54 protein-coding genes and 2 pseudogenes (1 of these 56 running past the window's edge) are annotated in these 57,671 nt (G+C 49.8%); 46 read left to right on the forward strand and 10 right to left on the reverse strand.

What is annotated here, in order from left to right; all coding sequences use genetic code 11:
• Positions 1-328 precede the first annotated feature (328 nt).
• Positions 329-685: a helix-turn-helix domain-containing protein gene (locus D7X94_RS11180; RefSeq protein WP_105309553.1), complete on the reverse strand. Its 357-nt coding sequence runs from the start codon at positions 683-685 to the stop codon at positions 329-331.
• A gap of 546 nt (positions 686-1,231) precedes the next feature.
• On the opposite strand from D7X94_RS11180, the gene D7X94_RS11190 reads away from it, so the two are divergent.
• From D7X94_RS11190 to D7X94_RS11240, 9 genes and pseudogenes are all read left to right on the forward strand, one after another.
• A complete protein-coding gene (locus tag D7X94_RS11190; protein ID WP_120427785.1) occupies positions 1,232-1,894 on the forward strand; it encodes a response regulator transcription factor in 663 nt (220 codons plus the stop codon).
• A complete protein-coding gene (locus tag D7X94_RS11195; protein ID WP_120427786.1) occupies positions 1,882-3,129 on the forward strand; it encodes a HAMP domain-containing sensor histidine kinase in 1,248 nt (415 codons plus the stop codon). Before D7X94_RS11190 ends, D7X94_RS11195 begins: the two co-directional genes overlap by 13 nt.
• A 60-nt stretch (positions 3,130-3,189) precedes the next feature.
• The gene (locus D7X94_RS11200) at positions 3,190-4,185 is read left to right on the forward strand and encodes a hypothetical protein (RefSeq protein WP_120427787.1); all 996 of its coding nucleotides are present in this window, start codon (positions 3,190-3,192) and stop codon (positions 4,183-4,185) included.
• 5 nt (positions 4,186-4,190) lie between these two features.
• Positions 4,191-4,736: a hypothetical protein gene (locus D7X94_RS11205; protein WP_120427788.1), complete on the forward strand. Its 546-nt coding sequence runs from the start codon at positions 4,191-4,193 to the stop codon at positions 4,734-4,736.
• Between the two features lie 42 nt (positions 4,737-4,778).
• On the forward strand, positions 4,779-5,330 hold the full coding sequence (locus tag D7X94_RS11210) for a hypothetical protein (RefSeq protein WP_120427789.1): 552 nt from the start codon (positions 4,779-4,781) through the stop codon (positions 5,328-5,330).
• Positions 5,299-6,213, forward strand: a complete 915-nt coding sequence (locus tag D7X94_RS11215) for an ABC transporter ATP-binding protein (RefSeq protein WP_442857905.1) — start codon at positions 5,299-5,301, stop codon at positions 6,211-6,213. The genes D7X94_RS11210 and D7X94_RS11215 overlap by 32 nt, the downstream gene beginning before the upstream one ends.
• Complete coding sequence (locus D7X94_RS11220; protein WP_120427791.1) at positions 6,210-7,400, forward strand: hypothetical protein; 1,191 nt, start codon at positions 6,210-6,212, stop codon at positions 7,398-7,400. Before D7X94_RS11215 ends, D7X94_RS11220 begins: the two co-directional genes overlap by 4 nt.
• Positions 7,388-9,025, forward strand: a complete 1,638-nt coding sequence (locus tag D7X94_RS18175) for a hypothetical protein (RefSeq protein WP_147401711.1) — start codon at positions 7,388-7,390, stop codon at positions 9,023-9,025. The genes D7X94_RS11220 and D7X94_RS18175 overlap by 13 nt, the downstream gene beginning before the upstream one ends.
• A pseudogene (locus D7X94_RS11240) lies at positions 8,965-9,330 on the forward strand (response regulator); the annotation flags it as partial. The gene D7X94_RS18175 and the pseudogene D7X94_RS11240, both read left to right, overlap by 61 nt.
• A 358-nt stretch (positions 9,331-9,688) precedes the next feature.
• Here the strand turns inward: D7X94_RS11240 and D7X94_RS11245 are convergent.
• Positions 9,689-10,036, reverse strand: coding sequence for a helix-turn-helix domain-containing protein (locus tag D7X94_RS11245; RefSeq protein WP_120427795.1), 348 nt, complete (start codon positions 10,034-10,036; stop codon positions 9,689-9,691).
• Positions 10,037-10,535: 499 nt separating this feature from the next.
• Between D7X94_RS11245 and D7X94_RS11255 the strand changes: the two genes are divergently transcribed.
• The 4 genes and pseudogenes from D7X94_RS11255 to D7X94_RS11265 form a co-directional block, all read left to right on the forward strand.
• On the forward strand, positions 10,536-11,021 hold the full coding sequence (locus D7X94_RS11255) for a sigma-70 family RNA polymerase sigma factor (RefSeq protein WP_120427797.1): 486 nt from the start codon (positions 10,536-10,538) through the stop codon (positions 11,019-11,021).
• A gap of 538 nt (positions 11,022-11,559) precedes the next feature.
• Positions 11,560-11,736 (forward strand): hypothetical protein, encoded by a 177-nt coding sequence (locus D7X94_RS18790; protein WP_199715080.1) that lies wholly within the window; start codon positions 11,560-11,562, stop codon positions 11,734-11,736.
• 140 nt (positions 11,737-11,876) lie between these two features.
• Positions 11,877-13,529, forward strand: coding sequence for a recombinase family protein (locus D7X94_RS11260; protein ID WP_120427798.1), 1,653 nt, complete (start codon positions 11,877-11,879; stop codon positions 13,527-13,529).
• A pseudogene (locus tag D7X94_RS11265) lies at positions 13,526-13,852 on the forward strand (recombinase family protein); the annotation flags it as partial. The gene D7X94_RS11260 and the pseudogene D7X94_RS11265, both read left to right, overlap by 4 nt.
• A gap of 151 nt (positions 13,853-14,003) precedes the next feature.
• Here the strand turns inward: D7X94_RS11265 and D7X94_RS11270 are convergent.
• The 5 genes from D7X94_RS11270 to D7X94_RS18180 all read right to left on the reverse strand — a co-directional run bounded on the left by D7X94_RS11270 (position 14,004) and on the right by D7X94_RS18180 (position 19,731).
• Entirely contained in the window at positions 14,004-15,737 is a 1,734-nt protein-coding gene (locus D7X94_RS11270) for an ABC transporter ATP-binding protein (RefSeq protein ID WP_120427799.1), read from the reverse strand.
• Positions 15,734-17,509 (reverse strand): ABC transporter ATP-binding protein, encoded by a 1,776-nt coding sequence (locus D7X94_RS11275; RefSeq protein WP_120427800.1) that lies wholly within the window; start codon positions 17,507-17,509, stop codon positions 15,734-15,736. The genes D7X94_RS11270 and D7X94_RS11275 overlap by 4 nt, the downstream gene beginning before the upstream one ends.
• Positions 17,510-17,623: 114 nt before the next feature.
• Entirely contained in the window at positions 17,624-18,238 is a 615-nt protein-coding gene (locus D7X94_RS11280; protein ID WP_120427801.1) for a TetR/AcrR family transcriptional regulator, read from the reverse strand.
• A gap of 78 nt (positions 18,239-18,316) precedes the next feature.
• Positions 18,317-19,123 (reverse strand): helix-turn-helix domain-containing protein, encoded by an 807-nt coding sequence (locus D7X94_RS11285; protein WP_120427802.1) that lies wholly within the window; start codon positions 19,121-19,123, stop codon positions 18,317-18,319.
• A gap of 332 nt (positions 19,124-19,455) precedes the next feature.
• Positions 19,456-19,731 (reverse strand): hypothetical protein, encoded by a 276-nt coding sequence (locus D7X94_RS18180; RefSeq protein WP_147401712.1) that lies wholly within the window; start codon positions 19,729-19,731, stop codon positions 19,456-19,458.
• Positions 19,732-20,257: 526 nt separating this feature from the next.
• On the opposite strand from D7X94_RS18180, the gene D7X94_RS11290 reads away from it, so the two are divergent.
• The 17 genes from D7X94_RS11290 (at position 20,258) to D7X94_RS11370 (ending at position 35,071) form a co-directional block, all read left to right on the forward strand.
• The gene (locus D7X94_RS11290) at positions 20,258-20,554 is read left to right on the forward strand and encodes a hypothetical protein (RefSeq protein ID WP_120427803.1); all 297 of its coding nucleotides are present in this window, start codon (positions 20,258-20,260) and stop codon (positions 20,552-20,554) included.
• 96 nt (positions 20,555-20,650) lie between these two features.
• Positions 20,651-22,267: a DUF4368 domain-containing protein gene (locus tag D7X94_RS11295; protein ID WP_442857906.1), complete on the forward strand. Its 1,617-nt coding sequence runs from the start codon at positions 20,651-20,653 to the stop codon at positions 22,265-22,267.
• A gap of 40 nt (positions 22,268-22,307) precedes the next feature.
• On the forward strand, positions 22,308-22,799 hold the full coding sequence (locus D7X94_RS11300) for a recombinase family protein (protein ID WP_243111285.1): 492 nt from the start codon (positions 22,308-22,310) through the stop codon (positions 22,797-22,799).
• 42 nt (positions 22,800-22,841) lie between these two features.
• Positions 22,842-23,627, forward strand: a complete 786-nt coding sequence (locus D7X94_RS11305; protein WP_120427805.1) for a ParA family protein — start codon at positions 22,842-22,844, stop codon at positions 23,625-23,627.
• Positions 23,624-24,550: a ParB/RepB/Spo0J family partition protein gene (locus D7X94_RS11310; protein WP_120427806.1), complete on the forward strand. Its 927-nt coding sequence runs from the start codon at positions 23,624-23,626 to the stop codon at positions 24,548-24,550. Before D7X94_RS11305 ends, D7X94_RS11310 begins: the two co-directional genes overlap by 4 nt.
• On the forward strand, positions 24,550-25,083 hold the full coding sequence (locus D7X94_RS11315; protein ID WP_120427807.1) for a hypothetical protein: 534 nt from the start codon (positions 24,550-24,552) through the stop codon (positions 25,081-25,083). The genes D7X94_RS11310 and D7X94_RS11315 overlap by 1 nt, the downstream gene beginning before the upstream one ends.
• A complete protein-coding gene (locus D7X94_RS11320) occupies positions 25,080-25,592 on the forward strand; it encodes a hypothetical protein (RefSeq protein WP_120427808.1) in 513 nt (170 codons plus the stop codon). Before D7X94_RS11315 ends, D7X94_RS11320 begins: the two co-directional genes overlap by 4 nt.
• Positions 25,593-25,662: 70 nt before the next feature.
• Positions 25,663-25,860 carry a hypothetical protein gene (locus D7X94_RS11325; RefSeq protein ID WP_120427809.1) on the forward strand — a complete coding sequence of 66 codons (198 nt, stop codon included), beginning with the start codon at positions 25,663-25,665 and terminating at the stop codon, positions 25,858-25,860.
• Positions 25,857-26,102, forward strand: coding sequence for a hypothetical protein (locus D7X94_RS11330; protein WP_120427810.1), 246 nt, complete (start codon positions 25,857-25,859; stop codon positions 26,100-26,102). Before D7X94_RS11325 ends, D7X94_RS11330 begins: the two co-directional genes overlap by 4 nt.
• Position 26,103: 1 nt before the next feature.
• Positions 26,104-26,379, forward strand: coding sequence for a hypothetical protein (locus D7X94_RS11335; protein ID WP_120427811.1), 276 nt, complete (start codon positions 26,104-26,106; stop codon positions 26,377-26,379).
• Between the two features lie 32 nt (positions 26,380-26,411).
• Positions 26,412-27,425 carry a hypothetical protein gene (locus tag D7X94_RS11340; RefSeq protein WP_120427812.1) on the forward strand — a complete coding sequence of 338 codons (1,014 nt, stop codon included), beginning with the start codon at positions 26,412-26,414 and terminating at the stop codon, positions 27,423-27,425.
• Positions 27,409-28,152, forward strand: a complete 744-nt coding sequence (locus D7X94_RS11345) for a hypothetical protein (RefSeq protein ID WP_120427813.1) — start codon at positions 27,409-27,411, stop codon at positions 28,150-28,152. The genes D7X94_RS11340 and D7X94_RS11345 overlap by 17 nt, the downstream gene beginning before the upstream one ends.
• Positions 28,149-29,078, forward strand: coding sequence for a DUF6017 domain-containing protein (locus tag D7X94_RS11350; RefSeq protein WP_120427814.1), 930 nt, complete (start codon positions 28,149-28,151; stop codon positions 29,076-29,078). Before D7X94_RS11345 ends, D7X94_RS11350 begins: the two co-directional genes overlap by 4 nt.
• Before the next feature lie 24 nt (positions 29,079-29,102).
• Entirely contained in the window at positions 29,103-29,864 is a 762-nt protein-coding gene (locus D7X94_RS11355; RefSeq protein WP_120427815.1) for a hypothetical protein, read from the forward strand.
• Positions 29,865-30,312: 448 nt separating this feature from the next.
• The gene (locus D7X94_RS11360; RefSeq protein WP_120427816.1) at positions 30,313-32,523 is read left to right on the forward strand and encodes a chitobiase/beta-hexosaminidase C-terminal domain-containing protein; all 2,211 of its coding nucleotides are present in this window, start codon (positions 30,313-30,315) and stop codon (positions 32,521-32,523) included.
• A 37-nt stretch (positions 32,524-32,560) separates the two neighbouring features.
• Positions 32,561-34,180, forward strand: coding sequence for an SMEK domain-containing protein (locus D7X94_RS11365; RefSeq protein WP_120427817.1), 1,620 nt, complete (start codon positions 32,561-32,563; stop codon positions 34,178-34,180).
• 24 nt (positions 34,181-34,204) lie between these two features.
• Complete coding sequence (locus tag D7X94_RS11370; RefSeq protein WP_120427818.1) at positions 34,205-35,071, forward strand: hypothetical protein; 867 nt, start codon at positions 34,205-34,207, stop codon at positions 35,069-35,071.
• Positions 35,072-35,371: 300 nt separating this feature from the next.
• Here the strand turns inward: D7X94_RS11370 and D7X94_RS11375 are convergent, their stop codons facing one another.
• Positions 35,372-36,286: a tyrosine-type recombinase/integrase gene (locus D7X94_RS11375; protein WP_279221782.1), complete on the reverse strand. Its 915-nt coding sequence runs from the start codon at positions 36,284-36,286 to the stop codon at positions 35,372-35,374.
• Positions 36,287-36,483: 197 nt separating this feature from the next.
• On the opposite strand from D7X94_RS11375, the gene D7X94_RS19525 reads away from it, so the two are divergent.
• Entirely contained in the window at positions 36,484-36,606 is a 123-nt protein-coding gene (locus D7X94_RS19525) for a hypothetical protein (protein WP_279221783.1), read from the forward strand.
• A gap of 153 nt (positions 36,607-36,759) precedes the next feature.
• Here D7X94_RS19525 and D7X94_RS18500 read toward each other — a convergent pair whose 3' ends face one another.
• Together D7X94_RS18500 and D7X94_RS18505 are read right to left on the reverse strand one after the other, a co-directional pair.
• Complete coding sequence (locus D7X94_RS18500; RefSeq protein ID WP_158591005.1) at positions 36,760-36,906, reverse strand: hypothetical protein; 147 nt, start codon at positions 36,904-36,906, stop codon at positions 36,760-36,762.
• Positions 36,907-36,946: 40 nt separating this feature from the next.
• A complete protein-coding gene (locus D7X94_RS18505; protein WP_158591006.1) occupies positions 36,947-37,087 on the reverse strand; it encodes a hypothetical protein in 141 nt (46 codons plus the stop codon).
• 364 nt (positions 37,088-37,451) lie between these two features.
• Between D7X94_RS18505 and D7X94_RS11380 the strand changes: the two genes are divergently transcribed.
• The 15 genes from D7X94_RS11380 to D7X94_RS11460 all read left to right on the forward strand — a co-directional run.
• Positions 37,452-37,745 (forward strand): TnpV protein, encoded by a 294-nt coding sequence (locus D7X94_RS11380; RefSeq protein WP_442857907.1) that lies wholly within the window; start codon positions 37,452-37,454, stop codon positions 37,743-37,745.
• 1,247 nt (positions 37,746-38,992) lie between these two features.
• On the forward strand, positions 38,993-45,625 hold the full coding sequence (locus D7X94_RS11385) for an SNF2-related protein (protein WP_243111288.1): 6,633 nt from the start codon (positions 38,993-38,995) through the stop codon (positions 45,623-45,625).
• A complete protein-coding gene (locus D7X94_RS11390) occupies positions 45,606-45,980 on the forward strand; it encodes a TnpV protein (protein WP_004070749.1) in 375 nt (124 codons plus the stop codon). Before D7X94_RS11385 ends, D7X94_RS11390 begins: the two co-directional genes overlap by 20 nt.
• Before the next feature lie 381 nt (positions 45,981-46,361).
• A complete protein-coding gene (tet, locus tag D7X94_RS11395; protein WP_004070750.1) occupies positions 46,362-48,281 on the forward strand; it encodes a TetM/TetW/TetO/TetS family tetracycline resistance ribosomal protection protein in 1,920 nt (639 codons plus the stop codon).
• 64 nt (positions 48,282-48,345) lie between these two features.
• A complete protein-coding gene (locus D7X94_RS11400) occupies positions 48,346-48,519 on the forward strand; it encodes a cysteine-rich KTR domain-containing protein (RefSeq protein ID WP_120427821.1) in 174 nt (57 codons plus the stop codon).
• Positions 48,520-49,011: 492 nt separating this feature from the next.
• Positions 49,012-49,455 carry a sigma factor-like helix-turn-helix DNA-binding protein gene (locus tag D7X94_RS11410; protein ID WP_004070752.1) on the forward strand — a complete coding sequence of 148 codons (444 nt, stop codon included), beginning with the start codon at positions 49,012-49,014 and terminating at the stop codon, positions 49,453-49,455.
• 66 nt (positions 49,456-49,521) lie between these two features.
• Positions 49,522-49,995 carry an RNA polymerase sigma factor gene (locus D7X94_RS11415; RefSeq protein WP_004070755.1) on the forward strand — a complete coding sequence of 158 codons (474 nt, stop codon included), beginning with the start codon at positions 49,522-49,524 and terminating at the stop codon, positions 49,993-49,995.
• Between the two features lie 152 nt (positions 49,996-50,147).
• Positions 50,148-51,200, forward strand: a complete 1,053-nt coding sequence (locus D7X94_RS11420; RefSeq protein WP_004070756.1) for an AAA family ATPase — start codon at positions 50,148-50,150, stop codon at positions 51,198-51,200.
• Between the two features lie 341 nt (positions 51,201-51,541).
• Complete coding sequence (gene mobV, locus D7X94_RS11430; protein ID WP_120427822.1) at positions 51,542-52,507, forward strand: MobV family relaxase; 966 nt, start codon at positions 51,542-51,544, stop codon at positions 52,505-52,507.
• Between the two features lie 8 nt (positions 52,508-52,515).
• Positions 52,516-53,370: a ParB/RepB/Spo0J family partition protein gene (locus tag D7X94_RS11435; protein WP_120427823.1), complete on the forward strand. Its 855-nt coding sequence runs from the start codon at positions 52,516-52,518 to the stop codon at positions 53,368-53,370.
• A 43-nt stretch (positions 53,371-53,413) separates the two neighbouring features.
• Positions 53,414-53,644, forward strand: a complete 231-nt coding sequence (locus tag D7X94_RS11440) for a YdbC family protein (RefSeq protein WP_004070761.1) — start codon at positions 53,414-53,416, stop codon at positions 53,642-53,644.
• A gap of 70 nt (positions 53,645-53,714) precedes the next feature.
• Positions 53,715-53,906 (forward strand): hypothetical protein, encoded by a 192-nt coding sequence (locus D7X94_RS11445; RefSeq protein ID WP_004070763.1) that lies wholly within the window; start codon positions 53,715-53,717, stop codon positions 53,904-53,906.
• A gap of 54 nt (positions 53,907-53,960) precedes the next feature.
• A complete protein-coding gene (locus D7X94_RS11450) occupies positions 53,961-55,823 on the forward strand; it encodes a recombinase family protein (RefSeq protein WP_120427824.1) in 1,863 nt (620 codons plus the stop codon).
• Between the two features lie 245 nt (positions 55,824-56,068).
• The gene (locus tag D7X94_RS11455) at positions 56,069-56,743 is read left to right on the forward strand and encodes a helicase (RefSeq protein ID WP_147401714.1); all 675 of its coding nucleotides are present in this window, start codon (positions 56,069-56,071) and stop codon (positions 56,741-56,743) included.
• Between the two features lie 228 nt (positions 56,744-56,971).
• Positions 56,972-57,671, forward strand: partial view of a DUF3849 domain-containing protein gene (locus D7X94_RS11460; protein ID WP_158591007.1) — the 5' portion only. 50 nt of this gene lie beyond the right edge of the window; only the first 700 of its 750 coding nucleotides appear in the window; the start codon lies at positions 56,972-56,974; its stop codon lies beyond the right edge, outside the window.

Here is a 57,671-nt window from a genome sequence, read left to right on the forward strand (position 1 = left end):
GTCCGGGCCAACGTGCAGAAGCTCATGGGCTATGAGACCCAGGAGCAGGAAAAGGAAGCGGACCGCCGGGAAGAGGAACGCTGATGTTCCGCTCATCTTCTGTGGGCCAGCGGCCCACATCAAGCGTCCCGCCAGGGACGCGCAGCCAGCTCCAGAATGGAGCTGTTCAAAGGGGTTTGGGGGCGCTGCCCTCAACAAGCAAAATGGACGCCTCGCCGGGAGGCGGGGCGTCCATTTTTGGCATGATGGGACCATCATGCCCTGCTTGCCTCTTTTCTCCGAAAATGAAAAGAACCAGTGAGAGAATCGTTAAATTTCACTCACTGGCTCAATTCGTTTCAAATTTTTCGGACAACTCTGTCAGTTCTTTCACCGTTTCTTGGGTGTGATGCAACAGGGTGTCACGCATTTCTGGCGGACAGCTGGAATAAAGCATTTTCATCTGATTGACACCCTCATCCTCCAGAGAAATATCTGGATTTATAAGCGTATCTAAAGAGATGTGCAGGACCTTTGCCAATGCTCTTAAAATCAAATAAGAAGGATTCATTTTCCCCTTTTCGATATTGGCGATTTGCTTTACAGAAACATGGCTCAGATCCGCAAGCTCCTGCTGTGTCAGGTCTTTTTTCTTTCGGGCTTCCCGCATTTTTTGCCCCAAAGCAGTCAAATCATCAATCGGCATAATCGTTCACCTCAAGAATATTGTATCGTTCCGGTTTATGCAAAGAAATAACCTTATTGTACCTGATGAACGGTATGATTATGCTGATTTTTGTGGAGCAATAGATAGGGATAAACTTGTATTCTTCGAGCAAACGAAATATAATTAGGGTTGAGCAAAACTCCGATTTGCTCATAAGACTATACAATAAATAGTGCTATCCGGCTCGCTTGATCCCTATATATTGTGACTCAACTTTGCAAAACTCGCGTTTTGCTCAACCCTAAAATATAATATTTTAGGAGGTGCAAAATTGACTACATAACATTAAAAGAGGCAAGCCAAAAATGGGGAGTTTCAGTTCGACAGATAAACTATTATTGCGCCGATAGCCGTATCCTCGGGGCTGTGAAGATGGCGACAATCTGGCTGATACCGAAAGACGCAGAGAAGCCTGCTGACAGACGTAGGAAGAAGGGAAAAAACAACCAATGAGATTAACGAAAAAGTGAATTTGACTGATTATAGACTTTTTCCTATTATGATACCAGCGAGCGAGGTGAAACCATGAGTTATACGATTATGATCATAGATGATGAACAGATGATTATAGATATGCTTCGGGATCAGTTTGAAATGGAGCAATATCAGGTCATTACCGCAAAAAGTGGTGAAGAGGCCCTGCAAAAACTGACCCAGCAGCCAGATATTATTTTGCTGGATATCAATATGCCAGGGATGGATGGCCTTGCGTTGTGCCGGGCAATCCGCGATCATGTAACCTGCCCCATCCTATTCTTAACCGCCCGGATTGAGGAAGCGGATCGTGTAGCAGGCTTGCGGGCCGGTGGGGATGATTATATTTTGAAACCGTTCAGCCTGGCTGAGCTGACTGCTCGTGTAGAGGCCCACCTGCGCAGAGAGAGCCGTATCCAGCAAAAAATCAGTGTCCGGGGCTTTGGAGACATTGTGGTGGACTACGCCGCAAGGACTGTCTCGCGAAATGGCCAGCCCATAGAACTTTCCAAGGTGGAATTTGATATAGTGGAACTGCTTTCCCTCCACCCTGGACAGGTATTCAGCCGGGAGACCATTTATGAACAGGTGCGGGGTTTTGACGGCACCGCTGACAATGCTGTGGTGAAGGAACACATCCGCCGCATCCGAAACAAGCTGGGGGCGCAGTATATTGAAACAGTCTGGGGGTGCGGCTATAAATGGGCAAAATAAAACACTGGCTTCACTCCATGCCTCTCCGCCGGGCTTTTGTATCACTTGTCCTTGTTATGGCGGTGCTTGTAGCTGGTATTTCAGCAGTAACCATTTTTACCTGTGTCAACGTGCAAAATCAAATCTTGGAAAGTGTGACTGACTACCAGGTGTTACCGCCCCAAGAGACTGAGGATGAATATAACCTGGTGATTGCAGATAATAAACAGATCGTCCCAGGGGAAAATGGACAGCTTGTGATTTTATCCACCGAGTACCAAATCGCCAACCTGAGCGATACACAACGGGTCGCCTACTATGCGGCAAAAGCAGCCGTAGTCCTGGTGCCGACCTTGCTTTTCGTGCTTGGTACGATTTTCTGCGCCTGGATGTTCTATTCCATCAAACTGAAACAGCCGCTATCGTTACTCTTACAGAGCGCCGACCGCATATCACAGAGTGACCTGGATTTTTGTTTGGATTATCCCGCTTCGGACGAAATGGGTGAACTCTGTCGGGCGATGGACACCATGCGGGCCGCCCTCCTAAAAAATAATCAAGAGACTTGGGCTATGATGGAGGAGCGGCGCAAGCTCAGCGCCTCCATCGCCCATGACCTCCGTACCCCCATCACCGTGATGAAAGGCTACACAGAATATCTCTCGCATAATGTTCCGCTTGGACGCATCAGCGAGGACAAACTGATGGGCACGATCCGCAATCTTTCTTTGGCAACAGACCGACTGGAACAGTATGCAAACCAGGTGCGCGAGATACAGGCGATGGACGCCATCCCAGTGAAGCCAACATCCTGCTCTTTGCGGAAATTTTTTGAGGAACAGGAGGACGAATACGCCGTTTTAGCGCAGCAGCACCAGCTTCAATTCTCTATGGATATTAGTGGGGTTCCGGATATTCAGGTCATGCTGGATGGGATCTTGGTACATCGTATGATCGACAATGTGATTTCTAATGCCCTGCGCTTCGCCCGCCGTGAGATCACATTAAAGGCCGGGTGGCAAGAAGGTCTGCTTACAATTCAAGTACATGATGATGGGAAGGGCTTTTCAGAAGAATCCCTCCGCTCCGCCACAAGGCCGTTTTACAAGGAAAATACGGGAAATGACCACTTCGGGCTTGGCCTCTCGATCTGCAACACCCTTTGTCAGAAACAGGGTGGAACGCTCTCTCTGAGCAATAACAACGGAGCTTGCGTAGAAATGCAGATACAAGCGGAAAAAATTGATGCCGATTGACCAATCGTAGACCTTTTCCAATTATACTCTCCTTATCCTAACGATAAGGAGAGTATTTTTATGCACAGATTTCTTTTTATTTCATTGGCACTTGTATGTTTGCTGGCTGGGTGCAGCGCGCCGCAGACCAGCGACCCAGCCACGGATGAATCGGACAACCTGGACGCCTATTTTGAGGAAGAACCAGCGGACAATGAGGTGGGCTCTGCGGAATTTGGTCTGCAAGACCCGATGGACATGGTTTATACCTACGATGGTGAGCCCTTGGAAATTCCGTTCTCCATAACTGGCGCTTCTTCTGGAAAAACCACAGAGATTGGCGTCCTCCTATTTGTGGATGGGATGGCCCAGCCCTATTCCGCAGTCTATGAGGATGGTACAGAGCTTGAGGAAAGCTATATGCAGGTCTTTAACCTGGATTATGGACAGCAAGAAAATTTCAACATGGTATTCCAGCCAGTGACCGGCAAAGCGGGGGAAACCGTCCCTGTTATGGCTGTCACAATTCTGGAGCCCAGTTTTGTAGCAGAAGGGCCCGATAATCCGCGTTATGGCTTCCACCACCAGGAATCTGCAACCATATCCCGCCAGATTTCTTTTGCAGCAGACGCCCCCGTACAGACATTGGCCGCAGCCGGTACGGACTACAATGTGGTGGATTTGCCGCAGGACGTATTAGATACCCTGGCTGCGTGGGGTGCGACCGATATCCTGGACACGACGGCAACCTTGTCCCTAGGTGTTGAAGATGGAAATTACATCCAGGCAGATGGGAAAACAGCGACAATCACTGTGCAGCTCTACGGCGGGCCGGAGGCGGAGTTCAATATCACTCTGTTCATCAACCACCAGCCTGTCCAACTCAATGGAGCGGACTATCTCTCTGTTCGGACTGTAAAAAACCAGATGGTAGAAGCCACATTCCAGATTGATACCTCTGCACTTGATACGCTGAACACGGTCTATGCCATTGCCGTTACCCCGGAGGATGGAGAGCTTGAGATCAACAATCCAGTTAAGACAGCATCTGTACTTTTGGTCAACGGGGAGGTTTGACGAACATGAAAAGAATCAGTATTTTGCTTGCACTTGTACTCAGTCTTTCTCTGTTTTCCGCCTGCGGAGGCAACGAACCGGCGGCTAACACCGGAAATTCGTCCAGCAATCCCTCAGCGGACTCCCAGCAGGCTCCTGACGAATCGGCGGAACAGACAGCCGGCAGCGGAGCCAATTTTCTCTCGCCGGAGTACGATTATACCACCAATGAGCTGAAACTGACCGATTTATCTACCGGCGAAGTAACAGCCACCTATGCTTTTGACACCGCCCAAACACCCCTGCTGACAGACAAGACCAGCCAGGGAGTCATCGTCATGCTGTCCAGTCAGGCAGCGGCGGATGTGCAGGACATCGGCGGGGTCACGGTGATCTCCGGCGACAGTTCTGTGGAGACGCTGTATTACTGGCTATTCGATCAGAGCCTTAATCTGGTGGGCACCTACGAATTGACAGACGAAGCATTGGTAAATGGTCTTTGGGGCTCTGTCTTTGCTGCTGCGCCGGATGGGAAAACCCTTGTATATGCGGAAGGGCCCAGCCTCTATTAATATACCTTTGATACACAGGAACTGACGGAAATCACTCCGGCCATGAGCGAAACCGTTTATTTTGAGGCGGTTGGGTACAGCGGCAGCGGAGACTATTTGGCCTTTTTCGGAAGCCTGGACGGGCAGGAAAATACCACGGCCTATGGCTCGATTGATCTGAGCAGCAACACCGCCGCTATTTTTTCTGCTGAGGGCTTTTCCGGTTCCATGCTCTCTGTAAACGGAGAATATGCTGCTGTTTCCGATACGATTCTGCCCGCCAGCATGGGAGGCGCAAAGCAGACCGGCTCCGTCCTCTTTTTGGATTTGACCCAGCAGCAGGGGAAGGTAATCAACGTGGAGAGCGGAGATGAAAGCGGGATTGCCGCCGTATCCGCAGACGGCCAGTACATTGTGACCTGTGCGGGTGGAGACAGCCCAAGCGGTACTCTGCGGGCCTATCAGGTCAGCGATGGCACAAAAGTTGCGGATGAAACCTATACGATGGATACAAACTGCAAACCCTATGAGATTTGGGTCATCGGCCATTCCGCCTATGCAGCCCTGGGCACGGATGACGGCTATGCCCTCTCACAAGCGGTTGACCTTCTGTGAGGAATACATGATGAAACTGGAACTTGAAAGCATCACAAAATTTTATGGAAAATATCCCGCGCTCCAAAATGTATCCGCTACTCTGACAGAAGGGGTTTATGGATTGTTGGGGCCAAATGGGGCCGGTAAGACGACACTGATCAACATTTTGATTGGAATACTGCCTGCCAGCGGCGGCGTGATCCATCTGGACGGTGAAAACACCGTCCAGATGGGCGGGCGCTACTTTGACCAGATTGGCTATATGCCCCAGTACCCTCAGTTCTATGCAAATTTTACCGTACAGGAATTTTTGGACTATATGTGCCAAGTAAAAGGGGTAGCGAACGCAAAAGAGAGCATCGACGCGGCGCTGGTTTTCGTCAATTTGGAGGAAAACCGCAGCAAGCGGATCGGGGCGCTGTCCGGTGGGATGAGACAGCGGCTGGGGATCGCCCAAGCTATTCTGAACGACCCTAAACTGCTGGTGCTGGACGAGCCGACGGCGGGCCTTGACCCTGGTGAGCGAATCCGTTTCCGCAATCTCATTTCCCGTCTGGCCAAGGGGCGCATCATCCTTTTAGCTACCCATATTGTTTCCGATGTGGAATATATCGCCAAAGAGATCCTCCTGTTGCGGAAGGGTACACTGGTCATGCAGGGCACGCCCAGGGAACTGGAGCAGAGCATCCAGGGAAAGGTGTGGGAGGTATCAGCCAACGAGGCGGATATGGCTCTGATGGTGGACACCTACTGCGTGAGCAATATCAAGCAGCAGGATGGCTCCTATCTGCTGCGCATTGTGGATGATGGGAAACCGCTCCGAGGCGCAAAGCCGGTATCCCCAAATCTGGACGAAGTGTTCCTGCACACCTTTTTCCAGCCAAGTGAGGGACAGATATGAGTTTTCTCTATTTGGAGGCCAGAAAAGGCATCCTGCGGCGCTATACACTGATTGCGCTGGCGCTGTTCCTATGTCTGAATACGGTCAAAATCATCGCGGACTATCACGCCGGAGAGATACGGCCCGTTGCGGCCAATACAAGCGGAATGCAGGCAGGCTACGACACCATCTATGAGCGGATCAAAGGCCCCATTACAGAGGAAACCGTACGCTTCCTCACGTCAGAGTACCAGCGGTTGGACGCTTTGACGGCAGATGGAACATATAGCCGGGAGCCGCAGGAGGAGACTTACAGCGGCTATATCTTTGGCGACTACTATCTGCTCCACAGTTACTTCTATCCCCACATGGAGTACAGTGTCAAGTATTCCTCTGATATGGAGGAGATTCTGGCCCAGGCGAAAGAAAATATGACTTTCTATCAAGAGAGCGGTAACACAGCGGGAGCGGCAGAAAATGCCTACATTCTCCATCACTATGCAGGCCGAACGATTCCTGCGTTTTATCTGTATGATGGCTGGGAAGCTTTACTGTCCTATGACTTTTCCGATCTACTGATCCTGCTTTTACTCATTTTGGCGGTAGCGCCCGCATTCACGCGGGAGAAGGAAAACGGGATGACCCTGATTCTGTCCTCCTGCAAACGAGGCAGATGGCCTCTGCTTATTTCCAAATGCGGCGCTGGAGTGATATTTGCATGGATACCGACAATCCTGTTCGCCCTGTTAAACCTCCTGGTATTTGGGCTTTTGTGCGGTTTTGATGGCTGGGGCAGCCCGCTCTATGCCATCGAAAGCTATCAATATACTCCATTCTCCGGCTCGATTTTGCTGTTCTATGGATTGATTTGCGGGTTAAAGGCCATCGGTTTCAGCGTGACAGCACTCTTGCTGATTCTCCTGTCCGCCTATTTCCAAAAATCACTCTATCCATGTCTGATGGGATTGGGGCTTGGCGTGGCATTAAACTACTGCACTGGTTGGGCGCTCTCCCCCGTGTGGTGGAAACAGGCCCTCTCCTGCATCAGCCCATTCACCTTGACCAGCGGCAGTAAACTGCTGGAAAGCCTGTCTGGGGTGAGCATCGGCGGGGTATATCTGCTCCGACTTTTCGTGGTTCTGATCGTTCAAGCTGTAATCGCGTGTCTGCTGGTCATAGCAATCAGGAGGAAATTATGCTGCAAGTAGAATTAAAGAAGATATTATTTCATCATAAAGGGCTTTTACTTCTTCTAATTGCTCTGGCGGCTTATGCAGTCTTTTGCGTCGGCAGCGGCTACGACAGCAGTTATATGATTGACCGGAATGAAGATACTTATCTGGCCTACATGGATCGCTGGCAAGGCGAGGTGACAGAGGAAAAAGCGCAGGAGATGGAGACGGAATACGCAGAAGCCACCCGCTCCGATGACGGCAGAAAAGCCGCCTTCTTGACCATCTATAACCAGTATTACTACGCAAAAGAGGACCCCGCCCATCGCTTCCTGATGGATGAGCGGGGATGGGACACACTCCTGACCCACGATGGAGTGAATGTAATCCTGCTGTTGTTCCTGCTGGCGCTTTGTGTTCCAGTATTTTGTGGGGAATACCAGTGTGGGATGGCGCAGATCCTCCGTTCTTGCAGAAATGGCCGAGGGCGGTTGGCTGGAATCAAATTAGGCGTAATGGCGGCCCTGGCGGTTCTGGCGACGGCTCTGTTTCAGTTGGTGCAGTTTGTTGTTGTCTCCTTGTTGGTCGGCCTGGATGGAGCATCCTATCCGCTGCAAAGCCTGTCCTTTTTTGAACATTCGCCCTATCTCATTTCCGTTGGACAGGCGTATGGGATCGTAGTCCTGTCCAGGTGCTTGGGCGCTGCTTGGTTTGCAATCCTGATTGCCCTGCTCTCCATCCTGTTCCGGCAGACGGTACTGACTACATTTTCCGGCATCGCGGTTTCTATCCTGCCACATTTGATCGGCGGCAGCTTTCTCAAATATGTCCTTCCGCTTCCTGCGGGGTTGCTGGCAGGAACCGGCTATGTGTGGGGAACACTGACAGAGGTTGGATATGACGAGGACTGGAACCTGATTGATATAGTGACCTTTCCGGGTATCACGCCGGAGCAGTTTGGACTTTTGGTGATTCTGTTCTTGGCTATTGTCTGTCTGCTGGTTTGGCTCTGTCTCAGGTTTTATGTTGGCAGGCGGAAGGTCATTTCTACTCGCCCTCTCCTGACAGCGGCATTGATACTCTGTATGACCGTTTCATTGACTGGCTGCGGGTACAGCAATTCCCGTGAGATTACGCATGATTTTCTGGCCGATGCGTCCAAGGGAGAAAACAGCGCCTATACAGTGGAGCTTGATATGGTGGAGAACACCATCACTGCGACCAGCAAGGCCACAGGTGAGGCCATCCTGCTGACACGTGATCCCTTTGGACAATCCGGGGCGATCTCCAGCATCTACGTTGACGAGGACGCCTGTTACTACGCTTCCAGCGGCGAGGTGGGCGATGGTTTTCAGATTTACCGAATCGACTTGAAGGATTTTTCCACACGGCTTTACTTCAGCACCGGCTCTGATAACACGGCGACTTTTTGGGGCTTGTTTGACCATGAACCGACAGTAGACGAACTGCTGGCAGATGTGGGCTCCACATCCTTTGTCATAGATGGGAATTACATCTACTATCTGCAAGGCGGACGGCTCTATAAGGTGTTCCGCTGGACGGGATGGGAGACAGTGGTTGTCCCAAACGTAGAAGGAATGCGGAAGATACCAGCGCCGGAGTGCTGCGGGCTGCTATGCTGCAAAAGGGCTTTGACCTGATTCTGATTCCCTCGATTGGGGAGGCCAAGCGCCGGATTTTTGAGGATAAGGAAATAGAACTGATTTTGTGTGATGTGGAACTGCCGGACGGTACAGCAATGGAGTTGTTTCATGCGCTGCGGCGGGTGACGGGGATGTTCCAAATGAAGAATCCCCCTGTCCGGCTTCTGCCGTTCTTTATCCTCACCGAGAACAGCGACCTTGCCACGGAATATGAATATCGGCATGAGGGCGTGAACGACTATATCACCTCCCCGGTAAATATCCCGGAGCTAATCCGGCGGGTGCTGTTCTTTGTGGAATGAAGTGAACTTACAGTTGGATTTTTGTTATCGTTTTGCTGGTACTGCGTCCTGCAAATAGAGAGCTTTGGTGCTACCTTCAAATCCGTTTCAAACGGCATTAGCGTTTATCAAGGTTTGTTGCTGTTGGAGAGCGGTGCGGCAATTATCTTCTTTAGCGGACTTCCCTTTAAGGAAAAAGGGCAATCGGCATAATAACTGAAATAATCTGCCCAGCGGCAGAAAAGAAAAATGCAATCCCTATTGTTTCCCTATGTGAATAGTTCCACACACAAACAGGATTTGATTAAGTAATGCTTTGTCCATAGAAAAACAGCCAGTGGGCAAGGCGGTCCTTACCCACTGGCTCACACCTTATTATTTAGTTTTCGCCGCTCGTATCCATCATTTTATTCACCATAGCGCGGATCGCCGCCAAGACCATCTGCCGTCCCTGCTCCGGACAGGCTCGGTAAAGCCCTGTGATTTCCTGGATTTCGCGCTCCATCTGTTCATCTGTCGGATTGAAAATCGCGTCAAAAGAAACACCAAGTACACTTGTGATGGTATAAAGCACTTCAAATGACGGATTCGCCTCTCCTTTTTCAATGCCTGCGATATGGCGGGTGGAGAGCTTTGTCAATTCCGCCAACCGCTCCTGTGTATAACCCCGCTCTTTTCGGACCGCCCTTAACCGCGCTCCACCTTCTACTAAGACTTCATTCGGCATAATTCTTCACCTCAACTGTATTGTATAGTTCAGGAAGCACGATTTGAATACCCGCGCAATTCTGACTACCATGCAATATAATTCCGATTTTCACTGAATCTTTCAAGAAAAACCGATTCCGTGAGGCTGTTAAAAAAACGGCAGCTTTGCGGAACGCTTTCGCGCGCTCAAACACCATAGCCGCCGTTTAAGGAGAATGGCTATGGTGTTTTTGTTTTATAGGAGTGAGCTGTTCTGGCCGCTCCTAATAGGTGATCTGTTAAAAAAAGCCTTGTGGCGGCTATGCCACATTCTACTTATCAATCAGAACCACAGAAGCATATAAACAAGAATTATTGTTCTGAAACACGGCAGAGGGCCGGGTACTCAATGGAAGTACCCGGCCCTCTGCCGTGTCGAATCTTAGGAAAAAAAGTCAGCCCCTGCGGGTGCCGCAGCCCGCCGCCTCCGTTTCGATGTGCCCCCCATCAACGCCATCAAAAAAAACGGAGGAAACAAAATGTTTGACCCCAAAAGCGATTATGCGCTGAACAAGAAAGACCCGGACGCCATTGTTTACATAGACGCCGCTGGAACGCTGACGCGGCTCACTTTGGCGGACTTCTCCAGCCCGGAAGAATTTAAGCGGTGGAAAGCGTGGTCTGATGAAAGTTACCACCAGATTGAGAACGCAGGCATCGCGCTCTCCAAGCGTACTTTGTCCCTGCATGGCCTGCCTGAAAAGGCTACCACTGTCCAATCGCCGGAGGACACGCTGGTGGAGGCCCTGGAACAGCGGGAGCGCGAAGAAATGCGCCGCCTGCTCATGGAGGGGCTTGATAACTGCCTGACCTCAGCCCAGCGCCGCCGTCTTTGGCTGTATTTTGTAGACGGCCTGACAGTGCGGCAGATTGCAGAGGCCGAGGGGGTTCAGCATCCAAGCATTGTTGAGTGTTTGGCGGCTGCAAAGAAAAAACTTTTGGAATATTTGAAAAGAATGGTCTGATCTCCCTACCAAAACCCCGTTTTGAGGACGGTAGGTGAAGGACGCATTTTCCCTCACCTTCACTCGTACATCGAAAATTGAATACACGGTATTGCAAGCACAAAACCCGCGTACCAGCGGCACAGGACGCGCCGCCAAGACCGCCAGCTTTCGGAGGTGATGGACAAGCTGACCGAGCGATCAACGTAAGTCCTGGACCCGGTTTGGCACACCGGGCGCGATGACTGCGCGGGGGATAATGACACTTGCTCACGCCCGTCCACAGACTTGAGACGGAACCCTGCGGCACACGTTCAGAACGATGCTGCGGAGTTATGACAGCCCCGCCAGGGGCGGCTTGCAATATCCCCTTTCGCCGGGGGTGCGTGGCAAATACGGTGAAACTGCATCGAAACGGAAATAAACCAGCAGTCGCGCCGGAACTGCGCCGCGATAGTCATGCGGCACCGCCAATGTCCGGCGCGGCTGTTTTCTTAACGGAAGTTATCTGCATTTTGCAGTTTAAGCATCGGTCTGTTATCGGACGGAGGTGCGTCATATGAAAGACCAGACCAATCCCAGCATCAACACTTCGTACAAAGAAATCAAGATCGGCAAGACGCTGTACCGCGTAACCAGCGTGTTCACCGGCGAGAAAGACCTGGGTGAGACCCTGGAGCAGTTGGCGGTCCGCCGCGCTATGGCGGAGCTGACACCCTGCCACGCTGCTACCTAACCATATCCAACATTACCTCGCGGCTGGCCGCATCCTTGCGTGTCATGCGCTCCCTACTCTATAATAGGTGTTGCCGGAGCAATCCGGCGGGAGCCATTCGCCGCACAGGGTATGAATCTGGCTGATCGGGAGGTAAAACAATGATCGAGAAAACATACAATGTCGGCATCTATTGTAGATTGAGTAATGACGATGAGCGGGACGGAGAATCCGTCAGCATTGAAAATCAAAAGCTGCTGCTTCAGCGGCATGTGCGGGAGCGGGGCTGGAATGAAGTGGACACCTATGTTGATGACGGCTATTCTGGAACAAACTTCCAGCGCCCCGGCGTTCAGCGCCTGATTGCTGACGCAAAGGCCGGACGCATCAACGTCATTCTCGTCAAGGACCTGTCCCGGTTTGGCAGAAACTATATCGAGTTCGGCCAATATACCGATTACCTGTTTCCGTCCATCGGGTGCCGGTTTATTGCCCTCAACAACGGCATCGACACCATGAGTAATGACGGCAGTACCGATGTCATGTGCTTTTTGAACTTATTTAACGAGTTTTACAGCCGGGACACAAGTAAAAAGGTAAAAGCGGTCAAAAAAGCCTGCGCCGAGAACGGAAAGTACATGGGTACATATCCCCCTATCGGCTACAAGCGTGACCCACTGGACAAGCACCACTTCATCATTGATGAGGATACCGCGCCTCTGGTCCGCCGCATTTTTGCTATGCGGGCCTCCGGTATGGCGTTCCGAAAGATCGCCACTACCTTGAACGCTGAGGGCGTCCTGCCGCCCGGTGAACTGTACTATCAGCGCCAGGGCCGCAGCGATCCCCGCCACGTCAACCATCTGTGGAATGAAAGCACCGTGAAGGTGATAATCCGCAACGAAGTCTATATCGGCAACATGGTCCAGGGTAAATGCGGCACCGTCTCCTACAAATCCAAAAAGCTGGTGACAAAACCCAAAGATCAGTGGATTCGTGTGGAGGGGACCCATGAGCCGATCATCACCCGTGAAATTTGGGATACCGTTGTCAGCATCGACCAGAAGAAGGTGCGGAAGTCGGAGACCTCAGATGGTATCAAGAGCATTTTCACCGGCTTGGTCTACTGCGCGGACTGTGGATTCAAAATGCGGAATCAGGTAGAGCGATTTACCTATAAGGACGGAAGTCCGGGACGGTACAGCTCCTTCATGTGCGGGAGTTATTCCCGCAGCGGGAAAAGAGCCTGCACCATCCATACCATCTATGAGAATGTGCTGACGCAGATCGTGCTGGAGGACATTCGGGAAAAGGCCCGATATGCCGCCCATGACCGGGAGCGGCTTCTGGCGCAAATCATCCGCATGAAGGATAAGGAGCAGCACAGCCGCGCAGCATCCTATGAGCAGGAGCTGAAAGTGACCGCCGCCCGTGTCGCGGAACTGGAAAAGCTGATGCAGAATCTCTATGAGGATAAATGCACCGGCGTTGTCCCATCCACGGTGTTCCAGACGCTGATGCAGAAGTATGAAACGGAGCGGGCGCAGAAAGCCGCCGCTCTCCCGGAGCTGGAGCAGAAAGTCAGGGCGCAGTTGGAAAACCGCCATGATGCCGACCAGTGGGCCGAGATCATCCGGCGCTATACGGAGATCACCGAGCTGGATGAGACCATCCTGTTTGAGCTGGTGGACCGTATCGAGGTTGGAGAGGCCCAAAAGTGCGGCAAAATCCGCGTCCAGGACGTGAAGGTCTTTTACCGTTATGTTGGCTGTGTAGATGATGCCTTGTCCCAGGAAAGGCGGGCAGCGGTATGAACAAGCTCTACAAAGTGGGTATTTACTGCCGCTTGAGCGTTGATGATGCCTCCAACTCCGCCAAGGCCAGGAACTACATCCCCGCTGATGAATCCGTCAGCATCGAAAATCAGCGGGAGCTTCTGTCCAAGTTTGCTATGCTCAATGGCTGGGTGGAGACCAAGACCTATTGTGATGATGGGTACAGCGGGGGCAACTTTCAGCGGCCCGGATTTCTGGAAATGCTGGAGGACGCCCGGAACGGCATTATCAACCTCATTCTCGTCAAAGACCTCTCCCGCTTGGGACGGGACTTCGTGGAGGTAGGCCGGTACACAGATGTGTAATTTATTTACGGATACACGCTGACAGCCTGCGCTTACAGATACTCATGCCAAACCAGCATATAAACAGCAGGAGGGAACAGCTACATTAGTAGCCGTCCCCTCCTGTTAGCGTTCACCATTGCGGGCGTAAAACGTATTTTGCCATGTATCACCCCAGTGTCCAATTCTGGCTCTCGGTTTGCAGTTGGACCATCCGGGCAAAGGCCCCGTTCCGTTTCATCAGCTCCGCCGGGGTCCCTGTCTCGGCCACTGTGCCATCGGACAGCACCACGATCTTGTTGGCGTTCTCCACCGTCCTCATGCGGTGGGCGATGATCAGCACTGTCTTTCGCTCCACCAGCCGGGAGATGGCCTGCTGGATCTCCGTTTCGTTCTCCGCGTCCAGAGAGGCGGTAGCCTCGTCCAGCAGGATGATGGGGGCATCCTTCAAGAGCGCACGGGCAATGGAAATGCGCTGCCGTTCCCCGCCAGAGAGGGTGGAGCCGTTCTCCCCGATCATGGTCTGGTACCCCTGGGGGAGCTTGGCGATAAATTCATCGCACATGGCTTCCTTGGCCGCCTGCATGACCTCCGCATCTGTGGCGTCCTTCCGACCAATGCGGATATTCTCCATGACTGTATTGTTGAACAGCGTTACATCCTGGAACACGATGGAGTAGGCGGTCAGGAGCTTCTCCGGGTCTACTGTGGCAACGTCCACGCCGCCGACTGTAATCCGGCCCCGGTCAATATCCCAAAATCGCGCCGCCAGCTTTGCGGCGGTGGACTTGCCGCCACCGGAGGGACCGATCAGGGCTGTGACCTCGCCCTGCTTGGCGGTGAAGGACACATCCTTCAGTACCGTCTCGCCGCTGTTATAGGCAAAGCCCACATGGTCAAAGGTAATGTCGTAGCCTTTGGGCGAAAAGGCCGTTTCGCCCTCCTGGGAAGGGCTTTCGTTGATCTCATTCATGCGGTCAATATTGATTTGTAGGGAGTTCATAGCTGCCAGATTTTGCAGGGCAAAGTTCATTGGCTCATAAATCCGGGAGACAACCAGCAGAAACAGGAAGAACGTCACAAGGGAAAGCTCCCCGCTCATCAGACGCATACTCCCCATCAGCGCCACCGAGACGATGCCCAGCTTCAGAAGCATCTGCGCCGGAACTACGAACATGGCCGAACCCAATTCACTTTTGAACTGCCGGTTCTCAAAAGCGTCGATTTTGCGGTACAGCCCATCCAGATATACCTTCTCAGCCTTGTTGCTTTTCAAGTCGCGGATGGTTTCCAGGCACTCCTGCACACCGTCCGCCATGTCGATCAGGGCGGCGTTCTGTCTGCGGGTAAAATAATTCTGCGCTCTTTTGGAAAAGCCAACGATCACCAGCGTAATAGGCAGTACCCACAGGGCGGCGAGAGCCATCTGCCAGTCGTAGCACAGCAGGCTGACCGCCACAAGGCAGGTGGACAGGATAGAGCCGTAGAACTGCGGAACATAATGGGAAAACATCTGCTCTGTTATCTGCACATCCCCCATGATGGTGTTGGTCAGGTCGGCCAAATCCTTTTTACCGAAGAAGGACAGGGGGAGCCGCCGCAGCTTCTCCGCCAGCCGGATGCGGCAGGCCCCGGATTCCAGGTAAGTGGAGAAGTAGGTGGCATTGTACTTCCAAAACTCCGAGAGCAGGATCAGCAGCAGCGCCACAACGATGCCCAGGCCGTAGAGTGGATAGCGCCCCGACCGGACGCTGCCGCTCAAAAAATCGCTTGCCAGCAGGTAGAGAAGCCCCACCGGGAGCATCAGCATCAGGTCGGCCACTGTGCAGGCGGCAACGGCCCGCACAAGCCCTTTCGCTCCTTCTTCGGAGAGGGCAAAGCGTTTCATCAGTCGTTCAATCATTTCGCTGCACCTACCTTCCAGCTTACAGAGGTCTGATAATCCTGCCACATCTTGGCGTAGAGGCCACCTCCGGCCACAAGGGTATCGTGGGTCCCGCTCTCCTCCACGCGGCCCTCTCGCAGGACGAAAATGCAGCCGGCGTTCTTGATGGTGGTCAGCCGGTGGGCAATCATAATAACGGTCCTGCCCTGAGAAAGCCGTTCAAAGGCCCGCTGGACCAGAGCCTCGTTCTCCGGGTCCGCAAAGGCTGTCGCTTCGTCCAAAATCAGGATGGGCGCATTTTTCAGCATGACACGGGCGATGGCGATGCGCTGCTGTTCGCCCCCGGAGAGATACACGCCTTTTGTGCCGATCACCGTGTCGATGCCCTGGGGCAGCTTCTGGATGATGTCATCGCATTGGGCCTCATGGAGTACCCGCTCCACCTCCTGCCGGGAGGCATTGGGCTTGGCAAGGCGTACATTTTCCAGGATGGAGGCTTTCAGCAGTCGGCTGTCCTGGAATACATAGGCCACAGTGTCCATCAGTGTCTCCTTGGGTATATCCTTTACGTTGATGCCGCCGATCTGGATGGAACCGCCAGCCACATCCCAAAACCGGGAGATCAAGCCGGCCACAGTGGTCTTGCCGCCCCCGGAGGGGCCTACCAGAGCCACAGTCTCGCCTGCGCCCACCCGAATGGTCACATCACGGAGCGCGTCCGTTGTTCCGCCTGTGTAGCGGAAGGTCACATTTTCCAGGACAACGTCGTTGTCCGTGGGAACCTTGCCGCTGCGGGGTTCGGGCAGAGGCTCCACATCCAGAATGGAGTGGATACGGCTCATGGCGTCCGCCACAATCATGCCGTTTTCGCTCATAAACATCACCTTGGTCATGGCCGTGGCAATGAGGGGCGTGAAGATCACATAGAAGATGAAGTTCAGCAGCACCGGCTGGGCCACCGGCCCACCGCCCGCCAGAATCAGCGCCAGTACAATCAGGAACGCGAAGGCGCTGTTGACCAGGACCGTATAGGACAGCATGGACGGGCGGCACTTCTTGCAGTAGGACATGACAAACTCGTAATAGCTGTCGATGGTCCCCTTAAATCGCTTGAAGGAGTGGACGGTCTGCCCGAAGGTTTTCACAACCGGAACGCCCCGCACATACTCCACCGCCTCGTTGTTCATATCCGCCAGGGCGTTTTGGTAGAGCTTCATGTCCTCCGCCATGGAAGGTCCGGCCATTTTGAACATAGCCGCAAAGCCCAGGATCACCGGCAGGAGGCTGACAAGGCCAAACCGCCAGTCAAACAGAAACAGCATGACGATCATGCACACCGGCGTAGTGACCGCCGCCGACATATCGGGAAGCTGGTGGGCCAGATAGGTTTCGGTGGCCGCGCTGCTGTCGCTGACGATGCGGCGGATCTTCCCGCTGCCTGTCTCCCCGATGAAACCCAAGGGCAGCTCGGCAATATGGGCCATCAGCGCCTTGCGGATATTTCCGGCGATACGGAAGGCCGACAGGTGGGAACTCATCAGAGCGCAGACATAAATCACGATGGACAGCACCGCAAATCCCACCGCCATCCAACCGTTGCGGACGATGTGCGTGGCCTGTGCGTAGTTGGGGGCCACCGCAATGACCTCCTGGATGATTCGGAACAGGAAAACGAAGGGGAAAAGTGCCAGGATCGCACTGATGGCGGACAGCAGCAGGGATAAGTAGGTCAGATACCTGTGTCCCCCGGCATAGCCCATCAGCTCCTGGAGATTGCTGTTTTTCTTCAAGTGGATACCTCCTTGTGACAAATGATCTATGATACAGAAAGCGCCGCGGACACTTTCTCATATCCATCCCCGCAAGTTAGTTAAAGCTAACTTATGGGCCGAATGAAAGGGGTCTCAGACCCCCATCATACTGTGCCAGCCAGCAAGGAAAAAATCCTGGAGCTGTTTGACATAGTGCTTTGCCCGGTCATAGGGCATATCGTGGACCACGACCTCGAATATCCCGTGGAACATCCCGCTGGCAATGATGTGGCAGAGCTGATCGTCCAGCTCTGGGATGTCCCGGCCCTGTCTGCGCAGGACTTCCATGAACCGCTGGGTGGCCTCCACTTCGACCTCTACCATGTTGTGGATAAAGTTTTCGTATCCAGTGCCCTGGGCCTTGCAGATCAACAATCTGAACGGGTCAAGATGCTGGTATACATATTCCAGCATTTCCTTTACGCATTCGCTGGATTCCACCCCCACATGGCTGGGCTGTTCCGTTTCCGGCAGCTCCGAAAACGCGGTCTGCGCCCGCATGAACATCCCCATCACCGCCGCCGCATGAGGCTCCACTAAAGCGGTGAACAGGGCCTCCTTGCTGGAGTAGTATCCATAAAAGGCCCCAGTCGTCACTCCGGCGTTCTTCACGATCTGCCGCAGAGAGGCATCCGCAAAGCCTTGTTCCAGAAACTCCTCCATAGCCGCCTGATGGATACGCACTAAGGTTTCACTCTGTCCGTCCATGCTGCACCTCGCTCATAACATCGTTATATATCACTGTTATATTATAAAATGTGGGAGCGGATTTGTCAAGACATTTTCCTATTTTCGTTTCTTCCCCCTCTGCGATACCGAACTTTTCAGCAGTTCCGACTTCTGGGCAATTCGTGTCAGCCACTGTTTTTCTTCCTCGGTCAGCTTGTTGTAGCGGAGCTTTGTCTGCTTGCAGAACAGCATAATAAGCTGTTCCAGCTTACTGCCATTGAAACGAGCAACCTCCTCCAAGTCCTGTTTCAATTCTTCTGCGGCAGAGCTTTTCGGCGCGCTGTCGCTCCGGCCCAGGTGCGCTGTCCGCATATCCTCCATGATGGCGTCAATGTCACGATGCACCCGGCTGGTGAAATATTCCCCTTCGTCCACATGAGCCGCTTGCAGAAGATAGGTCGTTCTGTCATTCTCCTCTGGCTGGTACTTCTCCACGATTTCAGTCCTCGCCACATCTACCCATGCGTTCAGATTTTGTATCTGCATGGCGGCAATACCCTCCACATAAATCTGAATATCGGCCAACAGCTTTACAAAATCCGGGTGAGCTACCAGTTCCCCCAGCAGAGCGGTATCCACCCGCCCCTCTTTCAATACTTCAATCATAGCGTCACTCAAACGCAGGTCTGCCAGATCAGCGTTTGGGTGGCGCTTTGTTTCTGTCAGGCCCAATAGATAGTCAACGGTCACACCGTAAAACTTTGCCAACCTGATAAGAGCATAGTGGCTGATGTCCTTGGTGTCGTCCGCCTCATAGCTGCCCAGCGCGGACGAGGACAGCCCCGTTTGTTCTTCAAGCTCTTTCAGCGTCAGCCTGCGCTCCACCCGCAAATCCTTTATCCGTTCCTGTATCGTCAAAGACATATCGTTGCCCTCCATCTGGTTTTACTGCCATTCTACCACATTTCCGAGAGCATGGAAATATCCGGTTTTCAGACCGGATTTCCTACCTCTCGGATATACGGGAGAGTGGCCTTTTTTCTGCTACGATGTTTCTGTCACACAGCATTGCAGCTTGAAAAAAGAATGACCGTCCGAAACGGATATGTTCTCTGGTGAAGTATCGCATGGAGCGTACCAAGGAGAACAAAACGCCGCTGAGAGAACAGGGGCAGGAATGGGTTTCGGGGAGAACGGCGGGAGTGCAGAGGGCGGCAAGCCCTTTGCGCCGAGTCCAGAGAGCGGCGAGCGTCTGGTCAGTGTCCAGAGGTGAAACCTTTGGGCCGGGTGCAGGGCGGCAGCGCCTGCTGGGTGTCCAGAGGGCAAAGCCCTTTGGGTCGGGTGCAGGGTGACAACGCCTGCTCAGGTGTCCAGAGGGTGAAACCCTTGGCCCAGGTAGGATTGATGCTTGCGTCAATCCATACTGGGTTATTATCTGGCGCAAAGCACCCAGATTTGGCGGCTTCGCCGCCCCTGGCCATTCCCCAATTGGAGCAGTAGTCATTACTGGGATTGGTTTTCGGTAGCGGCAACCGAAATTCCCCCTGTCACGTTTTTTGAAACGGTACTGTCATGCCATTAGCCTGGTTTTTTCAAATTTGCTCATAACCATAGTAGAGGGGCGCGGTATAAAAGAGAAATAAAATCATCCGTACGTGCGTACAGGCGTACACGGGAGGCTGGCTCTGTACCGATGTACGCACGTACGGATAGTTTTGACTTCCCCTTTTATTTCTTATCGGCTCCTATGCCGGACTGCCCTTAAAAAGATGGATGAAATTCAAGCCTTGTGATTTTCGTGAAAATTATCATTGAGCGGTGAACAGATTACACCTATTGGTGATTTACGGAACCGTGTATCCACTTTACGGTTGAGTGAAGAAATCCACTGTTTTGACAGAGGTAACACGGAACTGTGAAGCGGATAGAGGGTCTATGTGACCTGGACCTCATGATAGCAAATCTGAGCGGAAATCACAACTGCGAAAATCTTCATCATGCCGTGAAGTCATTACACATTGTGCAACATCAAATTCACTGAATTATGGAGGTACTTGATTGAACGATTTCGAAAACTATGTGTACGAACCCATTGACCTGTGCGCCTGCTATGAGCCGATGTTCGACACACCCCAGGAGCTGATTGACGAGTGGAACGCCACCTGCGCCGAACCGGATGAAGTTCCCGCCTTTTATGTGGAGGACGAGTACGGAACGCTGTACTTCTACTATGGCAATACCCGCATCCGGGTCGCTGAACATTTCAATGACAGGGGCAAGCCCATTGGGACGTTGATCGAGGATGTGATCCGTTACTCCGCCGCCCATCAGACCGTAAAAACGCCGGAGAATTGACCGGCAGGAATTGAAACCAGTCCGCGCTTATGGTATAATTGCGCCAGCATGAGTATTGTAAGTGCGGGTTGTTTCATGTTTGAAGGAGGTAATTTTTTGAAACAACCGCAATATAACACCGCGCTCTATCTGCGTCTCAGCCGTGACGATGAATCCTTTGGTGACAGTGTTTCCATTGAAACCCAGCGCACCGTCCTGACCCAGTTTGTCAAAGAACACCCGGAGTTCCATGTGGTGTCCGAATTTGTGGATGACGGATGGAGCGGAACGAATTTCGAGCGGCCTCAGTTCAAGCGGATGATGGAGGAAATCGAAGCAGGCAATATCAACTGCGTCATCACGAAAGACCTTTCCAGATTTGGCCGCGAACACATCATGATGGGCTACTATCTGGAGTTCGTGTTCCCGAAGCTGAAAGTCCGCTATATCGCCGTCAACGACAACGAGGACACCGACAAGGGCTTGTCAGACTTTGTGCCGTTCAAGAACCTGATAAATGAGTTCATGGCAAAAGATACCAGCCGCAAGATTAAGGGCGCGTTTCGGGCAAAATTTCTCAACGGTGAGAGGGTCAATTACCTGGCTCCCTTTGGCTACCGAAAGCACCCGGAAATCAAAAACAAGCTGATGATTGATGAGGAAACCGCCTGGATTGTCCGCAAAATTTTCGACCTTTCTTTCCACGGTATGGGGGTCAATCGAATTTCCAAACTCCTGACGGATGAAAAAATCCCGTGTCCCGGATGGTTCCAGTATACCCGCAACGGAGGCTGCGCTCATTTCTTTGAAGGCCAGTCGGAGGAGAAGCGGTATGTCTGGTCCAAAACACATGTTACAAACATTCTGAAGGATGAAACCTATATCGGCAACACAATTCACCACCGTCAGGGAACGGTTTCCTACAAGAACAAAAGGGTGGTCCGCAACCCGCAGGAGAAGTGGCTCCGCATTGAAGGAACCCACGAAGCGATCATCGAAGCAGATGTTTTTGAAGCGGTGCAGAAACAGATCGCCAGCCGCCGCCGGGAATGCAAAGATCACAGCTCACAGATTTTCGCCGGTCTTTTGAAGTGTGCTGATTGTGGATGGTCGATGCGCTATGGCATTCAAAGCAGTGCCAGCAATCCGTATGCCTACTACAAGTGCGGCAAATACAGCGACTTTCAGACCAGGGGCTGCACCTCGCACTATATCCGCTACGATGCGCTCTACGCCTATGTGCTGGCGAGAATCCAGCATTGGTCGGCGCGGGCCATCCAAAACGAGGATGCCCTTCTGAGCCAGCTTTTGAGCGCCGGGGACCGGGAGCGAAATGCCGCTAAAAAGAAGCAGACTGCGGAGCTGAAAAAGGCCACGAAGCGCAAGGCCGAAGTTGACGGGCTGTTTGCGAAACTCTATGAGGACTGGGCGGCTGGACGCATTACGGAGTACAACTTCAATATGCTCACCGCCAAATACCAGACCGAACAGAGCGAACTGACGGAGAAGATCGACACCCTGACTGCGGAACTCGATACGGTAAAGCAGACGGAAAGCGATGCCCGGAACTGGATTGACCTCATCCGGCAGTATGCCGACCCCACGGAGCTGACCGCCCCTCTGCTGAATGCTCTGATTGAGAAAATTGTTATCCATCAGAGCGTCAAGGGCGAGGACGGCGAGCAGGAGCAGGAAATTGAGATTTTCTACCGTTTTATCGGCAAGATTGATTGACGATTGGAATTTGTATCCTTAACAGAACTACACGGACGTTGTGTTTCCCAGCCTGGGTTGCCGGTTTGTCTCTGTTCTGGACTGTTTGGACAGCGAGGGAGATAACACGGATATGCTCCACTTCCGCAGTCTGATGAACGATTACCATTTGCGGGACCTGAGCAGTAAAATCAAATCGGTGCTGCACAGCAAAAAGGCCAATGGTCAATTCATTTCCGCATACGCTCCCTACGGCTACCGCAAGAGCGCCGGGGACAAGCACAAGCTGGTCATTGATGAGTATGCTGCCGGTATTGTGCGCCGGATATATGATATGCGGCTGGCGGGTACGGCCTACGGCCAGATCGCCGCAGCCCTCAACCGGGAGGGCATTACCTCGCCGCGTGTCTACTGGAGCCAGCTCAACGGCAAGGACGGCTGCAAAGCCGCCCAGCTCTGGACCTATGCAACGGTAAAAACCATTCTCCACAATGGCTGTGTTAAAATAGGACTAAATCAGGAACACCCAAACAGCAAGGGGGCACCGGTTTAGTCCTGTTTCTATTTTATACAACATAATGTGGGAGGTTGGAAAATGAATACAAAATCAAAGATAATGGCGATCTGCAACCAAAAAGGTGGAGTGGGCAAGACCGTCACCACCGTAAACTTAGGCATCGGCCTGGCCCGCCAGGGCAAGCGTGTTCTGCTGGGGGACGTGGACCCGCAAGGCTCCATGACTGCCAGCCTGGGCTACCAGCATCCCGACCAGCTGGAAGAAACCCTTGCCACCGTGCTGGGGAAAGTCATTGAGGACGAGCCCCTGGCCCCCGGCGAGGGAATCCTACACCAAGAGGAGGGAGTAGACCTGCTCCCGGCCAATATCGACCTAGCCGCCATGGAAGTCACACTGGTGAACATCATGAGCCGTGAAACGATCCTGCGAGAGTATCTCAAAACTGTCCGCGACCAGTACGACGTTATACTCCTGGACTGCTGCCCTTCCTTGGGGATGCTGACCATCAACGCTCTGTCTGCAGCAGATGAGGTTCTGATCCCCATGCAGGCGCACTACCTTTCGCTGAAAGGCATGGAACAGCTCATGAGAACCATTGCCAGAGTGAAACGGCAAATTAACCCGAGCCTTACCATCAGCGGTATTCTTATCACCATGGCCGATATGCGCACGACCTATTCACAGGGAATCGTTGAACTGCTGCAAGGTACATACGGCGGCAAGCTGAAAATCTTCGACACCGTTATCCCCTGCTCCATTCGCGCCGCAGAAACCAGCGCCGAGGGCAAGAGCATTTTTCTCCATGACCCAAGCGGCAAAGTATCGGCGGCATATGAGGCACTGACCTTGGAGGTAGCGTCATGAAAGGGAGCGCCGCAAAAATCCAAATGACCAGCCTGGATGAACTGTTTGGCTCACCCACACCCCAAGCCGCCAGCGACCAGCTTCAGGAAATCGCACTAACAGAACTGCACTCATTCAAGGACCACCCGTTCCATGTGGTGGACGATGAAAAGATGCGGGAAATGGCTGAGAGTGTGGAGCAGTACGGCGTTCTGGTGCCGGGAATCGTCCGGCCCAGGCCAGAGGGTGGCTATGAGGTGGTAGCCGGACACCGGCGCAAGCGGGCCAGCGAGCTGGCCGGAAAAGCAGCTATGCCGGTGATTGTCCGGGAGTTGGACGATGACGAGGCCACCATTATCATGGTGGATTCTAATCTGCAACGAGAAAAGATTCTGCCCAGCGAGAAAGCTTTTGCTTATAGGATGAAACTTGAGGCTATGAAACGCAAAGCGGGCAGACCTAAGAAAGATAATTGTGTGCCACTGGCACACAATTTAGCCGGAAAGAAATCACGGGATATTTTAGCGGAACAAGTAGGAGAAAGCCAAGACCAGATACGTCGTTATATCCGCTTAACACACCTGCTTCCAGCCCTACTGCAAATGGTGGACGATAATAAACTGGCATTTCGGCCCGCGGTAGAACTGTCCTATCTGTCCTCAGATGGACAAAGCGCCCTATTAGAATGGATGGAAAATCAGGCCGCCGCCCCTTCACTGAAACAGGCGCAAAGGCTGAAAGAGTACAGTAAAACCGGTGAATTGACGGCCAAAACGATTTGTGCTGTTCTGTCGGGCAGTAAACCCAAATCTGTACAGATCACGCTCAAAAAGAAGTGTCTGAGCCAGTATTTCCCCAAAGAATACACTCAACAGCAGATGGAGGAGGTCATCCTCTTTCTGCTGGAAAACTGGAAACACACAAATAAAGGCGGTGCAGAATAGTGGGAGCATGGGGAATCAAATCAAGGGAAAGCGACCGGGGGTTGGATTTGCTGAATGAAATCACCGGCACATTGTTCGCACCGAATGAGTTCAGAACCTTTGATGTACCGCAGGTGATGAAATTGGCCCGCGAAATGTGTAAGAAAGAATTGGGCAGTACATTTGCCCCAGGGAATCGCATGAATCATCTGTCTGCGCTAAAGTATAATTGGGCGGTGATTTTTGATAACGCCCTCTTGCTAATTGCGGAGTGTGCAGTGGAGTTCTATCAGAATGGCGAACTGTGTGTGGATTTATACGAAGGGAAAACCGGGGAATTTGTACCGAAATTTATTCCGGAGATGCACATTACACGCCGTAATCTGGAACGGCTGCTCCATACACTGCACAAGGTGCAAGACCCGCGGCATCCGAAATATAATTCATGGTGGAAGGATGAAACCCGTGAGAAATGGCTTGCGTATGTCCGATCGCTGTATGATGAACTGGCAAAACACTACGCAGAGCTGTCAGAAAGGACTGAGCCACAATGACAAAAATGAATCGGCAAACCATCAGTTTGAAAGAGAGCGCTTTCGGTCAGGATATGCTGGAGGTCTTAGCGGAGCGGCAGCTAGCAAAGATCACGTTCCGGGAGCTGGATATCTCCCGTTCCATTGTAACCTTGAAGGAGTATCTTGTCAAGAAACTCAGTCACGGGAATTGGAAAGTTGACTCTGGCCTGTGCCAGCCAGAGCTGCGTTACCTCTACCCCGTCTACTTCGATTCCGTGCGTGTTCTGCTTGCGGAGTGCGTGGCGGAGTTCTTTCAGACCGGACTAATTTATATGGCTGTGCTGGACCCATGCCGCATGGAGTATGTGGAGCATGAAATCAGGCGGCTCGTGCTAAATCCGGAGGATACTTCTTCCATGCTAAGAGCGCTCCATAAAGCCAAAAGCCCGGCCCATGACCTGATATCCAGATGGAAAAATCCCGCCGACCGGGAGCGGTGGATGGAGCATATCCGGACGCTCCACCAGAGCATAAGCCAGTTACAATAGAATACAGACTTTGGCCCCAATTACTTTTGTGATTGGGGCTAATTTTATGCCCATTTTCAGGAGGGATGATTTGATTTCAGATTATTCAGCAGATATTTGCAACTGCCCGGAGTGCAGTTATTTTGACATGGACAAGGCCCACTGCTGCGGCCTGCCCGACCAGATCACTGAGCGTGACGCCCCCCACATTCTTGCGGCCGTGCGCACCTGCCACTGCGTGAATCCCCGGCTGTGGGAGTTCTGCGAAGAATTGGGGGCAGGTCATTGAAAAATGAAGTGTTCGCCCATGCAAATGATATCGCCGATGGCGAGATGTATCTGCGGCTGGCCGCTGATATTGATTGCCGGATAGCAGAACTGAAAGTGCGCTTTAAGGCCACCGGAGATAGGAAGATTTATTACAGTATACAGGATTTGAAGAAGATAAGACGCGAGCACCTGGACACAGCAGAGCTTTTGCTGTGTCGGGGCGAACGTCGGAAGCAGACGATGAATAGGAGGGAATACTGATATGAATATGCGGATAAACGCAGGCTACATCATTACCGACTCCATCCATGTTGGCGAGATGGAGTTTGTTCTTGGGGTACACAGCACTGCCGCCAACCAGTTTGTGACCTGGGCTTGTAAGGGTGGAAATGATTACTTTTGGGGTCACTATCACTCCGATCTGCTGACGGCTACGAAAGATCTGCTTGAACGGGCCACGCAGGAATTGGATTTCTGCATGAGCCGTGACGAAAAGGCGCAGTCACCCCAAAAGGAGCCGGAGGAGCCTTGCCTATGACAAAAATAGAGCATGAGTGAAGGGGGAAATCTATGTCACAAAAACCGAGCGGTTATGTACTGAAGGCCATGTTTGGCTCAGATGAACTCATCGGCTTTTACGCCGAAGAAGCATTTGAGCGTGACATGGCGAGGGCGAAGACATTGCAGGAGGTTGTCCGGGCCGCTGTGCTTTTTGCAAAGGCATATCATGGTGAGCAGGCTGCCTATGATGCTGTTTCTCCCTATGGTGGAGAGGATATTGAGGTGTTATCAGAAGAAACACTGGCCTTGTCCAAGGTGGATAGGCTGTCTAAGCACCCGGCCTGCAGCGGGATCGACAGGCTCTGCCTGTGTAAAGAGTTGTACGCTCAAATGGGGCAGATGGGGGTAGCTCTGCGGGAAACGCGAGGGTTTATACAAGAGTATGAAACAAAGGCCCGCATTGCTGCTGGATATATCTCCGCCCCTTTCCGCAGAGAAGTGGAACATTACGAAAAAGCAGCCGCATACGCCGAGGCTGTTGCCCTGCAGGAGGTGGAGGCAATTCATCAAGAAGGAGCGGTGTTACGATTCAAGGCGGAAACAGGCTTAAAAAGGCTGGAGCGCAAATGGCTGGGCCTTTATAAATGGTTTGTTCCTGAGAAATATCTGACCCAAAGAACAGCTTTAGAAGGGCAGCTGCAAGCAGCGGCCGGCATGGAGGCTGTTACGCCGGAGGACGTAAAGCAAAAGATCTGCCCAGCCAGTTATGAAAGGGCTATTGAGAATATGGCTTCCCCTCCTCGCTTATTGGGGGAGCCAATCTTTTCCGCAAAGGCCCTTTACACCGTTATGAACAGATTCAAGGAAGAAATTGTCTCGCCGGAAATGAAGGAGGATTATCTCAAAATCTGCGCTATAACGGGCCGTTGTCCCATATCCATACCGGAGCCGGGCAATGCCCCTTTGGAAAAGCTCTCCATCCGAGCGACAGTAAAACGGCTGGAAAGGTTGCCGAATGGGCGGGAACACGCAGCGCCCCAGCCAATGATTTTGACAGAGGGAAAGCATGAACCTGGATTTTGAGTATGACGATAACAGCATGATTTGTCAGAAGTATGAGATAATATGCGGTTTTCGTGTCAAATTGATACCGCAAAAGCCGGATTATCTCCCCATCTCGCAGGAGGAGTTTGTGGACCGCACGTTAGAGGCTTGGACGCAAGGTGATAAAAATGCCAGAGTCTCCGCAGTCTTTCATGGCGGGGAGCGGGAATGGGCGGCGCTGTGGAAGGACGAAAGCTATTCCGTCCGTGGAGCCGCAGCCTGTTTTGCCAGCGAGGAATACCAGCTGAAGCTGGTATCTGACCCTATCACTCAAGTTCGGGACAGGCTTGCCGTTTATGGTACGGACCGGGTGCGTCTTGCCCTGATGGAGCGGGGGGAGGATAACGAAAATGTGCTTATCAATATTGCCAAATACGGCAGCGCGTCCATCCGGCGCAGGCTTGTGGACATGGCCTGGGAGCAGCCGCTGGTCCTGATAAAATGCGCCCCTTACCTGCCCGCCAGCTGCGTGGAAAAGCTGATGGGCCATCCTGACACAGATGTCAGGGTCCATGCCGCCTTGCATGGCACCAGGGACCAGTGCAGCCGCGTCTTGGTCCTGCCGGAATCCATGGACAACCTTGCCGCCATACTCATGCGGTCCTGCCTGATCGACCGCATACATGAGCTGGACGAGGTGGAGAACGCCATCAATTTTGGCAAAGCAATAACACGCAAAAATCAGGAAATGGAGCTTTCAACATGAAAAAACTGAAACTGGAGCCTTTGCGCCCAAACACAGCCAGAGGGTATCGCTATCTTGCGGTTCCCAAGGAGCTGATAAAAAACAGGTCGTACTCCCCTCTGGATTTCGGAGCGGTGTTCCTTTACGCCAGGATGATGGAGATAGCCACCTTATCCGCTCAGAATGAGGATAAATTCACTGACAAAAAGGGGCTATTTATCATCTACACCGTAGAGCGGATGGAGCAAGACCTCCAGCGCTCCCACCCCACCATCGTGAAGTGGACCAAGCAGCTGGAAAATATCGGCCTCATTGAAAAGGTGCGCCAGGGCCAGGGAAAGCCATCGAAAATCTACATATATGACTTCACCACCGCGCCCCAGGATGAGCCGGAAAAGCCTACAAGTAAAGAGGATGAACCTCAAGAAATTAAAGATTTTAACTTCAAGAAATCAAGGGCTTTTACTTCCAGAAGTAAAGAAGTTGAACTTCAAGAGGTTAAAGATTTTAACGCAATAGAACCAGAGAATAAAGAACTTGAGAATAAAGAACTTCATCCTACCGACCCTCCTTCCGGTTGGGAGGACGGTCGGGTGGAAGAACCCGTTGAGGAAATACAGGCCCAGGTGCGCCAGCAGGTGGAGTACACGGTGCTCTGTGAAAACTATGACGAGGAAACGGCTGACGAGGTGGTGGAGATCATCACGGAGGTGCGGTGCCGGGACAGTCCCAAAATGCAGATCGGAGCGCATAGATACCCCATGGACCTGGTGCAAAAACGTATGCGGAGCCTGACCTATGAGCACGTCTGCTATGTGCTGGACAGCCTGGGACGCGCCGGGCCGGTGCGGAATCCCCACGGGTATTTGACGGCGCTTTTGTTCAACGCTCCTGCTTCCAGCAATGCGGCGGTGCAGGCGGCTTTTAACGCGAATAACGGCAAATAAACTCACGAAAATGGAGGAAACGGCATGAAAGACAAGTATTCGGGCCTGAAAAAGGAGTACAAGGACACTCTCGCCGCTCTGGCCGGAGCGTCCGGCTGGCCGGAGGAGCGGGTGGAAACGGTACTGGACCTGATCCTAACCGCCTCTGAGCAAAAGTCGGGCCTGCGGGCGGCGGAGCGCCGGGACAGTCTGGCAGCATCCAGAATCGACGCCACCAGATTTTTGCTCAAGAAATATCGGGCGATCAAGTGGTCCATAGATACCGGGACAGAGCACACGCTGAAGCTCCTGGAAGAAAAGGAGTTCCAGCGGCTGATGGAGCTGGAGGAGAGTGTGGAAAACCAAAGGCTGCGCTCCGCCGCCCTGCTGACCGCCTCCAACAAGGTGCTTTGGGCACAGCTCAACGCCGCGCTGGACTGTTTCCGGGAGTTCTGCGAAAACGACCCCAGCATACAGACCCGGCGGCAGTACCGCATGATCTACGAGCGCTATCTTGCTCCCCAGGAGAAGTCCGTCCAGGACATTGTGGAGCTTTTGCACATTGAGCGCCCCACTTTTTCCGGGGAGTCCAGTCGGCGGTGGGTACGCTCAGCATCATGCTGTTCGGCTCGCGGAACGTGGAGGATTTCTTTTCACCCGCGGCCATGGAAAGGAAGAAAGAAGCAAAAAGAAATATGTGAGCATAATCCCCGACCATGTATCCACTGGGGACGTGGCCTCATATGTAAGCGGTATCTGATGGATGACATGAAAGCTCAAAATGACATACTGACCGTTTGCGACTAAGAGGAAACAGCCTTTCAATTGTCTGAACGCAGTACTTTTCTTCTATAAGCGTAATCCTTTTGAGCAGCGAATGTGTAGAAGATTTCTATCTGGATAGCAAATTTCAGCACAGAAGTCCGCGAAAGAAACATTTGATTGATAATGGCACACCGTTTTAGAAGAGTCACCGGTTGCTATGAGTTTCTTTTATGGCCTTGGGAGTCTCTGCAACCTCAAGTTTTTACTTTCTACAAAACAATATGAAAAAGGGGTGGAAAATTTTGAGAATGTGTGGTATACTGTAAAAACAGAGGATAATCGCAAATTATTGCATACTATGAAACAATACAAAACTTCTACCTGATTGGTTAGAGAAAACAATTATCTTTTTGCTTTGTAGAATCAAAGGTTAGTACATATGACGGCTACAACCGGGTTTAGACGCTAATCGGTTAAGTAGGTGACAACTATGAAAAAATCAGTGCTTATTACATATGCTTGTGATTCAGATCTTCAGAATATTCGTGTTCAATGTTTTATTGATCAATTACACAAAAATGGATTTACAGTTTATTACGATAAGAATATGCATTTTTGCAGGCAAAGCCATTCTTTTATTGAGTTCGACCTCGGAAAGTATGATCATGTTTTAATGATATGCACACCACAATATAAAGTAATGGTTGAAAAGCAGGTAGAATGTAGGGAGGGGGGAGCGTTTGACGAGTTTCTTCAAAATCTTGATTTTACTAACAAATTTGTACCGATATTGCTTGAAGGATCACCTTCTATATCTTTCCCTAAATGGGTAAAGGAAACAAAGTGGATAAATTTATCAGATCCAAATTGTAAGGACCTCGAATATAAAAAACTTATAAAGCATTTAAAAAGCACCAGTTATTCCACTGTAACCCAAGTAGCAATAGAATCAAAGATAATCAAAATTATATTATCCGTTTTCATGTGTGGCCTTGCTTTTTACATTCTTCCAATCACTATTCACCAATTTAGGATTACAATTGTTTTGGGATTATTGAGCATATTTGTCGCTTTTTTATCATTAATTGCTTTAGCAATAAATCACTTTAAAAGACAAGCATGGCTTGCAAAATTGTGGGCTTTGGTCGTATTTTGCACTTCTTTTTTGGGGGGGTTCGTGTCCTTTAATGCAATTGAAATCCCAATACCGAGTATTATTCCTGGGAGTGCCGGTGTAGTAAGAGAACGTCCTGAAACTATTAAAATCTCAGCTGAAGAGGGTTTGGAAATATATTATACTTTAGATGGAAGTGATCCCAAAAATGAGAGACAAGCAAGTAATCTCTCCGATATGGCTGGTTCAGTTAATGTTACAATAAGCCAATCAACAAATGTATCAGCAAGAGCAAAGTTCATGTTGTTTTGGAGCGACATGGCTAAAGATACTTATACATTTGTTAAACCGGCAATTAACGAGGTTGAATCTCCATATTCAGATGACTTTCTGGATGTGAAATCCTATGAAGAGAATTCGGGAGAATATATACTGTGGGACAATAAATACATTTTCCGAAAATACAGTTTGGATTCTTTTACCGATGGTTGTTTTAGGTGGGGTTATGCCTTAGAAAGTAATGAAAAAAAGATTTGTTGTATGTATTCTGATGGCACGACTGAAGAGCTATTTTCGGATAATGGGTATGGCCCTCTTTATTTTGCTAATGATAAATTATTTATGAACAAATACGTTAACAACATTCCGCATGTATATTCTGTTGACATTCGTACTAAAGAAACTGTAGAGTACAGCGAGGGAGAAATTATTGGAATGGACAATAATCAAAATTTTATCATATTTAAGCGTAACCAAATGGTTTATGCAATTGACGTCCATTCGCAATCAATTGTAATGGAGCAAGAAGCGACAGGCGGGATTATAGGAATTAGAAATAATAATATGTATTATGCCACTTGTGAGAAAAGAGAGGATGGCAGTCTTGAAGAAAAGTATGTACTGGAACTAAAAAAACTTTCTTTTGACACATATACAGAAACGAATTTGGCGACTTTGCCACACGCATTCTCTGCTGATGTTTTTGTTTCTATGCCATGCATAGAAACAGCGCAATTTCAAGGCAACGATATTTTTCTTGCTTACGGAACTCGTGGGGGAACGTTACATTATTATACTGGTTATATAGTTAGATTTGAGCTACTTTCCTGTGAAATAGAAACGATGGTTGCGCATTCGAGCAACAGCGACTTCCTTATAACAAATACGGAAAACCAACCCTTTCTGTATTACTTCACAGAACAAGAAAATGTGTCTCGCATGAATATTTCTACTAGAGTCGTTGATCATCCTAGTATTGGAACATTAGCCGACAATGATGTTTTCGAAGATGAAAGTGGGTTGTGTTTTTATGGAAAGAATAACGTGAAATATACTTTGATAGGTGTTTCGGATTATGAGAAATATGGCTATGAAAAGGGAAATATTAATCAATATGCTGATGGCAGCAATTTTTCCATATCTGAAATTAATGAATTTGCGGATAAAATCTTCTTTCGTCTGGATATAGGTTACCATGATCCCACCCAAGATGTGGGCTGGCGCCCCTATTATGTTAGGAGCAAAACACAATTTTATTATAAGGAAATCTATTCTGGGATGAACACTTTGATATATGAAGTAGACTAAATGTGTGGTTTTGATTCATACCAAGGAGTTACCAAATATGAAGCATGCGGAGGCAATAAAACGCAAAAAGAATATAAACCGTATTCGGTCTATCCTAATTAACTTTTCAAAGCAATTCAAACGAAATGTTAAGATAGATCCTGATGATACTAATCATAATACTGAAGAGGCTTTTTGTCATTTGCTAAACTCCATATATGGCTGGAATCTTAAATTTGAAGCACATAGACAGACAAGTTATATGCCTTTTTACTTAATTGATTCTGAAAGAGGGATATGTGTTCAAATCAGCTGTGAAGTCTCAAATAATAACAAGAGAGTCCTGTTTGATAACTTTCTTGCTAACTGTTCTCTAGACGGTATCAAAAAACGGATTTTAATTATCCTTTCTGATGAAAGGATAGATAATAGAATTTTCCAATCTGGTAATTCATTGGTTCTTGATGATAACATGGAAATTTTATCTTTCGGGAGTTTGTGCGATAGTATTAGCATCCTGAATACTCAAGAAATCAAAACTATTTGCTCCCATTTTAACTCAAAACTCTGTAAACGGATTTTCCCAGATTTGAAACCGCTGAAATCTGCTATTGCAAAATGTTGCACAATTACTTTAGCGGTTTCTGTGATGCTAATTATAGCAGTTTGGTTTAAATTTTCGGATTATGTAATCTCTCAAAACACACCCGCATCATCTGTATTAACATCTTATATTTTCCCATATGAGCAGGCAGGCGTTTATGAATCCTACGATGATATATCTCCTATATATAAAACGGAACTCGAAACAATAAATTCATTTTCTATTTTAAGCTTTATTCGTCCCAATGACTCCGCAGACACAATTATTGAGAACCAATCTTGCCATATACTAAATCTCGACCCTATAGAACACCCTGAGATTCATATAGATGGTGCCATTGTAGGTGACAGACTTTTGGTGTTCGCTTTCAATAATGGTTGGGAAACGGCAACCGCGCTTTCTATTGAATCCGTTTCATTAGGTGAACCAGATAGTGAAGACACGTTAGCACAAATCGCTAATCACACGGAAGTTATGAACAAAGTGAATGTTCCCCCTGCTAGTGCGGTTCTTTTAGCTGAATATTCCCTAGACCGCACAAAGTTTCAAAAATACTGTGAACTTCATGCGAATAGCCAATTTTATACCCCGCAACTATTCTTTTCTATACATGGACGGAATTGCTCGGCTCAATGGTATGTTCTTCTGTATCTCACAAATGATGAATTCGTTTTGGATTTTCCGGGAATAGGCGGTCCTCCAAGTGAATATAATATCACGTTATTCGCGGTACTTGATGTAGATAGCCATCCGAAGCATATTATTTTTTCTGGCGCAACCTCTAACCCGCGAATAAATGAGGATATCTTGCGTATTGAAACTGTAATTGCCCCTACTAAGTCGTGCATTATTAAATGCCGAAATGAATTCACCATAGATGGAAAAATCCAACAAACTCCTGACTATACAGTTACCGTAACTGTACCTGCACTTGCTGCAGATGATTTAGGTAGAAGTAGTCCCTTAGCAAGGGAATTGGCAAATCTAGAACAATTCGACGAGATTTCTATACGAAATTGCATCGAAAAATATCGTTATAATCCTGAAAGTATTTTTGAAGATCACAACGGCTAGTAGATAGAGATATGGAGGAATGTTATGAAAAAGAGTTGCTATCTTGTTCTAGGAACTGCTTTATATTGCTTTTTTTTGTTTGGCAGTTGCGGCAAGGGCGAGAGCCCGGTTACCATTTTAGCTTTTCGCCCATTTAAACCAACATCAAATTTCAATGATTTGGCATTTTATATTGAATGGAAAAACAATTCAAACATGTATGCTGTTGATTCCCTGATTCTAAATATATCGTCTCCTTCTGATTCTAAGTCAAACTTTTCTATTCAAATTGTAGAACCCCAAAAGGTAGCACCACAAGAACATAACAACAAGACGATTATTTACCTAAACGAAAATGACCTACCTAGATTACAGCCGAATGCAACGTTAGATGTACGCATTCAGCAGGTTAATTTCACAGACGGACCCAATTGGAAATGTGATGTAGATCTAGGAGAACTTGTTTATTCAGCGGCAATAGATAGCGAGAAACGTATTGGTATTTACCCGATCGTTTTGAACCAAGTTTCATTTTATGAGACTTGGGAGAATCCTTCTATGTCAGCCACACTAAACTTTCAGGTAGATTGGTCGAATATCTCAGAAGCGAGTAGCATCATTGGACTCGTATATCAAATTACAGCCTATACGCCTGATGGTAGCATAGTGTATAATACAAATGGGAAGCCTAGCTCGTTTGTCTCGTGCTATTATCAGGATCCTTCTCAATGGATCCCGCCTTCCTCGAACAATAATATTTTTATGGAAAAAATACCTGCCTCCATTGCGTTAACTTTTATGGAAAATCATGCTTCGGTATTTGAAATATCTATTTACAAAGCTATTGACTCATTTGGTTTTATCTGGGAAGCGCCTCCCAAACCAATCACTATTGAAGCTTTGCTTTCATAAAAAGATATTCGTTTTCTGTATAGATTCCTGATAAATCCGTCCAGGCTTTGCTAGAATAATAAAAATGGATTTCATCCAAATGCAATCTACAACATGAAAATGTTCCCATAGTGATAAAAGACAAGGAGTATTATTTGCTACGATATGACAATGTGGATATTTACGAAGGGGTTATCTACCCAGAACGAGTTGGTTATTATATACTATATCTTTGCGTCAATGAGCACATACCAGAACAGGGGATAATTTGCGATTATCCTTCAAACCGAAGAAAGGCCGCTAAGATAGCGGCCTTTTTGGTTACTCTATAGGAAAAGACATCCGGTTTCTGGGATGGTTCTGTGCAAGCAACTTTGCCTGCTGCTGGCTTGAAACGTATGTATATATCTGCGTAGTGGAGATAGAGCTATGCCCCAAAAGGGACTGAATGTACCGGATGTCAACGCCAGCCTCCAGCAGCGAGGTCGCAAACGTGTGACGAAACATGTGCGGCGTAATATGCAATGGAAGATTCGCCAGCTTTGCATACCGGTTGACAATGTTCCGCACAGACTGTGTGGATAGAGCGCGGCTGTCTCGGTTGACGAGGATATGGTCGCTTGCCTCTATCTCACTTTGGAATATGCTCAGATACTTTTCTATCAGTTTCACCGACTCCTGCATGTCGACTTCAATCATGCGCTCCTTGCTCCCCTTGCCGAAAATCAGCAGCCGGAGCTGTCCGCTGGTTATGGAAAGGTTTTTCGGCGAAAGGCGGCAGAGCTCGGACACCCGGATTCCGGTGCTGAACAGCAGCTCCAAAACGGCAATATCGCGCAATACCCACCGGCTCTGCCGAAAAGAGTAGGCGGCATACGCTCCCCGAAGGAGCCCCGTGACATAGCTTTCCGGAATTACTCTTGGCAATTCTTTTGGCGTTTGTATTTTTACTCTTACCCTTTCAAATGGGTTGTCCGCAATGACATCCCGGTATTCCAGTTCCTTAAAGAAGGCCCGTACACTTGCAATCTTCCGTTTCGCAGAGCGGGGGGAAAACTTGCGGTTCAGCTCTTGGATATAGCAGCTCAACAGCGCCCGGTCCACCTCTTTCTCAGCTGCGAAATTGGCAAATTGCCGCAAGTCCACCCCATACGCTTTCAGCATATCTGCTGAAAGACGCTTTTCATTAGCGCAGATGTCGAGATACCAGTCAATATTTGAACACAGATTTATCATATATAGAACCTCCATTATTGAATTTTCTCTTATTATGGAGGGTAGCCGCGTTCTTGTCCATATCATTTATTACACCTTCTCTCAATCCAGGGAACGCAGCCGGCAACAATATGTTTTGTAGCTTTATTTAGGTAAAAAGGCTGGACCGCAAAGCGGCCCAGCCTTTTACATATTTTTCCAGGAAAGGAAGGATGCTTTTGCAGGAAGAACAGAAGAAGATTTTAGAGGAAATGGGGCTGGGTGAGCAGCCGGACAAAACGGTTTCTGAGCCGGATTCACCTTGGCCCCATGCGATTCAGGAACCGGACATTTGCCTGTGAAGGGAGGGACTGCATGAACCCAAAGATACAGACTTTTACGGAGCTGGCGGCAAGCACCGCCAGCCAGCTTACCCGCAGCTATCCCGAATGGACCCATTTTTTGGATACGGCGGCTAGGCTCTACAAATACCCGTATCATGAGCAAATTCTTATCTACGCCCAGCGCCCGGACGCCACGGCCTGCGCCAGCTTCGAGGTGTGGAACAAGCGCATGAACCGGGGAGTACAGCGGGGGTCAAAGGGGATCGCCATCATGGATACCAGCAGGGGCGAGCCCCGGATACGGTATGTGTTCGACATTTCCGACACCTTTAGCCGTGACGGGAGCCGCCGCCCCTATCTATGGGAATACCGGGAGGAACACGCCGAAGCTGTCACAGCCGCTCTGGCCGGCACTTACGGCATTACAGACGAGGGCGGTTTGCCCTACCAGCTGGAAGCCATAGCCCAGGAGCTGGCAGGCGGGTATTGGGAAGAACATCAGGTGGACATCTTAACAAGCGTTCCCGGCTCCTTTTTGGAGGAGTTCGATGAGCTGAACATCGAGATGGCTTTCCGGGACGCGGCCAGTTTCAGCATTGCTTACATTTTATTCTCCCGGTGCGGGCTGGACCCCGGAGAGCATTTTTCGCCGGAAGATTTCCGGCCTGTGTTTGACTTCAACACGCCCGATGCGGTCACAGCCCTGGGTACGGCGGTCAGCGGGAGCAGCGAGCAGGTGCTGCGGCAGATCGAGGTTATTATCAAGAATTACGAGCGCAGCCAGCGCATGGAAAGGAGAGGTTTATATGGAGAACAACCTGACCTACCGGCAGGAAGGGGACTTCCTGCTGCCCGAATTAGAGATGAAAACACCATCAACTTTGGGCAAATACGGACGGATGAGGGAGCGGTATCTGAGGGAGGAGCGCCCGGTGCTGTACAACCGCCTGATTCTCAGCGGGAAACTGATGGAACACCTGGCGGAAATCGACCGGACAGCGAACCGGAGATTGGAGCAGCTGATGCCGGAGCTGAAGAAGTCCATGGGGCTGACGGAGGAGCTGAAAGCCCAGGACCCCATGAAGTGGGCGGGCCTGATGAACAACGCGAAATCGAAGGTGGAGGAAATGATTCTGGAGGAGCTGATCTACCACTGACAGCTCCCGGGGAGCCAGAGCCGGTTACCATCCAGGTGGATGTTTCCGCCAAAGATGATGATTACATCCCGAACCTGTTTGACCTGGCTGGCTCAACGATCCCCCTGACGAATGAGCCAACCGGCGAGCCCGCTGTATTCCGGTGGCAGTTACCGCAGAATATAATCGACGCCGCCCTGACTCTGGGCGCGAATGACCCGGACAGCCGCCTGCGAATTATAGCGGAGTTCATGAAGGACAAGCCCATAGAGGAAAACGCCCGGTTCTTGCAGACCCATTACAAAGAAAACGGCGCGGGGTTTTATGTGGGAGAACGCAAATACTCCCTCTGGTACAACGACGCCGGTATGCAGATCGCCGCCGGGGAGAGCGCCTTGACCTTTACCGCCACGGCAGTCACATGGGAGCAGGCAGCGGAAAGAATCCGGGAACTGCTGGACGAGGGCAGGTATGCCAGCCAAGCCATGCTCTACCGAGCCTGGCCCTATGAGCGGAACCGGGTGGCGGAGGCTCTCCAGTATCTGCACAGGGATATTGACGATGAGTACAAAGGCAAATATCTCCCCACGCTGACCGCCGCTCTGGGCGGTACATTCATCTATCCTGATGTGGTGGATAAGACAAAGGATCTGCTGGAACAGCCGGAGCAGCTGGAAGCTGTGATCGCCGAGTATACCGTTTTCAGAAAGGACTACGCTCACAACCGCGATATTCTCCGTTTCCGCTCCCGCGGGACAGAGGAAATCCAGCGGGGGCTGGAGGATTTCCGGCGTACCCCGCTGAAATTTACCGCCTCGCCGGACTATGAGCCGGTAGAGCGGTTTTTCATTTCTCAGGATGAAATCGACGCGCTTCTGCGGGACCATCCTGACCGGCATGACTACCGCATTGCCGTGTATAATTTCTTTGAGCAGCACTCCGACCGCAAGGAGCGGGAGAAATACCTGGGCCATCTTCATGGCACATACTCCGGCTACAATGGCGGCAACGACAACATCACCTATACTTACAAAGAGCTGGCATTCACCCACGGAGACAGCATTGAGCCTTATGCGGCGGTAAAAATGAAGTGGTCCAAGGTGCGTAAGCGTATTGAGGAACTGATTCAGAAAGATAAATTTCTCTCTACGGAAGATAGGGAGATCATGGAGAGCCGGACGATGGAAACCACTGCGGAAGAACCCTCCGCGCCGCCAGCAGAACCGGAACCCCTCTCTGAGCAGGACGCAAAAAAGCACGACATTCTCATGGCTAACACCAAGGCTCACTTCGCCAGCTATGATGAAGTCAAGCAGGCCCACCCCAGTGATATTGTCCTTTTTCAGCGGAGGGACTTCTTTGAGATGTACGGCCCGGACGCAAGAGCAGCCTCAGTGGAGCTGGATATCCACCTGACGAACCGTAATATTCCCGAGCTGGGCCGGGTGGCTATGTGCAGTGTTCCCGTCGGCAATCTGGATAAATTCGTGGAGATGCTGCGGAAAAAGCACGGCGTTACCATCTCTGCTGTAACTGAAAACAGCGCGGAACGTCAGACATATTCCCTATCTCCTTATAAGGATGCGCCTAAAATCGTTCCTTCTTCCTCGCCTATGGAACCGTTGGAGCAGGCAAGTGAGCAGATCATTGAAGCGTTGCCGCAAATGGCCCCCAATATAGAGGAATACATCAAAACCAAGGAGCGCTTCCCAAACTGCGTGGTGGGGGTCCAAAATGGTGATACGATATATTTCTACGGCGCAGACGCGAAAAAAGCCGGTCCTGCCCTGAATCGCCATGTGCTTACTCGGAATATCCCCGGTATGGGAGCGGTTTCTGTTACCGGAGACGCTGAAAGCTGGCAGGCAGCGCAAGAGAAATTGCTGGGAAAGGGAATTGACCTGACGTTTGTCCGGCTGGGCGGCGCGGGAGAATATGAGGTTATTACCTCCCGCACGGCGGCAGAGTACATTCCGGTTGGCATGGAGCTGGATGTGGATGGGCGGCGCTGCCGGATCGAGAGTGTGGATTTTCAGCAGGACGCGGTGCGTCTGACCGTTCTGGATTCCGGCTCTCCTCTGACAGAACCTGTCCGCTATGTGCGTGAATATGTAGAGGACGCATATGCCAGGGAATTGGAGCTGGCTGCGGAAAAGGCGGAAAGCCAATCCTTTGTGGAACAGGTCATGGAGGATGTGGCGCGTTTGGCCGAGCAGGCTCCCACCGTCCGGGAACTATACGAAAAGTATAAGGGGCTGGTGATCGAGGCTCTGGGCAGCGACCAGCCCTACCGCAACGCCTGTCAGAATTCTGACAAAGATACCGCCTGTTTGGATGGCGATGCTGCTATAAAACGGGCAGTGCTTGCCGCCGGGGACGTTACTCTTACCAAGCTCTATTTTGATAATGCCAAATTCCACAATGACCTCCACAGGGAGGCGCTGGAGGAAACATACGCTATTTTATCTCAGCCCAAAGAAATCCCAGCTTCGCAGGAGGAACCGGAACAGGAACAAAACTCCCCTGCTGATGAGGACCTTACAGATTTGCAGAAAAAAGCTATAGAAATTGCCAAGCAGTACGAAAATCTGCCCATGGAAGAACGGCTGGCTATCATCGCGCAGACCTTTAACTGCAAATCTGGCAAGATAGAAAGCTCTCTCTGCACCGGCAAGTGGCGGGGTACCAGTGATATATCTATCCGTTTTGGCAACGGCACATCCCTGTTTATTGGTAATTTCAGTACCCCGAAAGCTAAAACCCTCAAAGTCCAAAGTGAATGTGTCAATAAGGCCCTGGTATGGTATAACCCGGAAATCGTAAGGCTCACAAAGGAAACTGCCCTTGAACCGCTCCGAAAACAGGAGCAAAAAGATAACGCGGTCGCTTTGGAAAAGGGGCTGAAACCGTATACCTTGCTCAACGTGGAACTCCACGACGGCACACATGGTAAGGACGCCGGCTATCTTGGCTGGTACTATGTAACGCTGGCTGTTGACGGCAAAATCCATGCCCATCTGGAAAGCGGGCCGAATCATGAGATATCCTTTGGCAAGGTAAGCGAAAACCTTACAAAGAAAAGTTTCTTTGTAGCAGGGGCGCTCGAAGAAAGCAGCGTGGACTATATTTTCCATAACGTGGGATTCTCTACTGCCGCTGGACTGTACTCATTGGATATTGCAGATGAGGTCCGTGCGCGGGCAGAAAAAACGCTTGCGGAGCGGGAAATGCAGATGGAAAACACGCCGCCCCGCGACCCCTTGGCTCCGGCCTACAAGGTCGGTGATGCGGTCTATCTGGAAGATACCGCGTTCACCATCACGGAGATTGGGTTTCATGATGTAGAGCTGCAAGACTCCACTCAGCTCTACCCTGTTTTCCGCTCAGAAAGCAAGGAAGAGTTTGAAAAGCTGCTTCGCCGTGATGAGCGTAATTTGTTCATCACGGACTATCTGACCTATACCCCAAACGGCCCTATAGACGATGGAAGCGACCTGCGGGATGCTTTGACCAGTAACGGCGGGCTTTTGGGTGCACGGAGTAAAAAAGAGGTCAAAGAATGGCTGTGCGCCGGAGAGGGGAACGCTGAAATTTCCTTGCATTTGCAGGAAATATTTGATGGAACAAGCAAAACTATGACCCTGGAAACCGGCGAAACGGCAGACTATTCTATCTATGGGGACCGGTTCATGCTGAGTTTGCTGGATAAATCTCATACGGTACGGATGTACGATTTGTGGATGGTCGCCGGAGTGCTGCGGGATATGTATCAACGGGAGCTGGGTGGCTTTCATCACAAAACACCGTATCAGGTGATCTCCCCTGATACCTCCCGGCATGGTACGTTTGCCCCACAAGACAGCATTACGCCCGCTATCTCACAAACATGGTCAAAGCCAGTGGCTGTCTACCCCGCCGAAAAAACCAACCTGCCCTTTGATATCGTCATTGAAAAGTTCCACATAGAGGAACCCAACCGCGTCCCCGCTCCCCAAAACTTCCATATCACCGATGATGACCTGGGCGCTGGCGGCGCGAAAGCCAAGTATCAGATGAACATATCGGCCCTGAAAACTCTGCATAAAATTGAATCTGAGGGCCGTACCGCCACGCCAGATGAACAGGAAACCCTCTCAAAATATGTGGGATGGGGCGCTCTTGCGGACGCTTTTGACGAAAGCAAGCCTGCCTGGGCCAGCGAATACCAAGAGCTGCGAGAAATGCTTACCCCGGAGGAATATGATTCTGCCAGGGCCTCCGTCCTTAATTCGCACTACACATCGCCCACGGTTATCAAGGCCATCTATCAGGCCCTGGAAAACATGGGCTTTCAGGACGGCAATATTTTGGAGCCGTCCTGCGGCGTGGGCAATTTCTTCGGCCTGCTGCCGGAGAGCATGGCAAACTCCAAACTCTTTGGCATTGAGCTGGACGGCCTTACCGGGCGCATCGCAAGGCAGTTATACCCCAACGCGCACATTGAAATCAAGGGGTATGAGGACGCCCGTTTTCAGAATAATTCCTTTGATATCGCCATAGGCAACGTACCCTTCGGCAACTATAAAGTCTTTGACCCGGCTTATAACAAGCTGGGTTTTTCCATTCACAACTATTTCTTTGCCAAGACCGTAGACCAGGTGCGGCCCGGCGGGATCATCGCTTTTGTGACCTCCCGGTACACCATGGATTCCAAGTCCACCCAGGCCAGGGAATACATGGCCCAGCGGGCCGAGCTGCTGGGGGCAATCCGCCTGCCCAATAACGCTTTCCTTTCCAATGCCGGAACGGAAGTTGTATCGGATATTCTGTTCCTGCAAAAAAGGGAGCAGCCTATTACAGAGCCGCCAGATTGGGTACAGACGGGAGAAAATAAAGATGGATACACGATCAATCGCTACTTTATCCGGCACCCGGAGATGATTTTGGGGGAACAATCTTCTGACAGCACTCAATATGGACAGCAGGATTTTACGGTAAAACCCATACCTGGCACAGACCTTGGAGAACAACTGCGGGAGGCAATAACGCACATTGAGGGCCGGTATATGGAAGCAGAAACCATTGCATTAGACGAGGAAAAGGAGCAGGAAACCGTCCCCGCCGACCCGGAGGTCAGGAACTTCTCCTATACCATTGTAAAAGGGGATGTGTACTACCGCCAGGATTCCGTCATGGTCAAGATGGAGCTGGGGGCAACAGCCAAGGCCCGCGTTACCGCCCTCATTGACCTGCGGGACTGCACCCGGCGGCTTATCAATAAGCAGATGGAGTTATCCGCAAGGGATGAAGAAATTAAATCCGCCCAGGCAGAGCTGAACCGGCTCTATGACAATTTCACTCGGAAATTCGGCCTTGTCAACGACAAAACCAACGAGCGGACGTTCTGCGACGACTCGTCCTACTATCTGCTGTGCGCCCTGGAAATTCTGGACGACGAGGGCAAGTTCGTCCGCAAAGCAGATATGTTTACGAAACGCACTATCCTCCCCCGGCAGGAAATTACCCATGTTGACACCGCCGCCGAGGCCCTGGCTATGTCCATCGGCAATCGGGCCAGGGTTGACCTGCCCTATATGGCGGGGCTGACCGGCAAAACCGAGGAGGAGATCATCCATGATCTGCATGGCCAGATTTTCCGCGTCCCTTTCCGCGACCCGCCCATTTACCAGACCGCTGACGAATATCTCTCCGGCAATGTGCGGGAAAAGTTAAGTATCGCGGAAGTAGCCGCAGGGGACAATCCGGATTTCAATATCAATGTAAGCGCTCTGGAAGCAGTCCAGCCCAAGGACCTGGAAGCGTCAGAAATCTCCGTCCGGCTGGGAACGGACTGGATAGAATCCGAGTATGTGGAGCAGTTTATGTATGAACTGCTCAAGACTCCCCGCAAAGCCAGAGAGGATATTCATGTTCAGTATTCCTCAGTTATCCATGTGTGGAACATCAGCTGCAAGACCCATGTCCGCAAGGACGATGTGCTGGCGCACAGTACCTACGGCACCCGCCGCGTCAGCGCCTATAAGCTGCTGGAGGACGCGCTGAATCTGCAAAGCACCCGCGTTTACGATACCATAACAGCAAACGGCGGGGATAAACGTGTGCTGAACGCCAAGGAAACAACCCTGGCCCAGCAGAAGCAGTCTATGATTAAACTGGCGTTTCAGGATTGGATATGGAAGGACCTGGACCGGCGGCAAAAGCTGGTCCGAAAATACAATGAGGAAATGAACTGCATCCGGCCCCGGCAGTACGATGGGAGCCACCTTGTTTTGGATGGCATGAACCCGGAAATTCAGCTAGAGGAGCACCAGAAAAACGCCATTGCAAGGGCGGTCTACGGTGGAAACACCCTGTTCGCCCACTGCGTAGGTGCTGGCAAGACCTTTGAAATTACGGCCTCGGCTATGGAAATGAAACGGCTGGGGCTGTGTTCCAAATCCATGATCGTGGTGCCAAACCACCTCACCCAGCAGTGGGCCTCGGAATTTCTACGGCTTTACCTCAACGCGAATATCCTTGTCACCACCAAACGGGATTTCGAAAAGGACCGGCGAAAAAAGTTCTGCTCCCGAATTGCCACCGGGGACTATGACGCGGTTATCATAGGGTACTCTCAGTTTGAGAAGATACCCGTCAGCAAGGAGAGGCAGATCAGGCAGCTAAACCAGCAGATGGATGCGATCATAGATGGAATTGCCCGCGCAAAAGAGGAGGACGGACAGCATTTCACCGTGAAAAATATGGAGCGTACCAAGCGAAGCCTGGAATCACGGCTGAAGAAATTGCAGGCAGATAACCGCAAGGACACTGTAATAGATTTTGAGGAATTGGGCATTGACCGGCTGTTTGTGGACGAGTCAGACAACTTTAAGAACCTTTTTTTGGTCACGAAAATGCAGAATGTGGCCGGACTTTCCACCTCTGACGCACAGAAATCCTCCGATATGTTCAGCAAGACGCAATACCTGGATGAAATCACAGACTATAAAGGGGTTATCTTTGCCACGGGAACACCAATCAGCAACTCTATCACAGAGATGTTCACCGTTCAGAGATACCTCCAAAATAACGCCTTGAAAGCCATGGGTATGGAGCATTTCGACAGCTGGGCCAGTCGGTTTGGGGAAACTGTCACCACTATGGAGCTGGCCCCCGAGGGTACATACCGCCCCCGCACACGGTTCGCCAAATTCTTCAATCTCCCGGAGCTTATGAACATCTTCCATGAGGTGGCAGACATTAAAACGGAGGATATGCTGAACCTGCCCACGCCTGACGTGGAGTTCCACAATATTGTAGCGCAGCCCAGCGAGTATCAGCGGGAATATGTGCAGGAGCTGTCGGAGCGGGCTACCGCCGTTCGCGCCGGGAGTGTGGACCCCACTAAGGATAACCTGCTCAAAATCACGAACGATGGCCGGAAGCAGGGGCTGGACCAGCGGCTTATAAGCCCCTTTGCGGAGGATGAGCCGGGTTCCAAGCTCAATCTGTGTGTGGAGAACATCATGAAATTTTGGCAAGAGGGCAAGGAAGAAAAACTCACGCAACTGGTGTTTTCTGACCTGTCCACCCCCAAAAAGGACGGCAGTTTCAATGTCTACAATGATATAAAATCCAAGCTGGTGGCAAACGGTGTGCCGGAGAATGAGGTTGCCTTTATCCATGATGCGGAAACGGAAGTCAAGAAAAAGGAGCTGTTCGCAAAAGTTCGCAGCGGCAAGGTGCGGGTGCTCATTGGCAGCACACAGAAACTCGGCGCGGGGACAAACATTCAAGACCGGCTTATCGCGCTCCATCATCTTGACTGCCCCTGGCGCCCCCGCGATGTAGGACGGATTTTGCGGACATTCAAAATAAAAAAGAATGTGGAGGTAACAGACAATGGCAAAGACGATTTTTGAGGAACTGGGCGGCAAATATGAGCGGCAAGGAGATTATTTAATACCGTGCTTAACTGTACCCGCCGAAGAAGAACAGCCGATAGGCACATGGGGGCAACGACATCTGAATTATCTGAAGCAGTACCGTAAGGTTACATACACCAATCTTCTCACAAGCGGCAGGCTCAACGCTTATCTTGCCGACATCGACAGACAGGCACAGGAACGCTTTGAAAGGCTCATAGAGGGCATGAAACAGGAACAGGGCATAACGGAACGCCTAAAGGAAGAAAACGCCTTAGAATGGACAGGGCGGCTAGGTAACATAAGGGCTTGTGCGAGGGAGATTGTAGGAAAAGAAATTATCTATGTATAAGCAGCAGGTTAACGGTAGAGTGAAAATTTTGCCGCTGTTCCTGTTTTAGTGCAAAGTTTTAGTATTTCGTCAGCTTGACAAATAAATGATTAAGGAATATAATTAAGCTTAATTTCATACAAGGAGTTAGTAAATATGCGGCAAGGTATTCTTAAATAAACTGTCAATTTGATAGTGGGAACAAAAAGGTTTTAGCCCTTTTGCTTTTAATGGGGCTTAGTTTTTTGTACCCAGTTTAAGAATACTTTTATCATGTAATTTTATATATCCGAAAACACATAGGTGTTTTGGGCTTATTGAAGTTATTTACCCAGTGATAGGAGTATTTATCACTGGGTATTTTTATGCCCTTTTTTGGGCGTTGATTTGGAGGAAAATTACATGAAAATAATTAACTTAGGAATTTTAGCCCACGTTGATGCAGGAAAGACAACTTTAACAGAAAGTTTATTATATACCAGTGGTGCGATTGCGGAATTAGGGAGCGTGGATAAAGGAACAACAAGAACAGATACAATGAATTTGGAGCGTCAAAGAGGAATTACCATACAGACGGCAGTGACATCTTTTCAATGGGAGGATGTAAAAGTCAATATTATAGATACGCCTGGACATATGGATTTTTTGGCGGAAGTTTACCGTTCTTTATCCGTTTTAGACGGGGCGGTATTATTGGTTTCTGCAAAGGATGGCGTGCAGGCACAGACTCGTATATTGTTTCATGCATTACAGACAATGAAGATTCCAACAATCTTTTTTATCAATAAAATTGACCAAGAGGGAATTGATTTGCAAATGGTATATCAGGAAATGAAAGAAAAACTTTCTCCCGAAATAATAGTGAAACAAAAGGTAATGCAGCATCCCCGCATAAACATAATGGATAATGTTGATATCGAACAGTGGGAGGTGCTAATTGCAGGAAACGATGAACTTTTGGAAAGATATATATTAGAGGAGCCACTTAAAATTTCGGAACTAGAGCAGGAAGAAAATAGGAGATTTCAGAATGGCACAGTATTTCCTGTTTATCATGGAAGCGCTAAGAACAATCTGGGAATCCGGCAGCTTATAGAAGTAATTACAGGCAGGCTTTATTCATCAACGCCCAAAGAACAGTCTGAACTATGCGGGCAGGTTTTTAAGATTGAATATTCAGAAAAAAGGAGGCGTTTGGCTTATGTGCGTCTGTACAGCGGCGCATTGCATTCGAGGGACGTTGTCAGAATATCAGAAAAAGAGAAAATAAAAATTACAGAGATGAGTATTCCTACAAACGGTGAATTGTGTTTAGCAGATACGGCTTACTCTGGTGAAATTGTCATTTTATTTAATGATATTTTACGATTAAATAGTATTCTTGGGAACGAAGTATTGTTGCCGCAGCGGGAATCTATTGAAAATCCGCTCCCTATACTCCAAACAACAATTGAAGTAAAGAAATCCGAACAGCGGGAAGTGTTACTTGAGGCGCTTACAGAAATCTCAGATGGCGATCCTCTTTTAAAGTATTACGTGGATACTACAACGCATGAAATTATACTTTCCTTTTTGGGGAAGGTACAGATGGAAGTTATTTGTGCCATTCTTGAGGAAAAGTATCATGTAGAGGCAGAAATAAAAGAACCTACTGTTATATACATGGAAAGACCGTTAGGAAAAGCAGAATATACCATCCATATTGAAGTGCCGCCGAATCCTTTCTGGGCTACTATTGGATTATCAGTAGAACCGCTCCCTCTTGGGAGCGGGGTGCAGTATGAAAGCCGGGTTTCACTTGGGTATTTAAACCAATCATTCCAAAATGCAGTTATGGAAGGAGTTCGTTATGGTTGTGAGCAAGGGATGTATGGATGGGAAGTGACAGACTGTAAAATCTGTTTTGAATATGGTGTGTATTATAGTCCCGTAAGCACCCCGGCAGATTTTCGGCTGCTTTCTCCTATTGTATTGGAGCAGGCTTTAAGAAGAGCGGGGACAGAATTATTAGAACCATATCTCTATTTTGAAATTTATGCACCGCAAGAATATCTCTCACGGGCGTATCACGATGCCCCTAAGTATGGTGCAGATATTGTAAGTACTCAGCTAAAAAATAACGAGGTTATTCTGAAAGGGGAAATCCCTGCCAGATGTGTTCAGGAGTATAGAAATGATTTAACCTATTTTACAAATGGGCAAGGAGTTTGTTTAACAGAGTTAAAAGGATACCAATCAGCTAACAGCAAGCCTGTTTGCCAGCCCCGCCGCCCCAATAGCCGTATAGATAAGGTTCGGCATATGTTCCATAAGTTGACTTAACAGTTTGTGTAAATTGTATAAATATTTTGTATAGAATGGGATTTGAAAGGATTAGAACGTAATTATGATTAAATGTGAATGGATATTGTGTCCTGTTTGTGGGAGTAAAACTCGTAATAAAATTAGGAAGGATAGCGTTTTAAAAAATTATCCTCTCTATTGTCCAAAATGCAGGCAAGAAAGATTGATAAAAGTTGATAATTTGAAAGTAACAGTCATCAGAGAGCCAGACGCTTAAGACGCAGAGCCGATGAATTTGTGGAATAACTCACGAATCATCGGCTTTTTTTTAATTTGGCATTTGAAAGGACAAGCCCACAAATAAAAAAACGATATTCGGGTGGGCTTTTTTATTATACCTTAAATTACCCTCTGGATTTGTTTTTGAATTTGGAGGGTTTTTATGTTCCTTTTTTCGGGCAGTAATCTATCTGCTCATGCAACGCAGAATTTATACATACACAACATATCGGGGAATGGCAGGAAGCCAGTTAAAAAAATTATCCCCAACCATGCAACGCTACTTCTCACCATGAAACCAGAAGTAGAATATCCACTTAACAGAATATGTATCTCCTATAACCGTAGAGGTCACAGAGCTTTTGCGGTTTTTCTTTTGTCGTTTTTTATCGGAATGTGCCGCAGGGCTAGTCCTTGTGCTGGTTGTCGTTCCCCGCCTCTCCATCTGGATTTTTACATTTTCAAAAATTCAGATTGGAGGGAAAGGAACATGGCATATAACCACGGACGAGAGGACAGAAAATGGCGTATCTGGAAAGAAGCCGAGGAAAAGATGTTGCGGGAGTGCGGCGTTGATGAAGCGGTCATTGAGCAAATCCGCATAGAGGACAGGGCAGACTTTAATTCCAACAGGCGGTTTTACCGATGGACGAGCGACTTTGGGGAATACCTTGAGGGAATGGCAGACACCGAACCGCAGGCAGAGCCGAATACCATTGCGGACTTACTGGACGAGATTGAGAACGAGAAGCTGTATCAGGCACTGCTTACGGTGGACAAGCATACCCTGCTCATTCTCTTGCTGAAAATGCAGGGCTATTCCACGAGGGAGATTGCGGCGATGGCAGGGCTTACCGAAAGGGCGGTCTATAAACGCCTTGAAAGGCTCCGTAAAAAATTAAAGCCTATTTTTTATCCTTTCGGGGAAATTTAATCATTTCCACGGGCTATTGGGTGGGAGGGCAATCCTCTCACTCAATTTTTTTCGGGAGGAAAGGAAATGGCATACGGGGCAAAGACATACACACTTCGGGAGGAATCCACGGAAAGCGGCGCAAGGTATTTTATCAGTTTTAGGGACGGGCAGGGGAAATCTCACGAGTTGGAAGTATCAGAACAGCTATTTTTTGAATTTCGGCAGATGGAACGGAAAAATAGAAACCTTCAGCAATGGAATCAGCGGCACAGGGAGTTTAACGAGGTATGGGACGAAACGCTTTACAGACGTGCGTTAAGAGTGCCTAAATCGCTTGATGAAAGAATGATTGAAAAAGAACGGAATGAACTGTTTTACAAAGCTATTGCCCGACTGCCAGAGATACAAAGGCGGCGTTTCCTGCTCTACTACGAGTATGATTTCAACTTTTATCAAATCGGCAAGATGGAGCATTGCACCGCTTCCGCTATCCAGAAGTCCGTTTCGGTTGCAAGGGAAAAGGTCAAGGCAGAAATGAAGAAATATCTCCAACCGTGACAGTCACCGCCCGAAAAAGAAGTTTGCTCTTAATAGGTGTGGGATTGGCGGCAATACATACTCTCACTTTTTTTCGTGGGAGTAAATCTTTTTAAGGAGGTTTATTTTTATGTGCAACAAAACCAAAACCACAGCCCGAAAGGAGGAAAGCCATGCAGAAGTTACAGACAGTCAATGCAGACACGCTCCTTTATGAGCCGCTTGAGAAACCGTCCTTTGTAGTGGACGGTCTGATACCCACGGGCTTAACCCTTTTCTGCGGCTCACAGAAAATCGGCAAGAGCTGGCTCATGTTAAAGCTCTGCCTATGTGTGTCACAGGGAATCCCCTTATGGGATATGCCGACACGGGAGGGCGATGTGCTTTACCTCTGTCTGGAGGACACGTTCTGCCGCATACAGGACAGGCTGTTCCGCTTGACGGACGAAGCAAGTGGGCGGCTCCACTTTGCGGTGGCAAGCGATAAGCTGTCAGACGGTCTTATTGTGCAGTTGGAAGATTATCTGAAAGAATACCCCGACAGCAGGCTGATTGTCATTGACACCTTGCAGAAAATCCGCACCGCATCCAAAGACAACGCCTATGCAAGCGATTACGGGGACATCTCCCTTATTAAAGACTTTGCCGACAGGCACTCATTGGCGGTCATTGTCGTACACCACATCCGAAAGCAGAACGACAGCGATGTGTTCAACAAGGTGTCTGGCACGACGGGATTGACGGGGAGTGCGGACGCCACCTTTGTTCTGGAACAGGAAAACCGTGCGTCCAATGCCGCAAAGTTATATGTGACGGGCAGGGACACACCCTATCAGGAGTTTAAGCTCCGCTTCCGTGATTGCAGTTGGGAACTGGTGGAACGTAAGGAGCAGGAACAGCTTGCGAAAGAAGCGATACCTGATGTTCTTTTTCGTCTGGTTGATTTCATGCAGGGCAGGGAGGGATGGACTGGCACAGCCACCGAGTTACTGGACGCTCTGGGGGAAACAGGGACAGCGGCAAATGTCTTGACGAAGTGGATGAACGAGTACCGCCTTGACTTCCTGCTTGAAAACCATATCCGCTATGATTTCAGCCGCAGGAGCAACGGGCGGATGATTTCCCTTGCAAGGCAGGAAGATGTGGGGAATGACGGTCATGACGATGATGACGGTGTTTTTGGGATGCCCCCGCCGCTGTCATCCCTACGGGAGAACACCCCGTAAACGCAACATGCAGGCGTGGGCATTACTCGCCCTTTTCGGCTCGTAAAGCCACCCCTGCGGTCAGAAAAATCCCCCGATTTTTCCGACTGCGTTTACAGGGTGTAACACACTACACTTTGCCCTGCAAAGTCGTGTGCCAGACGTTCCCTCTGGACTCCCTTATGGCAGGGCTTACGCCCTGCTTATCCTGCGCTTTCCGCTTCGGATAAAAGAATATCGGCGTGACGGTTACGGCTCTTATGAGGGGGTATCCCAAAAACACCGTCATCATCGTCATGACCGTCACGCACCAAAGACAGGAAGCGACAGTTACCCGCCGAAAGAAAGGAAGATGATGAACTATGCCCTATGCAATCCTGCGTTTCCAGAAACGCAAAGCAGGCGGCGTTGCGGCTTGTGAACGCCACAACGAGAGGAAGAAAGAAGCCTATAAAAGCAACCCAGACATTGACGTGGGACGCTCCAAAGATAACTACCATCTTGTGAATCCACCCCGTTACACCTACAAAAAAGAGATAAACCGAATGGTAGATGAAGCGGGCTGTAAGGTAAGGAAAGACAGCGTGATGATGGTGGAAACGCTCATCACCGCTTCGCCCGAATTTATGAACAGCTTACCGCCAGAAGAACAAAAAGCCTATTTCCAGACGGCTCTTGACTTCATTTCGGAACGTGTGGGAAAGCAGAATATCCTCTCCGCAGTCGTCCACATGGACGAAAGAACGCCCCATATGCACCTGTGCTTTGTGCCGCTCACGCCCGACAACAAGCTGTCAGCGAAGTCTATCTTAGGCAATCAAAAGAGCCTGTCCGAGTGGCAGACCGCCTACCATGAGCGGATGTCCGCACGGTGGAATCCGCTTGAACGGGGGCAGTCCTCAATGGATACAAAGCGCAAGCACATCCCCACATGGCTCTATAAACTAGGCGGCAGGCTTGATAAACAGTATGAAGAAATCGTGTCTGCCCTCTCCGACATTAACGCCTTTAACGCAGGAAAGAAGCGTGACAAGGCTCTGGAACTGATTGCGGCGTGGCTCCCAGACGTGGAGAAATTCTCTAAGGAAATCGGCAAACAGAGAGCTTATATCGACAGCTTGAAAGAGAGAATCGGGCAGGAATCCGACTATGCGGGGCGTATGCGTGATGAAAAGTACGAGCAGGAATTAAAGGTACAGAAATCCAACCAGAGGATATTTGAGTTGCAGAAAACCAATCAGCAGATGGAAAGGTTATTGAAAAAAATACCGCCAGAGGTATTGGAAGAATTACAGAAAACAGGCAGAACCAGACAAAAAGAAAGGTAGGGATGTGAATGAAGAAACAGGATTTTAAGGTATTAAAGACCGCAGATTTATACCCGTTTCCCGATAACCCGTTTCATGTAGTGGAGGATGAAATGTTATCAGAATTAGCAGAGAGTATCAAAGAGTTTGGAATCGTAACGCCGATAATCACACGCCCGAAAGAGGACGGGAACGGTTATGAAGTGATTGCAGGGCAGCGGCGTGTGCGCGCTTCGGAGCTTGCAGGGTTAAACACAATCCCCGCTTTTGTCCTGCCCTTAGACCGTGACCGAGCCATCATCACCCTTGTGGACAGCAATTTGCAACGAGAAAATATCCTGCCGAGCGAGCGGGCGTTTGCCTACAAGATGAAATCCGAAGCCATGAAGCGGCAGGGTTTCCGCACAGACTTAACCTCGTCACAAGTTGGGACGAGGTTGCGGACAGACGATAAGGTGGCACAGGGCTTCGGCGTTGGCAGGATGACCGTGCAGAGATTTATCCGATTGACGGAACTGATACCGCCGATTTTGCAGATGGTGGACGAGGGGAAAATCGCCCTCACGCCTGCGGTGGAGCTGTCCTTTTTGAAGAAAGACGAGCAGGAAAATCTACTCGCCACAATGGAGAGCGAAGAAGCAACGCCCTCACTCTCACAGGCACAGCGGATGAAAAGCCTTAGCCAGAGCGGGCGGCTTGACATGGATATGATATTTTCCATTATGACCGAGGAAAAGGAAAACCAGAAAGAAACCTTGAAAATCAACACAAGCAGGCTGAAAAAATATTTTCCGAAGAACACAACGCCGAAGCAGATGGAGGACGCCATCATCAAACTGTTAGAGCGTGAATTGCAGAGGAAACGGAACAGGGACAGCCGCTAATCTTCTTTTTTCGGGAGGTAAATACAGAAAGTTGAGGTAGAAAATGAAAGAAATCCAGTACGAGATTGTAAAGAAAATCGCCGTATTGTCCATGAGCGACAGCGGCTACGCAAAGGAAATCAACTTGATTTCATGGAACGGGAACGAGCCGAAGTATGACATCCGCAGTTTTTCTCCCAACCATGAGAAGTGCGGAAAGGGAATCACGTTGACTGCCGATGAAGCGGCGGCTCTCCTTAAAGCATTGCAGGAAGAATTGAACAGCGGGGATTGATTGTGTCTGATTGGCAGGTGGGGACGTTTTCAGACGCTCCCCTGCCCTGTCTGGAAAGGAAGATTTGAATATGGGCGAGGATAAGACAACGAACAAAAAGAGAAAGCGTATCATGCCAAAAGCACAAGTGCAGGTAATTATCAGTCGGGAATATGTCGGTACACAGACCGTTGCCGAAGCGTTTATCCCGATTATCTCCGAAGATATACGGAGGGGGATTGGCAAAGATGACACCTTCGACAATGAGGATATATCCGCTTAGAATGTACGCAATGGAACATGAAATTAAGTAGAGCAAGGACGGAGGTTTAACAGTATGGCAGGGATAAGAACGGGGAATCAGATTTATGAAGTCGGCATTTACTGCCGCTTGTCAAAGGACGATGGCACGGAAAACGAGAGTGCGAGCATTGCCACGCAGAAATCCATCCTCACGGATTATGTGAAAAAGCAGGGCTGGCATTTGGCAAAAACGTATGTGGACGACGGGTACTCTGGTACGAATTTCCAAAGACCGAGCTTCCAGAACATGATTAAGGACATTGAAAACGGACGGATAAACTGCGTGATTACGAAAGATTTATCACGTTTAGGGAGGAACTACCTTGACTGCGGATTATATTTGGAAGTCTTTTTCCCAGAGCATAATGTGAGGTATATAGCGGTCAATGACGGCGTGGATACCTTGAATAAATCGGCGATGGACATCACCCCATTCCGCAATATCCTAAACGAAATGTACTCTGCCGATGTGTCGGTTAAGATAAAATCGGCGTACCGAGCGAGATTCCAGCAGGGGAAATTTATGGGGACGTATGCACCCTATGGATATATCAAAGACCCTGCCGACCACAACCATCTGCTGATTGACGATAAGGTGGCGCACGTTGTAAGGGAGATATTTGACCTTGCATTAGCGGGAAATGGACTTGGAAAAATACGCAAGCACATCAACAGCCAGCACGTTTTACGCCCTGCCGCTTATGCGGCGGAGCAGGGAGCAACAGGCTATGAGAGATACTTTGAGGACAACGAAGAAAACCGTTATATCTGGAGTGAGAACAGCTTGAGGAATATTTTAAGAAGCCCTATCTATGCAGGAAACCTTGCAGGCTACAAGCGGATTGCCGCCAATATGAAAAGCAAGAAAAGACCGTCCAAGCTGCCAGAAGAATGGGAAGTGATACCCGACACCCATGAGGGCATAGTCACACAAGAAGAATTTGATACTGTCCAACAGCTTATGACGAGCCGCAGACGGGAAAAGAATAAGGGTGACTTTGAGAATATTTTTTCAGGTGTTATCAAGTGTGCGGACTGCGGCTATGCTCTGCGGGCTATGAGCGCAAACAGGAGGAAACGCCCCGACATCATCGACTGCGTACAATATACCTGCAATAATTATGGCAGGTATGGCAACGTCATGTGTACCGCACATGCCATTGAAGCGAGGGATTTATTCAATGCCGTGCTTGCCGACATCAACCGTTTTGCGGATATGGCGGTGAATGACGAGCGGGCGGTGAGGGCGATTGAAAAGCGGCTCACGGAAACAGACCAGAGCAAGGCAAAGGCAATGGAGAAAGAACAAAAGAAGCTGAACAAACGCCTTGCGGAGCTTGACAGGCTGTTTTCCTCTCTCTATGAGGATAAGGTCATGGAGCGTATCACCGAGCGGAATTTTGAGATGATGTCGGGGAAATACCAGAAAGAACAGCTTGAAATCAAAGCGAGATTAAAAGAGGTAACGGAAACGCTCAACGAAAGCTATGAGAAGTCGCAGGGAATCCGTGACTTCCTCTCCCTTATCCGCAACTATCAAGGCTTAAAAGAACTGGACGCAACAGTGGTAAATGCACTGATAGACAAGATACTTGTTTCGGAGCGTGAGAAGTCAGCGGACGGAACGGTTAAGCAGGAAATCAAGATTTACTATAAATTCATCGGCTTTGTCGGTGAATTACATATCACACCCACAAAGCGGTGGACGGCGTTACCCGCTAAACACTGTACGGTGTGCGGCGTTGAATATGTCCCTGGCTCTGGCATATCGAAGTATTGCCCTGCTTGCGCCAAGAAGATACAGAGAGAGAAGTCAAACGAAAGCAAACGCAGGAGCAGGGAACAGAAAAGGATGGCATGTATTGAACTGTCCGCAAAAAATGACCGACTGACCTGACCCAGCGCGAGGGCAGGATCAAAAGAAGGGGCAACAATAACCCGCTTGTCCACGTTTTCCGTTATGTAACTGAATCAACTTTTGACAGCTACTTATTCCAAACCGTGGAGAAAAAACAGCAGTTTATCGGGCAGATCATGACCTCGAAATCCCCGGCCCGGTCCTGTGAGGACGTGGACGAAGCGGCGCTTTCATATGCGGAAGTGAAAGCTCTCTGTGCAGGCGACCCGCGCATTAAGGAGCGTATGGAGCTGGACGTGGATGTGGCAAAATTGCAGATCATGAAGGCCAGCCACCATAGTCAGCAGTACGATTTAGAGGACAAGATAAGGCTTTACTTCCCCCAGGAGCAGCAGCGGTTAGAGTGGAGGATAGAGGGTCTCCAAAGAGATATGGCCGTTCTTGCGGAGCATCCTCTGCCTGTTGAGGGTTACATAGGGATAGATTTACTCGGGCAGCACTTTGACGAGCGTAAAAAAGCCGGTATCGTGCTGCTGAATGAATGTAAAACCGTCAAAACAAATACCATGACAAAGGTTGGTGAATATCGCGGGCTGGAGGTTCACGTTAAGAAACAAAATTTGCTCAGTGATGTGGAAATCCTTCTCAAGGGCTCGGTTGAGTATGCTTTTACCGCCAGTGATTCTGATATAGGGAATATTACCCACATTGACAATATCCTAAAACAACTGCCGGAGGAATTGGAAAAAGCAAAGGCCAGTTTGGATAACGTCAAACAGCAGATGGAGAGCGCCAAGGCCGAGGTTGGCAGGCCCTTCCCCCAGGAACAGGAGCTTAAGGATAAGCTGGCGCGGATCGTCGAGCTGGATATTGCTCTGAAAATGAAAGACGGTCCTTCGCAGGCAAACTCTCCGGAGCCGGTATCTGCCCGGGGACAAACTGAAGAGATAGGGATATAGCCTGGGAAGCATTTTGTCAAGGGAACATGATACTTTTGGCAGGCTTTTCCTTTCACACCATCCGGAAAAGCCTGAAAACAAGCCGGATTCCTGGCTTTGAAAAAAACCGAAAGATGTGACCCCAATGAGACTTTTTCCTGTTATAATATGTATTGTAAAAGAGTGTGGAGAGCGGGACTGAAAACGGTTCCGTTTTTTCATGCTCACTTTTTTGATTGGAGTGATGCCATGGAAGAACAGCTCAACAATCGTTTATACGCAAAAATGAAAGCGGAGCAGGACGAGTATCAGGCCCAGCTGCTGGCTATGCCGCCGGAGGAGATACTGGAACATTCTTGGGAATACACAGCCAGGGAGGACATTCTTGAGGCGGCAGGCAGTGGAGCGCTGCCGGAAGAGCAGGCCGGAGCGCTGCTGAAATCCCCTTGCCCCCTGGCCGATGTGGTGAAAGAATACCGCGGCCAGGATGTAGACAATGGGCATATCTATGGAGCTCTGGAGGATGCCGCAAAACTGCATATGGAGCCGCCCATCTACCGGCAGACCGCTCAGTATGCCATGGAGCATGGCGAAAGGGACGCATACTTTGCCTCCCGGAAAGCCTATGCGGATTGCAGGAGAGCAATAGAGGATTCTATCAGCAGCCATTTTGACGGTATGCACTTGGACAAGGAATGTCTTACAGAGGTCATGGAGAAGTACGGTTCAGAGCGCGTAAGTGGTGTGCTGGCCTGCACCATTCAGCATAAGGAATGGGACGCACGGTTTTCACGGAGCAATCGGGAATGGGCGATGAAAGCCGATACCTCTCACATGGGAAAAGAGCCGTACCAGTTCTTGTGCGAGAGCCATCCGGCGATACTGGATGGCTTTGTTTCTATGTTCCGCAGGGAGGTTTTGGAGCAGAAACGAGATGAAAAAGCCACCG

The organism is Acutalibacter sp. 1XD8-33 (assembly GCF_003612555.1).
Classification (GTDB): domain Bacteria; phylum Bacillota; class Clostridia; order Oscillospirales; family Acutalibacteraceae; genus Acutalibacter.

Coding starts and splice junctions, on each gene's coding strand:
- D7X94_RS11345 (WP_120427813.1), top strand. CDS start 27,409: ATGAACCTGGATTTTGAGTATGACGATAACAGCATGATTTGTCAGAAG.
- D7X94_RS11415 (WP_004070755.1), top strand. CDS start 49,522: ATGGCATACGGGGCAAAGACATACACACTTCGGGAGGAATCCACGGAA.
- D7X94_RS11450 (WP_120427824.1), top strand. CDS start 53,961: ATGGCAGGGATAAGAACGGGGAATCAGATTTATGAAGTCGGCATTTAC.
- D7X94_RS11420 (WP_004070756.1), top strand. CDS start 50,148: ATGCAGAAGTTACAGACAGTCAATGCAGACACGCTCCTTTATGAGCCG.
- D7X94_RS11285 (WP_120427802.1), bottom strand. CDS start 19,123: ATGTCTTTGACGATACAGGAACGGATAAAGGATTTGCGGGTGGAGCGC.
- D7X94_RS11440 (WP_004070761.1), top strand. CDS start 53,414: ATGAAAGAAATCCAGTACGAGATTGTAAAGAAAATCGCCGTATTGTCC.
- D7X94_RS18505 (WP_158591006.1), bottom strand. CDS start 37,087: ATGTTCTTCCCAATACCCGCCTGCCAGCTCCTGGGCTATGGCTTCCAG.
- D7X94_RS11215 (WP_442857905.1), top strand. CDS start 5,299: ATGCCCTCTCACAAGCGGTTGACCTTCTGTGAGGAATACATGATGAAA.
- D7X94_RS11220 (WP_120427791.1), top strand. CDS start 6,210: ATGAGTTTTCTCTATTTGGAGGCCAGAAAAGGCATCCTGCGGCGCTAT.
- D7X94_RS11370 (WP_120427818.1), top strand. CDS start 34,205: ATGAAAAAGAGTTGCTATCTTGTTCTAGGAACTGCTTTATATTGCTTT.
- D7X94_RS11205 (WP_120427788.1), top strand. CDS start 4,191: ATGAAAAGAATCAGTATTTTGCTTGCACTTGTACTCAGTCTTTCTCTG.
- D7X94_RS11305 (WP_120427805.1), top strand. CDS start 22,842: ATGAATACAAAATCAAAGATAATGGCGATCTGCAACCAAAAAGGTGGA.
- D7X94_RS11280 (WP_120427801.1), bottom strand. CDS start 18,238: ATGGACGGACAGAGTGAAACCTTAGTGCGTATCCATCAGGCGGCTATG.
- D7X94_RS11365 (WP_120427817.1), top strand. CDS start 32,561: ATGAAGCATGCGGAGGCAATAAAACGCAAAAAGAATATAAACCGTATT.
- D7X94_RS11200 (WP_120427787.1), top strand. CDS start 3,190: ATGCACAGATTTCTTTTTATTTCATTGGCACTTGTATGTTTGCTGGCT.
- D7X94_RS11410 (WP_004070752.1), top strand. CDS start 49,012: ATGGCATATAACCACGGACGAGAGGACAGAAAATGGCGTATCTGGAAA.
- D7X94_RS11445 (WP_004070763.1), top strand. CDS start 53,715: ATGGGCGAGGATAAGACAACGAACAAAAAGAGAAAGCGTATCATGCCA.
- D7X94_RS18500 (WP_158591005.1), bottom strand. CDS start 36,906: ATGTCGAACACATACCGTATCCGGGGCTCGCCCCTGCTGGTATCCATG.
- D7X94_RS11350 (WP_120427814.1), top strand. CDS start 28,149: ATGAAAAAACTGAAACTGGAGCCTTTGCGCCCAAACACAGCCAGAGGG.
- D7X94_RS11260 (WP_120427798.1), top strand. CDS start 11,877: ATGATCGAGAAAACATACAATGTCGGCATCTATTGTAGATTGAGTAAT.
- D7X94_RS11390 (WP_004070749.1), top strand. CDS start 45,606: ATGGCAAAGACGATTTTTGAGGAACTGGGCGGCAAATATGAGCGGCAA.
- D7X94_RS11195 (WP_120427786.1), top strand. CDS start 1,882: ATGGGCAAAATAAAACACTGGCTTCACTCCATGCCTCTCCGCCGGGCT.
- D7X94_RS11360 (WP_120427816.1), top strand. CDS start 30,313: ATGAAAAAATCAGTGCTTATTACATATGCTTGTGATTCAGATCTTCAG.
- D7X94_RS11190 (WP_120427785.1), top strand. CDS start 1,232: ATGAGTTATACGATTATGATCATAGATGATGAACAGATGATTATAGAT.
- tet (WP_004070750.1), top strand. CDS start 46,362: ATGAAAATAATTAACTTAGGAATTTTAGCCCACGTTGATGCAGGAAAG.
- D7X94_RS11320 (WP_120427808.1), top strand. CDS start 25,080: ATGACAAAAATGAATCGGCAAACCATCAGTTTGAAAGAGAGCGCTTTC.
- D7X94_RS11375 (WP_279221782.1), bottom strand. CDS start 36,286: ATGATAAATCTGTGTTCAAATATTGACTGGTATCTCGACATCTGCGCT.
- D7X94_RS11335 (WP_120427811.1), top strand. CDS start 26,104: ATGAATATGCGGATAAACGCAGGCTACATCATTACCGACTCCATCCAT.
- D7X94_RS11270 (WP_120427799.1), bottom strand. CDS start 15,737: ATGATTGAACGACTGATGAAACGCTTTGCCCTCTCCGAAGAAGGAGCG.
- D7X94_RS11355 (WP_120427815.1), top strand. CDS start 29,103: ATGAAAGACAAGTATTCGGGCCTGAAAAAGGAGTACAAGGACACTCTC.
- mobV (WP_120427822.1), top strand. CDS start 51,542: ATGCCCTATGCAATCCTGCGTTTCCAGAAACGCAAAGCAGGCGGCGTT.
- D7X94_RS11435 (WP_120427823.1), top strand. CDS start 52,516: ATGAAGAAACAGGATTTTAAGGTATTAAAGACCGCAGATTTATACCCG.
- D7X94_RS11210 (WP_120427789.1), top strand. CDS start 4,779: ATGAGCGAAACCGTTTATTTTGAGGCGGTTGGGTACAGCGGCAGCGGA.
- D7X94_RS11455 (WP_147401714.1), top strand. CDS start 56,069: ATGGAGCTGGACGTGGATGTGGCAAAATTGCAGATCATGAAGGCCAGC.
- D7X94_RS11180 (WP_105309553.1), bottom strand. CDS start 685: ATGCCGATTGATGATTTGACTGCTTTGGGGCAAAAAATGCGGGAAGCC.
- D7X94_RS11380 (WP_442857907.1), top strand. CDS start 37,452: ATGAAAACACCATCAACTTTGGGCAAATACGGACGGATGAGGGAGCGG.
- D7X94_RS11310 (WP_120427806.1), top strand. CDS start 23,624: ATGAAAGGGAGCGCCGCAAAAATCCAAATGACCAGCCTGGATGAACTG.
- D7X94_RS11255 (WP_120427797.1), top strand. CDS start 10,536: ATGTTTGACCCCAAAAGCGATTATGCGCTGAACAAGAAAGACCCGGAC.
- D7X94_RS11400 (WP_120427821.1), top strand. CDS start 48,346: ATGATTAAATGTGAATGGATATTGTGTCCTGTTTGTGGGAGTAAAACT.
- D7X94_RS18790 (WP_199715080.1), top strand. CDS start 11,560: ATGAAAGACCAGACCAATCCCAGCATCAACACTTCGTACAAAGAAATC.
- D7X94_RS11340 (WP_120427812.1), top strand. CDS start 26,412: ATGTCACAAAAACCGAGCGGTTATGTACTGAAGGCCATGTTTGGCTCA.
- D7X94_RS18175 (WP_147401711.1), top strand. CDS start 7,388: ATGCTGCAAGTAGAATTAAAGAAGATATTATTTCATCATAAAGGGCTT.
- D7X94_RS11385 (WP_243111288.1), top strand. CDS start 38,993: ATGGCTAACACCAAGGCTCACTTCGCCAGCTATGATGAAGTCAAGCAG.
- D7X94_RS11245 (WP_120427795.1), bottom strand. CDS start 10,036: ATGCCGAATGAAGTCTTAGTAGAAGGTGGAGCGCGGTTAAGGGCGGTC.